Genomic DNA, 56,467 nt, shown 5'->3' with positions numbered 1-56,467 from the left:
GGCGCCCGCCGCCGCGACCCGGCTGGCGTACACCTCGGTCGAGGCGGTCGCCGACCTCGCCGACGCCGAGCTGTCCCTGGGCCGGGCCGAGGCCGCTTCCGCCCGGCTGACCGCCCTGCTCGCCGAGCAGCCGGTCCACGAGCGGGCGGCCGCGCTGCTCATGGACGCGCTCGCCGCCCAGGGCCGGCAGAACGAGGCCCTGGCCCGGTACGAGCAGACCAGGCAGGCCCTGGCCGACGCCCTCGGCACCGACCCGGGCTCCGCCCTGACCGAACGCCACCTGCGCCTGCTGCGCGCCGCCGACACCGTGGCGAAGGAGCAGCCGGGAACCCTGCCCGCGCCGCTGACCAGCTTCGTCGGACGCGACGACGACCTCGCCCGGATCGGCACGCTGCTCGCCTCCGGGCGCCTGGTCACCGTGCTCGGTCCCGGCGGCGCCGGCAAGACCCGCCTCGCCGTCGAGGCCGCCCGCCGGCACCGCCAGGAGTACCGCGACGGCGCCTGGATGATCGACCTCGCCTCGCTCACCGAGCCGGCCGAGGTCGCCGCGGCCGTGCTCGCCGGGACCGGGCTGCGCGGCGGCGCGATGTTCGACGCCCGGGCGCGGGCCGAGGGCGACGAGCTGGACGTGCTCGGCGAGCAGCTCGGCGGCCGGGAGATCCTGCTGCTGGTCGACAACTGCGAGCACCTGATCGACGCGGTGGCCCACCTGGTCGCGGCACTGCTGTCCCGATGCGCTCGGCTGCGCGTGCTCGCCACCAGCCGCGAACCCCTCGCGATCGACGGCGAGGCGCTCGTGCCGCTCGGCCCGCTCGCGCTGCCCGGCCCGGACGACGGCGTCGAGCAGACCCGGCGGGCGGCGTCGGTGCGCCTGTTCGCCGCGCGGGCCGCGGCCGTACGCCCGGGCTTCGACGTTGATGCCACGACGCTGCCCGAGGTCCGGCGGGTGGTCCGCGGCCTGGACGGGCTGCCGCTGGCCCTGGAACTGGCCGCGGCCCGGCTGCGGACGCTGTCACTGCCCGAGCTGGCCGCCGGGCTCGCCCGGCCCGCGGCGGAAGACCGAAGCCGAGGCCCGGTGGACGACCGGTTCCGGCTGCTCGCCAACGGCAGCCGCACCGCGCCGCCCCGGCACCGCACGCTGCGCGCGGTCATCGCCTGGAGCTGGGACCTGCTCGGCGAGCACGAGCGTACGGTCGCCGAACGCGTCTCGATCCTGCCCGGCGGCGTCACCGTGGCCTCGGCCGCCGCGGTCTGCGCCGGCACCGCGGTGCCGGCCGACGAGCTCCCCGAGCTGCTCGCGGGCCTGATCGACCGGTCGCTGCTGCGACTCGCGCCCGACCCGGGCCGCTACCGGATGCTGGAGACGCTGCGCGAGTACGGCACCGACCGCCTGGCCGGGACGGGCGAGCTCGGCACCGTCCGCGACCTGGCCGCCGGCTACGCCGCCGAGCTGATCGCCCGGTACGACCCGCAGCTGCGCGGGCCCGGCCAGCTGACGGCCATGCGGGTCATCAGCGCCGAGTACGACAACGCGCTGGCCGCCCTGCGCCGGCGGTGCGAGACCGGCGACGCCCCCGGCGCGGTCGCGCTGGCCCTGAGCCTGACCTGGTACTGGCAGATGTTCGGCCGGCACAACGACGCGGCCTACTGGCTGGGCGAGGCACTGGCGGTGCCCGGCGGTGAGCCGACGCCCGCCCGCGACTGCGCCCACGCGATCCACCTGGTCAACCGCGCCGGCACCGGGCCGGGACCGACCGCCGGGGACCGGGCGCAGCTGCGCGACCTGGCCGGCCGGCTGCTCGCGTACCCGGAGCTGCCGTGCCCATCCGGTGCGCTCGCCGCGCTGACGTTCGCGCTCCGGCAGGAGGAAGAGGCCGCGCTCGCCATCATTGAGCCCCGGGTCGGCGGCGACGACGTGTGGCTGTCCGGGCTGGCCCACATGTTCCGGGCCGAGGTCGCCGAGAACGCCGGCCGGCTCGACGAGGTGCGCGCCGACGTGCGGGCGGCCCTGGCCTGCTTCCGGCAGGCCGGCGACCGCTGGGGCCGGGCCGGCACCCTGCCGATGCGCGCCCAGCTGCGGCAGTACGACGACGACCTCGACGGCGCGCTGGCCGACCTGCGCGAGGCCCGGTCGCTGGCCGGCGAGTTCGGCTCGCTCAGCCTCGGCGACGAGGTGTTCATCGACCTGCGCTGGATCGACCTGTACCTGCGGCGTGGCGACACCGACCTGGCGATCGCGACCATCGGCTCGGCCCGGCAGCGGGCGCTGGGCGCGAACTCGCCGGAGACGCTGGTGCTGGTCGACGCGTGGGAGGCCGCTCTCCGGGTGCGGCTCGGCGATCTGGACCGGGCGCGGGAACTGCTCGACGGCGCCGAGCGGTCGCTGCCCGGCGAGTCCCCGTTCCCCGGCGATCACGCGCGGGCGCTGGCCGGCGGCGTACGGGTCTCGCTCTGCCTGGCGGTGCGTGACCTGGCCGCCGCGGAGCAGGCGCTGAGCACGGCGTGCGCGGCGGCGCTGGCGACCCGGGACCTACCGATCCTGGCGCTGGTGGCGGTGAGCGCGGCCGCGCTCGCCGAGGCGCACGGGCGGCAGCACACCGCGGCCGTCCTGCTCGGCGCCGCCTCCCGGCTGCGCGGCGCTCATGACCGCACCGACCGGCAGGTTCGCGAGCTCACCCGGCGCGGTCGGGCCGCGCTGGGCGAGGACGCCTTCGCCGCGGCGTACGGGAAGGGCTGGGAGCTGGACGGGAAGACGGCCGTGGCCGAGGTCATCGGTGCTCCCCGGTGTCGGTGATCTCGACCCGCGCGATGAGCAGCTTCAGCCGCCCGATCTCCTCAGAGAGCGCGGTGCTGCCGGCGGCGGTGAGGGTGATCCAGGTCCGGCCGCGCCGGCCGGCGTAGCCCTTCTCGACGCCGATCAGGCCGGCCGCCTCCAGCACGCTCAGGTGCTTGGAGAGGTTTCCGGCGGTCAGGTCGAGCTGGGTGCGCAGGTAGCCGAACTCCGCCCGGCGTGCCTCGTGCGCGATGGTGAGGATCCCCAGCCGGACCCGCTGGTGCACCACCTCGTCCAGCCCGGTGACCGGGTGGGCGGCCGGCGCGCGCGGGTCCGGGCTTCCGGTCTCGGCGGTCACCGCTGCCGCCGGCGGGCCGCCGCGAAGCCGATCGCGCCCAGCAGCAGCACCGCGGCGCAGATGAGCTGCGGTATCGCGAACCCCGCCCGGATCCCCCAGGAGGTCTCCCACCCGACATTGGTCGGCAGCGCCAGCGCCACCACCAGATATCCTCCGGTGAACAGCAGCAGCGCGACGTTGCGTTCCAGCCGGGCCAGCACCAGCAGCGCGACCGCGATGATGCCCCACGGTGCGATCAGGCGGTCGACCAGGAGCACCCAGGACGGGAACCGCACCGGGTGGCTCGGGAAGTACAGGGCTGCCGCCACCCACGCGGCGGTGAAGACGACGGTCAGCGCGGCGCCGGTGATCGCGTAGGGCAGCACGCGGGCGCCCACTCCGCGTGCCCGGGCAGCCCGCACGTAGCAGACGACGATCGCCGCGTAGGCCAGCAGGAGCGCCGGCGGCCAGTAGTAGAGCACGCCTCGTCGCGCGAACTCGCAGCTGCCGTCGGGGAGGCAGCGCGCACTCATGCCGAACCAGTCGAACGGGATCCCGATCAGGGTCACCAGGGCCAGCACCAGCAGCGCGACCCAGGTCAGTCGCTGGTCGAGGCGCACCCGGTGGGCCAGGCCGCGGATCTCCGACAGGAGCCGGCGGGGATCGCCGCCGGCGGGCACCGAATCGGTAGTCATGCCAATAGGTTTCCACAGCAAACCTATTTGCGCTAGTGCTGTCAGCGACCCGACCGGCCCAGGTGCGGCCGCGCATCGACCAGGTTGGATGCTGAAGGCTGGTCCGGTGAACAGGGTGGCGTTGGTGACGGGGTCGGGCGCGGGGATCGGGGCCGCGACGGCCCGGCGGCTGGCCGCGGACGGGATGACGGTCGCGGTGCATTCCCGCACCAGCCGTGCGGCGGGCACCGCGCTGGCCGGCGAGCTGGGCGGCACCTACTTCCAGGCCGATCTCGCCGACGACGCGGCCGCCGGCGCCCTGGTCCCCCGGGTGCTGGCCGAATACGGGCGGCTCGACGTGCTGGTGAACAACGCGGGGATCAGCTGGCCGGTGCCGCACGCGGACCTGGCGGCGCTGACCGCCGACGACTGGCGGCGGCTGCTCGACGTCAACCTGATCGCGCCGTGGCTGTTGTGCACCGCGGCCGCGCCGGCGCTGCGGGAGTCGGGCGGCTGCATCGTCAACGTCACCAGCCACGCGGGGGTCAGGCCCAAGGGCAGTTCGATCGCGTACGCCGCGAGCAAGGCCGCGCTCAACCACGTGACCAGGCTGCTGGCCGCCGCGCTCGGGCCGGAGATCCGCGTCAACGCGGTCGCGCCCGGGCTCGTCGACACGCCGCTCACCGCCGACTGGACCGACGCCCAGCAGCTCTGGCAGACCTCCAGCCCGATGCGGCGCGCCGCCCAGCCGTCGGACGTGGCCGACCTGATCTCCGCCCTGATCCGCAACTCGTACGTCACCGGGGAGGTCGTGCTGCTGGACGGCGGCCTGAACCTCCGCTGAGGACGGGGCGGGCGCCGGGGTCAGGGCACCTCCGGCCGGCGGATGTAGGTCCACTCCGCGCCGTCCGGCGACAGCCACAGGCTGTACTCATTGTTGTTGGTGGCGATGGCGTACCCGCCCGGTATCGCGTGGGCGCGGCTGCCCAGCGACGGTCCCACCCGGGTGAAGGTCCGGCCCTGGTCGGTGCTGCGGTACGTCCCGTGCCGCCCCTCCACGATGACCGTGCGATCGCCGACCGGCAGCAGCGACAGCATCGGGCCGTCGAGGTCGACCACCGCCCGTGCCTCCCAGGTCCGGCCACCGTCGGTGCTGGCGTGGATCCGTACGCTGTCCCCGCGCTGCTCCCGCACGTAGACCGTCCGGCCGTCGGCCGTGTACAGCATCGAGTGGTCCAGTGAGACGCTCCCGTCCGCCGATCTCCGCGAGAATTCCGGCAACTCCCGCGTCTCCCAGCTCCGCCCGCCGTCCGTGCTGACCTTGGCCACGGCCCGGCTCCGTCCCAGGACCGGGCCGGTCGGCCGCGGGCTCGGCATCGGTTCGTCCTCGGTGCTCAGCGCCCACATCCCGGCGCCCGGCGGGGTGTCGAGCAGGAAGAGGGATCGGGGCAGAACCTCGAGCCGGACCCGGACCGGGTCACCGGTGGCCGGATCAAAGGCGACGACGGCGTTGTCCTCCATGCGAACAGGCCAGCCCGCCGGCAGGGCCTCGGCGGTGCGCGCTGCCGGCCTGCGCCAGGTGACGCCGCCGTCGGTACTGCTCCAGTACGTCGGGTCGGGCAGGGTGCGCGGATCGTACGAACCCTCCGGAGGGGGGTCCGATTCCTGCGCCAGCACCAGGCTGCCGTGCACCAGAGCGACGAACGGCTGATGCTCGCTCTTCGGCAGCGGCAGTTTGCGCCAGGTGCGCCCGCGGTCGGCGCTGGCGGCCAGCATCTGCCGGCAGTTCTTGCCGGCACAGTCCTGGTACGGCAGGTAGAGGTGATCGAGGTCGCCGGCCCGCAACTCGGTGAACATGCCGGTCAACGGCTTGTCCCGCGCGGTGGGGTCGTAGCGGCCCGGTTCGATCTCGGTATAGCTCGGCTGCGGCGCCGGCCCCCGCACGCCCGGCTGCGCGACCGCGGTGCGCCACGGGCCCACGCTGGGGCTGGGCGCGGGCCGCACCGGCGCGGGCGAACGATCGGCGGTGACGGCGAACGTCGTACCGCCGCCGGCAGCCAGGCCCAGCGCGAGGAAGACGGCGCCGAAGGCGCGCTTGCGGCGCCGGCGGGCGGCGCGCGCGGCGACGTCGGCGAAGTCGGGCTTGAAGGCGTACGCGGCCGCGGCGGCGAGGCCGGTGAAGTCCATCGCCGGTTCGGTCGCGTCGGTTCCGGGGTGGGTCCGGTCGGAGTCAGGCACGGGTGTCCTCCTTCTCCGTCTCGCGGAGGTGCTCGGCGAGCGCACGGCGCCCGCGGACAAGGCGGGTCTTCACGCTCTCGACGCTGCAGCCCAGGATGGTCGCCACCGCGGCGACGGGCAGGTCGGCGATGTGGTGCAACACCACGGTTTCGCGGGTGGCACGCGGCAGCCGCTGCAGGGCGGCGACGAGCGCCACATGATCCGGCGACAGCGGTGGTGCGGTGTCGCTCCCGCGGAGCCGGCCCGAGCGGGCGATCCGGTCGAAGAGCATGCGCCGGCGGTGCCGGGAACGGGCGATGTTCATCGCCACCCGGTACAGCCAGGCCTCCGGATTGTCCATCCCCCGCAGCCCGGCGGGCCGGGTCAGCGCTCTCGCGAAAGCTTCCTGTACGGCGTCCTGCGCTTCGGCGTAGTCGCCCGTCATGCCGTACAGCCGGGCGACCAGCCGGCCCGCTGACGCCGCGTAGACGTCACGGAGATCAAGTTCGGGATTCACCAAGGCACTCCCAGCCGGGTTGATGTCACCGGTATGACTCCCGGCGGGGTCGCCAGGTGACATCCTGGCCGGGACCGGTGGCGCTCACCGGCCCCGCGTCCGCACTGACCGGCCGGGCCTAGCGGGTGCGGCCGGGTGCCGCCGCGCGGTCCAGGACCAGGTCCCGCGCGCCGGTCAGGCCGACGGCGAGAGCGCCGCGCAGCACCGCGTCGGAGCCCAGGGTGGACACCTCGATGCGCGGCGGGCGCAGCGCGACGAGGTGCCGCAGCCGGTCGAGGACCGGGCCGGTCAGCAGGTCGCCGGCGTGGCCGCCGACGCCGCCGCCGAGCACGACGAGCTCCGGGTCCAGCACCGCGGTGATCCCGGCCAGGGCCCGGCTCAGGTGATCGATCTCCCGGTCCACCGCCTGCCGGGCGGCCGGGTCGCCGGCGCGGGCGGCGTCGAAGACGTCCTTCGCGGTGCCGGCGCCGGTCATGCCCAGCCGCTGGGCGGTGGCCACCACGCCCGCCGCCGAGGCCACCGACTCGAACATGCCCCGGCGGTGTGATTCCGGCTGGTCCAGCAGCGGGTCGCCGTCGCCGATCGGCAGGTAGCCGATCTCGCCCGCCGCGCCGCGGAAGCCACGGTAGAGCCGTCCGTCGATCACGACGCCCATGCCGGTGCCGGTGCCGATCGAGAGATAGACGAAGTGCCGGACCCCCCGGCCCAGCCCGTAGGTGGCCTCGCCGAGGGCCGCCAGGTCGACGTCGTTCTCCACCACGTAGGTCGCTCCGGTGACGTCGGCCAGCCCCGCGACGCTGTCGCGCTGCTCCCAGCCGGGCAGGTTCGCCGCCAGGTTCAGCGAGCCGGTCTCCTTGTCGTGGATGCCCGGGGTGCCGAACACGGCCAGCGTGATGTCGCCGCGCGCGATGCCCGCCATGCCGGCGAGCTCCTCGGCGAGCCGGGTGACCTGGGTGACGAGCTCGCCGGTGTGCGAACCCCGGGAGGGCTCCTCCTTGCGGGCGACGATCTCGCCGACCAGGTCGGCCAGGGCCACCCGCACGTACGCGCGCCCGATGTCGACCGCGAGCACGTGGCCGGCCTCCGGGCGCACCTCGTACAGCAGCGCGGAGCGGCCGGCCGGCCCGGCGCGCATGCCGACCTGGCGCAGCAGCCCGGCGTCCACCAGGTTGTTCAGCGCCACCGCGACGGTGGGCTTGGACAGGCCGGTCACCCGGGCCAGTTCGGGGCGGGACACGGTGCCGAGCCGGAAGATCTCCGCGAACACGGCACGCTCGTTCATGACCCTGAGGACGCTCGTCGTACTGGCGGTCGCACTGCTCTGCACGCCATCAGGTAACCACACGCCTTCGTAAAGGTCACTTATCAATTTTGTAAGGGTCCTTGCCAGAAGCGGGTGGGCGGGCTCAGGATGCACTCCAAACCCCGCGAGAAAGGGTGCGCCCGTGAGAACCAGATGGCTCCTCGCAGTCGCCGCCACCGCCGCCGTCCTGCTGGGCGCGTGCGCCAACTCCGACGCCGACGACCAACCGGGGGAGAAGGAGGCGCCGACCATCGCGCTCTTCCTCCCCGAGTCCAAGACCACCCGCTACGAGGCGTTCGACCGGCCGCTGTTCGAGGCCAAGGTGAAGGCCCTCTGCGCGGAGTGCAAGCTGCTCTATTCCAACGCCGACCAGGACGCCGCCAAGCAACAGCAGCAGGTCGAGGCGGCCCTCACCCAGGGCGCCGACGTGCTCGTCCTCGACGCGGTCGACGCCGGCGCCGTCGCGCCGCTGGTCAACCAGGCCAAGCAGAAGGACATCCCGGTCATCGCGTACGACCGGCTCATCTCCGGTATCTCCTACGAGTACTACGTCTCCTTCAACAACGTCCGCGTCGGCGAGATGCAGGGCCAGGCGCTGCTCGACGCGCTCAACGCCGCCGGCACCACGGCCAAGGGCCAGATCGTGATGATCAACGGTTCGCCGACCGACCCCAGCTCCGCCGACTACAAGGCGGGCGCGCACAACGTCCTCGACGGCAAGGTGAAGATCGGCCGGGAGTTCGACACCCCGGACTGGAGCCCGGACAAGGCGCAGCAGGAGATGGAGCAGGCGATCACCGCGCTGGGCCGCGACAGCGTGGTCGGGGTGCTCTCCGCCAACGACGGGATGGCCGGCGGCGCCATCGCGGCGATGAAGCGCGCGGGTTACGCCACCCTCCCGCCGATCACCGGCCAGGACGCCGAACTCGCGGCGGTGCAGCGGATCCTGACCGGCGAGCAGCACATGACGATCTACCTGGACATCCGCCGGGAGGCGGAGCAGGCGGCCGAACTCGCCGTCGCGCTGGGCCGCGGCGAGCAGCCGGCCGCCCCGGCCAAGGTCGACAACGGTACGGCGCAGATCCCCGCGTACCTGCTGGACCCGGTGCCGGTGACCGCCGACAAGATCAAGGACACGATCGTCAAGGACGGCTTCTACCAGGCCGCGGACATCTGCACGACGGCGGTCGCGGCGGCCTGCGCCAAGGCGGGAATCCAGTAGTGCTCTCCGCCCGCCGCATCTCCAAGAGGTACCGCGCGGTCCAGGCTCTCGACGGGGTGAGCCTGGACCTCCCGTCCGGCGAGGTCGTCGCGCTCGTCGGCGACAACGGCGCCGGCAAGTCGACCCTGGTGAAGGTGATCTCCGGGGTCGTCACCCCGGACGACGGCGAGATCACCCAGGACGGCGAACCGATCCGCGTCACCACCCCGCACGAGGCGCAGCGGCGGGGAATCGCGACTGTCCACCAGGACCTCGCCCTCTGCGAGAACCTCGACGTCGTCGCCAACCTCTTCCTGGGCGACGAGCGGCGGCGCTGGTCGCTGCTGAGCCACATCCGGATGGAGCGGACGGCACGCGACCTGCTCGGGTCGCTGGACGTCCGGATCCGCGACATTCGCGTGCCGGTCGCCATGCTCTCCGGCGGTCAGCGCCAGTCGGTCGCCATCGCCCGCGCGCTGGTCGGCGAGCCCAAAGTGGTGATCCTCGACGAGCCGACGGCCGCGCTCGGCGTCGAGCAGACCGCCCAGGTGCTGGACCTGATCCGCCGCCTGCGCGACCGCGGGCTCGCCGTGCTGGTCATCTCCCACAACCTCGCCGACGTCCGCGCGGTGAGCGACCGGATCGTCGTCCTGCGGCTGGGCCGCAACTCCGGCGACTTCCGTACCGCCGAATCCACCCCGGCGGCCGTCGTGGCCGCCATCACCGGAAGCACGGCCGAGGAGGCCCAGCCATGACCACGCCGGTAGTACTCCTGCGCGGGTCGCTGCGCCGCGGCGGGGGCGCTGACCTCGGCGCCTGGCCGGTCGTCGCCGGGCTGGTCCTGATCGCGGTCGTGTTCGGCTCGCTGAACGACCGCTTCCTGTCCGCCGAGAACCTCACCAACCTGGCCATGCAGATGGCCGCGACCGGCACCATCGCGCTCGGCATCATCATGGTGGTCCTGCTGGGCGAGATCGATCTGTCGGCCGGCTCGGTGAGCGGCCTGGCCGCGGTGATCATGACCATCCTGTACGTCAACCGGGGCTGGGACCCGCTGCCGGCGATCGGCGTGGCACTCGCCGGAGCCGCACTGATCGGGTTGCTGCACGGGTGGATGTTCACCCGCCTCGGGATGCCGTCGTTCGTCGTCACCCTCGCCGGGCTGATCGGCTGGCAGGGCCTCATGCTGTACCTGCTGGGCAGCGGCGGCACGATCAACCTGCCGTTTGACGGGTTCCTGGCCAAGCTGAGCGACACCTGGCTGCCGGCCTGGGCGTCCTGGCTGATCGCGGCGCTCATCGTCGTGGCCTGGGCGGTGGGCGGGCTGGTCAACCATCGGCTGCGGCGCGCCGCCGGGCTGCCGGTGACCTCCCTCGCCGGCGCGGTGCTGCGCGTCGGCGGGCTGGCCCTGGCCCTGGCCGCCGTCGTGTCCGTGCTCTCGGCCGACCGCGGCGTCCCGCTGCTCCTGGTCATCTTCGGCGCCCTGGTCGTCGTCCTCGACCTGGTGCTGCGGCACACCGTGTTCGGCCGTCACATGTACGCGGTGGGCGGCAACGCGGAGGCGGCCCGCCGGGCGGGCATCAGCGTGAACCGGATCCGGCTGATCGCCTTCGCCGCCGCGTCCACCCTGGCGGCGTGCGGCGGCATCCTGGCCGCCAGCCGGCTCGCCGCCGTCAACCAGAGCTCGGGCAGCAGCGACACCCTCCTGATGGCCATCGCGGCCGCGGTCATCGGCGGCGCGTCGCTCTTCGGCGGCCGGGGCCGCCCCTACGCCGCGCTGCTCGGCATCCTGGTGATCCAGTCGATCACCAACGGGATGCTGCTGCTCAACGTCGACTCCTCGGTGCGGTACATGGTGACCGCCGCGGTCCTCGCGGTGGCCGTCGCCCTCGACTCCCTGGCCCGCCGGGGCCAGCCCCGGTGACGGCGGGCCAGGTGCTGGCGATCGACTTCGGCGGGACGAAGATCGCGCTCGCCGTCGCGGCCGTCGGCTCGCCCGACGGCCGCCCCGACAGCACCGTGCGGCTGCGGACACTCGCCGGCGCGGGCGCGCTCCAGGCGGTGCGCCGCACCTTCGAGGCGGCCCGGGACCTGCTGGCCGCGCCGGCGGCGATCGGCGTCTCCACCTTCGGCGTGCTCCGCGGCGGCCGGGTCCGGCTCGCACCCACCGTGCCCGGGTGGGACGGCCTGGCCCTGCCGGACCTGCTCCGCGCGGAGTTCGGCGACACCCCGGTCGCCATCGACAACGACGTCAACGCGGGCGCCGCCGCCGAGCTGCGCTGGGGTGCGCTGCGCGGCACCGACGTGGGCCTCTACGTCAACCTGGGCACCGGCCTGGCCGCGGCGCTCGTGGCCGGCGGCCGGGTCCTGCCGGGCGCGCACGGCGCGGCCGGCGAGATCGGCTACCTCCGCGACACCGCCGCCGACGGGTACGCCGCCGACGGGCAGGCGCCGCTCGAGGAGGCGGTGTCCGGCAGCGCCCTGGCCCGGCGCGGCTCGGCGCTGCTCGGCCGGCCGGTGACGGCGGCGCAACTGTTCGGGCTGAGAGCCGAACCGGGGGTCGCCGCCCTGCTCGACGAGGTGGTGGACACGCTGTCGCGGACCATCGCCAACCTGTGCGTGACCCTCGACCCGGACCGGGTCGTGCTCGGCGGCGGCATGATGGGCGCGGCGGCACACATCATGCCGCGCGTGGCGGCGGCGCTGCACCGCGCCGTGCCGTTTCCGCCGCGGCTGTCGGCGGCCCGGTTCGTCGACGACGCCCCGCTGGTCGGCGCCGTCGCCCTGGCGCTGGCGGCCGCCCGCTGACGGCGCCACGTCAGGCCCGGCGGTCCGGTCGCCGACTGACAGCGCCACCTCAGGCCCGGCGGTCCGGTCGCCGACTGACAGCGCCCACCCGCCGTGCCGTCCGCGGCCCGGCGGGACCCCTATCCTTGGCGCCATGGCACTGACGGACGAGGCGATCGAACGCATCAAGGGGATGATCGTCTCCGGCGAACTGCGGCCGGGCGACCGGTTGCCGAAGGAGGCCGACCTGGCCGGCCGGCTCGGGTTGTCCCGCAACTCGCTGCGCGAGGCGGTGAAGGCGCTTTCGCTGATCCGGGTGCTCGACGTGCGGCAGGGCGACGGCACGTACGTGACGAGCCTGCAGCCGGAGGTGCTGCTCGACACGGTGGGGTTCCTGCTCGACTTCCACCGCGACGACAGCGTTCTGCACCTGCTGCAGGTGCGGCGCATCCTCGAGCCCGCGGCCACCGCGATGGCCGCCCGCACGATGAGCGACAGCGAGTTGGAGTCGCTGGAAGCGCTGGTCGAGATGCCGGACGGCGAGCCCGACCTCAACGACCTCATCGCCACGGACCTGGAATTCCACCGGCGGATCGCGATCGGCTCGGGCAACCCGGTGCTCGCCTCGCTCATCGAGAGCCTCTCCGCGCCGACCCTGCGTGCGCGGGTCTGGCGTGGACTCACCCAGGAGGACGCGGCCGCCGACACGGTGCGGCAACACCAGGCGATCCACCGCGCGCTCGTCGCGCGGGAGCCGGAGCTCGCCCGCTCGTGGGCCACGGTGCACATCGCCGGGGTGGAGCTGTGGCTGCGCCGGGCGCTGGAGGTGGCCGACGGGCCCGGCGACGCCCCCGGGACGGCCGGTCCGCAGCGGGGGTGACAGCCGGCCCGGGGCCGCGGCTATGCCGGCATGCCCCACGGCGGGGCCGGCGGGCCGGCCGGCACCGGTGCGATGGTCAGGTCCGGCCGGTCACCGTGCCGGTGGATCAGCACCTCCTGCCCGCGCCCGAGCTCGACGTCGATGTCGCCGTCCGGCCGCCGGCGCCAGCGCGGCTCCCGGCCAGCTCGGTCGCGGACCGTGAGCGGACCGTCGATGCCGAGGCGCAACCGACAGGGCGCCCCCGCTTCGCTGCGGACCCGGACCCATTGGGTGACGCCGCCCCGGCGGGCGGCGCTGAGCAGGAACGCGCCCTGGGTGCGGAAGTCGTGCAGGGTGACGTCGGGCCACGACGCCGGCACGGCCGGGAAGATCCGGACCACGCCGCCCCAGCTCTGGCAGAGCATGTCGTGGACGCTCTGCGCGCCGGAGAGCGGGGTCTCGATGACCGGGCCCGACTCTTTGTACATCGTGTTGGGCTGGATGTAGCGGCGCAGCAGTTCGCCGAGATAGAACGCGGCGTCGTCGCCGCGCCGCATCTGCGCCGAGATCGAGGCCGCGCCGGTGAACGTGTAGCCCTGCAGCGCGCCCTCGAAGCTGACCCAATGCTTGAGCGAGCGGTCGATCAGGTCGCGCTGGTCCGGCTGCTCCCAGGTGCGCTCGTAGAGCGGATACACCATCAGCAGGTGGGAGTAGTGACGGTGCGATTTGGCGAACGGCACCCCGGCGCCGATCATGTAGCCGTTGGCGTCGACCGGGTAGTCCGCCAGCCGGGCGAGGATGTGGCGCCAGGCCGGCGCGAGCTGGTCGTCGATGCGCAGCACGCGCGCCGAGGCCAGCAGGGTCGCGCAGCCCCAGCGGATCAGGGACAGGTCATAGTTGCAGTCGGGGGCGTTGACGCCGTACTCCGGCGAGAAGGTCGGCGGCAGGTGCAGCCGGCCGTCGGCGTCCGGCGTGAGGAAGTGGCGGTAGTAGTTGATCGCCCGGCGCAGCAGCGGGAACACCACCGTGCGCAGGGTCCGCTCGTCCATCGTGTGCCGGTAGGACAGCCAGACGTTGTGCAGCGCCCAGGTCAGGTTGCCGACCTCGGGGGTCGGCGGGTCCTGGCCGGGGACGCCGACGGCGAAGCCCGAGGTGCCGGTGCCGGCGCCGTTGAGCAGCGTCATGTCGGTGGTGCGCGGGATGCCGGCCGAGTCGGCCCGGTACGGCTCGTCGACCTGGTCGACCAGGTTACGCCGGTAGCGGTCGATGGACCGGGTGACGGCGTCGAGCTCCAGGTGGTTGGAGCCGTGGATCAGCCAGTATTCGAGCTGGACGTTGAGGTTCCACCAGGTGGCCGGCCACGGGGTCGGCTCCAGCCACGGGCCGCTGGTGGCCATGACGGGTGCCGTGCGCCGCGCCGCCGAGGCCACCTTGTAGAGCTGGATCCAGTAGAAGCTCTGCAGCCGCGCGTCGGAGATCGACAGGAAGCTCTTGCGATAGTAGGCGTGCCACCAGTCGCGATGCTCCTGCCGCGACACCGGCCGCGTGACCAGGCGCAGCGCCGGCGGGGTGGCGGTACGCCGCGGATGCGACCACGCGACCGCGGCGGACAGCGTCCGGGTGGAACCGCGGGTGACCTCCCGCCAGGCCGTGACGTGTTCGCCGCCGGCCAGCAGCGGCTGGGTGATCACCTCGGCACCGCCGGCGCGCGTGACGACGGGCGCCGGGTTGGGCCCGTAGCCAGCCGGTGGTGGCTTGTTGAAGACCGGATCGGCGCGGGGGCTCACCGCCACGGCGGGATGGAACTCCCACGTGAAGCCGCGCTCACCCGCGGTCGGTGTGACGTCGACCTGGAGCACGGGGTGGACACTGTGGACGTAGGCACGCAGGCGGAGGCTGCCGGCCGCGGTGGTGATGGTGCCGAGCAGCTCCGCGTTCCACAGGTCCAGGCGCCAGTCGACGGCGGTGATCGCGCCGGCCGGCCGCAGCGTGAGATAGCCGATCGGCAGCCGGGCCAGGCCGAACAGCGAGCCGAACTGCGGGCGGTGGTCCTGGACTTCGCTGTGCTGCACGTTGAAGCGTACGGCGTTGGCACCGGGTTCGGCGTAGATGCCGGAGCCGAGGAACCCGTTGCCCAGGAACGGGCCCTCGTACCAGGTGGCCGGCAGGCGTTTCCAGATCAGGTCGGCGCCGGCGAGGAAGCCGGCCCAGTCGATCCGGTCGATCGGCCAGCGGCCGTGCCCCGCCGGGACGGCGGGCGACGGTGCCGAGGGCAGGGCGACCGCCGCGCCGCTGCCGACGGCGCCGAGGATCACCTGGCGGCGCGAGAGTTCGTCAGCCACAGCGCACCCGCGCATCCGCCCACGAGGCACGGTCGTTCTGCGTGCCGTCGCCGCCGTCGTCGACCCGCAGGGTCAGGGTGGTCACGCCGGTGAGGTCGGCGGTCAGGGCCCGCGCCGGGTCCGTGGTGATCATGGTGCCGGTCCCGGCGAGGACGCTGCCGTCGCCGGCCACGGTGAAGCCGGCCGTGCCGCCCACCCGCTGCCGGGCCACGTCGAGCCCGGCCTCGTCGTCGACGCCGACATCCGCGGCGAACCGCGTACATCGGCCGCCGAGCGCGAAGGAGACCTCACCGGAGGCGAACATGCCGAGCCCCTTTCCGTACGTGACGCGCCTGATCGCGATGCCGCGCCCGTCGCCGGCCGCGGCCTGGCCGTTGGTCAGATCGCGCTCGACCGGGCCCAGCCCGTTGGTCGCGGCGGCGAACGCGAGGTCGCTGAGGTAGGTCCAGCCGGTTGGCAGCGGACGCCAGGTGTGCACCACCGCGGCCCGCTGATCCTCGAAGTACCGGTGCCGCTGCGGCGACCGGAACCGCGCGACGACCGGCACGTCCAGGTATCCGAATGCCGGGGCGGCCGGCGCCGTGACGGTCCAGGTGCCGGTCACCGTCTGGCCCGGCCGGACCCGGCCGACCTGGACGGGCGCACCCCGCACGGTCCAGCCGGCCGGTGGCTTCGGCGCGAGCGTCACGTCGGTCTGCGCGTGCTCGTCGTCGACCGTGAACCGCCCGGTGACCGTGAACGACCCGCCGGGGGCCACGGTCGCGGTGGCCGGGGTGACGGTCACCGTGGTCGCCGGCACCACCTCGACCGGCCGGTCGCAGGTCGTCAGCCCGGGCCGCCAGCGGCAGGCGATCGCGGCGAACCCGCCGTCCTTCGCCACGCCGATCTCCAGCGTGTCCCCGGCGGCGGCGAGCCTCGTCTCCCGGATCAGGCCGGCCGGGCCGTCGTTGGTGATGTCGAGCAGCCAGCGGCCGGGCGGGAGGCTGAGCGGCACCCGCGCGGTGCGGGCGGCACCCGCGAACCCGCCGCCGATGAACCAGCGGTCGCCGGCGCGCCGGGCGAACACCGCGCTCTCGGCGGGTCTGCCGGCCAGCAGCCGGGTCTCGTCCCAGACCGTCGGCACCTGGTCCAGATAGCGCTCGGCCAGCGGGCGCGCCCGGTAGTCCTCGACGCGGCCGGCGAGATTGGCCTGCCCCGACTCGAACACCACCGAGAGGGCCAGCTCGTGCGCGTCGGAGGTGGGCCGGCTCGGCCGGTGCCAGGCCATCGGCGTGTAGTCCATCGAACCGACCACGTTGCGGGTGAACGGCAGGCTGGTCAGGTGGGTGGTGGTCAGGTTGCTCGACTTCTCGCCGCCGTGCACCGCCTCCATCGTCATCACGTGCGGCCAGGTCCGCTGGATGCCGTGCGGGATCGTGGACCCGTGGAAGTTGAGGGTCAGGTGGTGTGCGGCCGCCTCGGGCAGGATCTGGTCATACCACTTCAGGCGCTCCTGCGACTCCGAGTCCATGAAGTCGACCTTCAGCCCGGCGACGCCCCACCGTTCGAACAGCGGCAGCCGGGCGGCGCGCTCCTCGGCGGTGTCCAGCTCGCTGAAGTGGATCCAGGTCAGGATCCGCACGCCCCGCGCCCTGGCGTAGCGCACCAGCTCGGGGATCCAGCTGGTCGTCTCCCAGGTCGGGTCGTAGTTCCAGTTCGGATCGAAGTACCAACCGGCGTCGACGAGCGCGTACGGCCAGCCGTGCTCGGCGGCGTAGTCGACGTAGCCCTGCTGCATGGCCAGGCTCTGCCCGGCCTCGCGGCCGCCGGCGAGCCAGCTCCAGAAGACCTTTCCGGGCTTGATCCACGACGCGTCGCGGACCCGGGACGGCGGCGCCAGGTCGTCGGCCAGCGTCGACGCCGAGACCGTGCCCAGGTCGCCGACGATCATCGTGCGCCACGGCGTCTCCAGGGCGCCGTCGACCAGGATCTTCTCGTCATTCCAGAGCTTGACCGCGTACCTGCCGGAGCCGGTCTCGTGCACCAGCCGCGCGCCGGCGTAGCCGCCGTCCACATCGGACTCGGTGAGCAGCAGAAATCCGCCGGGCGATTCGAACAGTGCCGGGTGCTCGTATTCCCCCGAGGCCGCGGCCCCGGCGGTGGTCGGCAGGTACGGATTCTCATAGTCCTGGCGATACCGGGCCAGCCAGGCCGCGCCGCCGGCCGGCACCTCGAACGCCGACGTCTCGCGCAGCACGGCACCGGAGCCGGCCGGCAGTGCGTACCGGTAGGCGACACCGTCCGGGGCCGCCCGCACGACCAGGTCGAGCCGGGCGCCGCCGGTGCCCTCGAAGGCGAAGCGAGCCTCCGACATCACCGCCCGGCGCTCGGTCCGCTTGCCGGCCGTGGTGGTGTAGCGCTCGGTCACGGTCCGGTCGGTCCGCCGCAGAAACCGCAACCCGCTGGACAGGTCGGCCTGCTCGGTGACGATGCCGACCGCTCCCGGATCGAGCACCGGCCGGCCGCCGCGCGACACGGCCAGCGTGACGGCGCCGGCGGCACTGTCGTAGCCGAGGGTGGCGACCGGGCCGTCGCCGGGCGCTCGCACCACCCAGTGCGACGTCGCATGACGCTCCTGCGCCCCGGCGGGGGCGCCACCGAGCAACGCCACACCGATGGTCAGGGCGGCACCGGCCGCCAGGGCACGAAGGATTGACGACCTCATGGCAAAGCCTCCCGTCAATACATCCGATGTAAACGATGCCAAAGAAGGCGATCGATGTCGAGTCTCCCGTAGTGTGGTCTTCTGTGCTACGTAGACATCGGATCTATAGCTTCGCCGCGCGCCGGCCCCGGCCGGTCAGAGCGCCGCGTCCAGGCGTTGGGTGCCGATCACCGCGAGCAGGCGCAGGGCCTCTTCCGGCGGGCCTCGTACGTCGCGGAGGTGACCGTCGCCGCCGTGCGCGGCACGCGTCGCAGCAGGTCGAGAATGCTCTACCGGACCTCGTGGGACGGGCCGGGCGGCGCGGTCGACCGATCGGCGCCCTCCGCCGCGGCGTTCGTTCTCCGGTGCGGCCGCGTCCGGCCGGCGGGGAGTATTGGTGGTAGCCCCTTTGCTCTGCTTCCCCATCGGAAACACCCGTCGGCCATCAGGCCGGCGGAACCCGGACGTCTCCGTCCGGTGTTTCCCATGGAGTGTTGTTCTTGAGCGGTCCAGCGTCATCCGGCAACACTCGTCCAAGTGACCGGAGATCCCCCGCGACCGGGTGCCGGGCCACCTGTCGTGCCGCTGCCGGCCCTCTGCTGCGGATGCCGCCGCCCGTTGTCAATCTCGAGGCGTGCGGGTGCCGACCGGACCGTCTCTCACCAACGTTCAACATGCGCCCAGGTGGCACCACCCGCGCATACGCCTGTCGCCGGTTTCCGATTTGACCCCCTGGGGGTTCTTGGGTTCCAGGCTGGGGGTCAGTCTCAAAGGAAGCGGCGACAACGCTATCGGTGTCGCCGCGCTCATCCCGCTGGCGCGTGTTCGGCAGACCTAGGTGCGCACGGTTGCGGGACGGGCCACTTCTGCTCAAAGTCGGCCGTGGTCGCGCGGCGTAGGCACCGGTGCCGCCCGAGGTGGTTCTTGGCGCGTGCAAGTGTGCAGGGAGTCTTGCTCAGGAGTGGCCCGACGCCATTGCTCCGCACCTCGCGTCCGGGCTCCGGCTCAAAGCGAACGACCGCCTGCCGGGTGTGACTGGCCTCGCCGGCCGATCACACCCGGGGCCGAGGTTGGATCTTGTAGCGGCGTGGCCGGCTCCGCACCGAATCACCCCAGGTCGGCGACCCCGCCCCGGATCATGCGGGCGGTCACGCGCCACATGTCCACCACCGGTATCGGCGACTCCTCGCAACCGCCTCCCGCCCCAGCCCCACCCTTGTCCGGTTCCGTCGGCAGTCCAGCTGGTGGACCCGATCCCGCATGCCGCACCCTGCCAGCACATTTCGTCTCACCCCTGGGGCCAGAACCTCGCAAAACGCACCATACCGCCACCAGGCTCCGCAACCTTGATTCGTGCCGGTGCCGAGCAGACCGCTACGCCACAAGATCCAACGTCCGCGGTCGCGTTACGGACCCCGTTACGGATCCGAGACGACGTCCGGGGTTCCGCCGGCTTGATGGCCGACGGGTGTTTCCGATAGGGAAGCAGAGCAAAGGCACGTCAGACGACTCGAAGCCCTCGGCCACACCGTCACCCTCGAACCCGCCGCCTAACACCAACGAGGACCCAACCCATCCCGGCGAAGCCGGAATGCTGCCGCCTGCCCAGACCAGGTTGATTTTCGGACTAGGTAGGTGTTTGGGCGTGGGTCTGCCGCTGGGGAGGCAGAGCAAAGGCAGGTGTTGGGGGTGGGTCTGCCGCCGGCCTGGGGGAGCCGGCGGCGCGGGCTTCGATCTCTCGGCGAGGTTGTGGCCGGGGGTCACGAAGCGCCGTCGCGGTGTCAGCCGACGGGTGCCTGCTCGGCCTGCACGATCGACGCGCGGTGGGCGGCGACGGCTGCCCAGAACGACTCGTCCGGCGCCTCCGGGGCGAACAGCCACATCAGGTCCTTGTAGGTGCGGTCGCCCGCGATGTCCTGGGCCGGCGCGTATGGCACCTCGGAGGTGATGTGGAACCAGTGGTAGCCGTGCGGGGCCATCGCCTCGGTCAGGCGGTCCTCGCCGCGGCCGGCCAGGACCTCGCAGAGCACCCAGGGGCGGTGGTCGCGCAGGGTCTCGGCGCTGCCGAACAGTACGTCCGGTTCGGTGCTCTCGGTGTCGATCTTGAGGACCGCGGGCACGACGCCGGTGCGCCGTACGTACGCGTCCAGGGTCTCGACCGGGACCTCGATCTGCCGGGTCGACTCGCGGAAGCCGGCCGCCAGCGAGTTGGAGCTGTCGGACGAATTGGACAGGTACAGGGTCGCTTGCCCGGTCTCGCTGCCCAGGGCGATGGACTCGACGCGGAAGTTCAGGTCGTTGTCGGCGGATAGCCGCTCGGCGACCTCGGAGAGGGTCGGGAACGGCTCGAACGCCACGACCTCGCGGTCGGAACAGGCGGCTGCCAGGGCGGCGTAGAGGCCGACGTTCGCGCCGATGTCGAGCACGGCGCCCGGTCCGGCGGCGCCGATCGCCGCGAGGAAGCAGGGCACGGCCGACGACTCGTACGCGTGCAGGCCGTTCTGGGCCAGCTTCCTGGGCACCATCAGGTCGACCGGCGCCGTCATCGTGAGCGCCCGGCCCGGCTTCCCCGGAACCGGAATCGGCACACTTCGGTGAGTGGCCTTGACCGGCTGCTTCGCGGGCTGCTTCACCGGCTGCGGCGCGGCCTCCGGGGCACTCGTCCGGGCGCGCCGGTCCCGCCAGATCTTCGCCATGGTCACCGGCACGGTCACCACGCCCTTGCCGGGGTGCCGGGCGCCGTCGACGAGGGTCTGTCCCAGCCGGAACGTCAGTGACGACTTCAGGGATCTGATCTGCTTCTTGGCCCGGGTCAGGTCCTCGTCCCTCGCCGCCTTCGCCGCCTTCGCCTCGGCGGCGGTCTGCTTCGCCTCGGCGACTGTCTCTCTCGCCGCGGCCATCTGCGCCGTCAGCTGGGTGACCCGGTCGCCGAGCGCGTGCACCCGGTGGAGCAGCGTGCCGGTGACCAGCTCGCCGAGGACGGACTGGTTGGCCAGCCACAGCTGCATCGGCAGCTGGTCGGCACCGGGCACGTCCGGGGGCAGCGCCTCGTCGCCGGCCGGGGCGTCCGCCAGGTGGGCCCGCCGGGGCTGAATCTTCTCCACCCGCTCGGCGAGCAGGGCGACCTCCATGCCGTACCGGCCGGAGGAGTCGACCGGCACCGCGTCGGCCAGCTGGCAGTGCCCGTCGGCCAGCATCTGCAGCACCACCTGCTGGGGGAAATCCTCCGGCGACCAGCCGGCCAGGATCAGCACCTTGACCCCGGCGGGCAGCGCGTGCAGCGCCCGGCCCAGGTCGGCGGCCGGGGTGTGCGTTCCCTCCCGCGGGCCGAGCAGGCAGAGCAGCAGGTCGTCCGAGGTGAGTGCGGTGTCGGCGACGGCGGCCGGCGCCACCGCCGAGTAGGGCAGGTCGCCGGGCACCATGAGATGCCGGCGCAGATCCTCCGCGCCAGGGGAGACGTCGACAATGCGGCCCACACCAGAGATCAGGGGTAACAGGTTACGAACGAGCATGGGGGGCGCGGATCCTCTCAACGCAAGGCGGGAAAGTCGATCAACCCCCGCCGGACCGCAGAGGTGCCGCACTAATGTGGCACCCTCGCCCACGGTAGGCAAGGAGCAACTCACGTTGCCCCGGTGGAATTTCCGCCCGGTGCCACCGGCATTCCCGTCCGTGAGGGCGTTGTCGCAGCCCAGGCCGGGGCTCGGTCCACGTAGGACGAAGCCGTTCGCGGCGGCGGGCACGTCCTGCCGACCGGACGGAACCGGTCACTCGGGCGCGGCCGGCCACCGGCCTACTGGTGGACGATGATCGGGTCGCCGAGGACCGCGTAGGTGTCCTCCTGGGCGTCGGTCTTGCCGTCGCGCCCGGCGCAGGTCATCCGGAGGCTGACCACACCGGTCAGGTCCAGCGTCACCTTCGCCGGATGCCCGACCGACACCTCCACCGGCTTGGCACGCAGCTTGCGGCCGTCCTGGTCGTAGAACGAGAACTCCGCCACGATGCCGAATGTGTTGTCGGTGTTGTCGTCGATGCCGGCCGTGGCGCTGAAGCGGGAGCTGCCGGCCACGTTCCACTGCAGGACCGTGCTGGTCGCGGTGTCGCAGTAGAACGAGATGCCGCGCGAGTACCGGTCGGCGGACAGGCTCACCGCCTTGGCGCTGTAGCTACCGTCGATCACGTCTTCGCTGTCGAGGTACTTCGTCGATCCGGGAGCGGGAGTCCCGGGGCCGTCGCCGGACGGCTCCACGGTGGCACCCTCTTCCCCGGTGTCGCTGGGGTCCGGCTCCGGGGTCGCCTCCGGCGTCCCGCTCGGCGTCGGCGCGACCTCCGCGCCGGGCGGCACGGGATCGAGGGTCGCCGGAGCGGTGGCCGGCGCCACCGGCACTGCCGTGGCCCCGAGCACCGGCCCGGTGTCGCCGGCCAGGATCCGCACCCCGGTCAGTGCGCCGGTGCTGATGGCGATGACCGTGACGCCGACGAAGAGCGTCAGCCATTGACGCAGGTCGAGCGCGTGCAGCAGGCCCTTCGGGGGCACGTTGTGCCGTTCGGTGAGCTCGCGGCTGCGGCGATGCCGGACGGTTATCCGCGCCGACGCGATCACCAGCAGGAATGCCACCAGGACGCAGCCGATCAGCAGCGGCACCGCGGTGTCCGCCGTGCCGGCGTAGGCGAAGTACAGCACCAGCCCGGCGATCACCGCGGCCAGTAGGGAAAAGAAGACGAACCCGGCGGCTCTCTGACTCTTCTTCGCGGTGTTCACAGAGCCTGCTCCCTCGTGTGGAATACCCGACACCGAGATCTGACGGACAGGATCTGACGGACCGGCCCGGACTCACACCCGGAACGGGTCGGCTGGACGGCCGGACACCCGCCCCTTCCGTGCACTGCTGCCGAACGATCCGAGGCCTCCGCCGGCGCCGATCGTCGTCGGCGCGCTCCACTCAAGAGCCTGAATGTCGACACGGAGGAGTTTTCACGTGTTCGCGCCATCGCGCACGGCGACGGACTGCACCAAGCTTCGGTGCGTCGGGCGCTGTCCGGTTGGCAGCGTTTCCGATCACCCTCGCATCGTGTTTCCGAAATATCGGAAGGAGCCCTCCATGGGGGTTTCGGATAGCCGGACCGAGCCGCACCAGGTCGATCGCGCACGCACCGGGGGCCGGCCGTCGAACGGGCCGCAGGCCGGTCTCTACGTCTCCCGGTCGGCCGCCGCCGCGGTCCCGCGCGGTACGGCTTCCCGGCCGCCGGGTGACGCCCGGGCCAGGCTCCGCGAGCTCGCCCGCGAGGGCCGGCTCGCCGCCGTGGTCGCCGCCGCCGACCGCACGGAACGGCAGGCGTTCACCGCCGCCGCGTACGACGTCGTCTGGCCGATCGTGTTCTCCCGGCTCACCCGGGGCATCGAGCAGCGCCGGGGGCATCCGGGTTGTGCGGCCGGCATCGATCACCTCGCCGACGAGTGCCTGGACCGGTTTCACGACGACGTCGAAGCCGTGGTGGAGGACGTCCTCACGCACGCGCGCCAGCCGGTCCTCAATCTCGAGGCCTGGATCACCGGCCGGCTGAACGCCGCGACCGTGGACGGTCACCGCCGCCGGCGGGGGATGCGGGGTGCGCTGCAGCGCCCGCGACTGCCCGGCTGGCTGACCCGTGACCTGGGCGGCGACGGCTGGCTGACGGCGCTGGCCACCAGGATGCTGGTGTGGGTGGGCGTCAGCCACACCGCGGGCGCCGAGGTCTGGCCGCTCGAGTCCTGGGCCCAGGAACGCGCCGCGTACACCGGTGACTGGACCAGTCGACCCCGGCATCGTCGCCCGCGAGGTGGAGGCCGTCCTGGCCGCCATGCGCCGGCGCCCCCAGTGGTACGAGTCGTACGTGGAACGCCCGCTCGGCAGGAAGCAGGCGCCGGTCGCGGCGCGGCCGGTGGTGGACGGCACGGCGGAGTCCGCTGTGCCGCTGGCCCTCGGCGACCCGCACGCGCGGGTGGACAGCGAGCTGCGGCGGCTCGCCGCCACGGCGGTCGGCGCGATCGATCAGCGGCGGGGGCACGGCCGGGAGACCAAGGCCATCGTCGTCGAGGTGATCCGGGCGGTGTTCGGCGGCGCGTTGACCGGCACGCTCGACCGGGCGCCGCACGATGTGGCCGATCCGCTGGGCGGGGTGTCCGGCGCGCTGGCCGATCAGGCCACGGTGGACCGGATCGTGGCCACGGTGCGACAGATCGTCGACGAGCGCAAGGGCTGAGCGCAGGACGCGGCCCGGCGCCGGTGTAGCCGCCACTACGAACCGGCGCCGGGCCTGCCCCCCTGGGCCACTGGCTCCCGTCCTCGTCGTCCCGGAGCGGGTCGCCGTCGTGGCCATGCCGTCAGACGTCGAGTCTCCCGGTGGCGGAGACCGACGCCAGCGCGCGAACGGGTCCCTCCGCGGCCGGTTCGGCCAGCTCACGGCGCAGGACGTCGGACAGGTGGCTCGCCGCGCGCGTCGCCGCGAGCCGTCCTCGGCGCAGCAGGGTCAGATCCTCGACCGCGCAGGCCGGCGGGCTGTGGTCGAGGGCGGCCGCCAGCTTGGCGTGGCACCGGGCCCAGGCGGTCAGCGAACGCGCCAGGGCGTGCTCCACCTGCTGATCGGTCATCTCCTCGGTGCGGACGCTGGTCAGCAGCTGCTGCCGGAAGGGCCAATAGGACCAGACCTTGGTCTCGTCGATGAGTTGTTCGACCGCGTCGGTGCGCAGGTAGAGCAGGGCGATCGCCACAGAGTCGGGCCGGCTGTCGGCGATCAGGTCGTCGATCATCCGGTGCCGGGCGTGCGCGCCGGCGACCTCGTAGAAGGTGCTTCGGCGGCCGAGCGGCAGGGCCGCGGTCACGACGCATTTCCAGGTCAGCGCCCGCCCGGGCCGGGACGCCAGCAGCCCGGCCACGGACCGGAAGTAGACTTCTTTGGTCTGCCAGTGATTGCGGCGCGCGGACGTGTTGCCGGCGAGCCGCTCGTGCCACCCGCCGATGACGCTCGTGCTGAGGTCCTCAAAGTTCGTCGATGACATCGCCCACTGTCCCTCGGTCGGCTTCGCCCTCCGAGCGTCTCCGGTGGGCGCCTGCTCCGGCATCACGTGTTCACGTGGTTCTGGCCGCGTTGCCCGGTCACGACGTCCAGGACCAGGTCCCAGTCGGACGGTGCGCCGTCGGTGCGCCAGGCGATGTGCTGGTCGGGCCGCACCAGCACCAGGCGGCTCTCCCAGCGGGCTCGCACGGCCCTGTCGGCCACGGCCAGGTGGGCCGTCGGGATCCCGCGGGCGCGCGCCGACGCGACCAGCGGTGTCCCGCTGCCGTCGTCGCTGAGGTCCACCAGGGTGAACTGCGGGCCGAGCCGGTCGAAGAGCTGGCCGCCGTCCGGCAGCCGGACCGCCGGCGGACGGGTGCCGGGCAGGGTCGTATCGGGGGCGGATCCGTTGCGGCGTGCGCCGGTCTCCTGCCAGACCACAGGTGAACCGGGATGCCCGCCCCCGAGTCCGGTGCCGGAGGTCTCCATCTGGGACGCCTCCTGGCGCAGCACGTCGGCGAGGAACTCCCGGGAGGCGCCGGCCGCCGACAGCCGGCAGAACCGGCGCCGGGTCTCGAAGGCGCGTGCCAGGAGTTCCCGGTCGAGCAGCGCCTGCCTGCGGCGTTCCCCCTGGTAGCTGGCGAGCAGCGTGGGACCGCCCCAGCCGTTGATCGCCGCGGCGAGCTTCCAGCCCAGGTCCACGGCGTCACCGATGCAGGTGCCGACGGAGGCGCCCGGCGGGACGAACCGGTGCGCCGCCTCGCCGACCAGATAAGCCGTCCCCCGGCTGTAGTCGGTCGCGACACCCAGCGAGTCGTCCCACTGCGCCATGCCCAGGATCTCGGGCGGTTCCAGCGCGATCCCCAGCCTCTCGTGCACCAGCCGCGCCGCATCGGTGACCGTCGACTCGCCCGGTGGCAGGGGGAGGTGACCGATCCAGAGGTCGCCCTCGCGGCCGCGGTGCAGGGTGATGCCCTCGGCGATGATCGTCGACGGGCGGTCCGGCCGGTAGGCCAGCTCGGAGCTGCGGAAGTACACCGTGCAGTGGTGACTGCCCGGGCCGAAAGGGAGCAGCGGCACGCCGAGACAGCGCCGAACGGTGCTCTGCGCACCGTCACAGCCGGCCAGGTAGCTCGCCTCGATGACGTGGCGGACGCCGGTCTCGGCCGCCAGGACCGTGGCGATCGTGCCGTCCTGCTCGAGTCGCAGGTCGGTGAAGGTCCAGCCCTCCCGCAGCTCGATCAGGGGGTGCCGGCGTACGGCGTCGCGCAGCCCACCCGTCAGTTCCGTGCCGGCGACCAGGGCGTACGGCTCGACCGGGGCGCTGCCGTCGCTGCTGGTCGCGTACCGGCGGCGCAGTTGGTTCACCGACGTGACCGGCGTGACCAGGACCGGGAGCTGATCGAGGCCCTGGCTCCAGACGACATCGGCGCCGTGGTCCGGGCCGGGGTCGTGCTCGCGGATGCCCGTGCTCAGGCCCAGCCGCCGCAACAGTTCCATGCTGCGGCCCGGCACGAGATTGAGATCCGGTTGCCGCTGCGGCCGGGACGCCCGCTCCACCACGATGCTCGCCACGCCGTGGTGGGCCAGCTCGAGCGCCAGGACGGAGCCCGTCACCCCGGAACCCACCACGAGCACGGAGGTACGGAGCACAGGTGCCATCGTCGAACCCACTTCCGCCGTCGTAACCGTCGCGCTACGTACGGCCATGGTGGTGGAGGGGTGGTCGCCTGTGCATCACGTACTTCCGGTATTACCGCCACATTCTCGGGCCACCAGCGAGGCGAGCTCCACCCGCCGGTTGATCTCCAGCTTGCAGAAGATCTTGCGGAGGTGGCTGTCGACGGTGTGTCGCGACAGATACAGGTGCTCGGCCGCCTCGATGTTCGTCAGTCCCTTCGCGACCAGCAGCGCGACCTTCCGCTCGGCGGCGGACAACTGGGGCAGGCAGGGCGGCGGTTGCGGCGCCGGCGCCGGTGCGGCCGTGCCGCGCCAGCCGCCCAGCCTGGCCTCCAGCCGCCGCCGGGCGCCCGCCGCGCCGCACTCGGTCATGATCGTCAGCGCCTCGTCGTACCAGCCCCGCACGTCCACCGGCTCCGCCGAGGTCTGGCCGGCGACGGCGGCGTCGGCGAGCGCCGCGGCCAGCGCCAGCGGCCGGGAGGTCGACCGGAAATGATCCACGGCCACCAGCAGCGCGGCCGGATCGTGGCGAGCCAGCCCGTCGGCGTGCGCGGCCGCGCCGGCCGCCGACCTCGACGCCGGGTTGCGCCGGGCCAGCTGCTGGGCGGCGTCGACGACGAGCCCGGCCCGAACCGGGTCCCCGGCGGCCAGCGCGATGCCGGTCAGGCCCGCCGCCGCTGCCGGGTCGTGGCCGAGCAGCGCGGGCCGGGTGGGCAGGGCGTCGTAGAGCCCGGTCAGCATGGCCATGGCAGCCCCGGACCCGCCGGTCGCGTGCAGCAGCAGCGCCTCGGGCCAGTCCACGTCCTCCGGCGGCGCGGTGATCCCGGTGCCGATCAGCGCCCGCATGCGTGCCCGGTGCTCCTGGGCCTGAGCGGTCTCGCCGCGCAGCACGGCCAGCCTGATCAACGTGCCGAGCAGCGGAACGGCCAGCTGGTACGCCGTCCGTTCGGCGGTCTCCACCCCGGCGTCGGCCTCCGCGACGGCGTCGTCGAGCCGGCCGCGCGCCGTCAGGAGATTCGCGTAGTAGTAGTGGAACAGCGGCTGCGCCCACGCGGTGCCGAGCCGCTCCGACTCCTCGCGTCCGTGGCGGAATGTCCGCTCCGCCGCGTCGAACAGGTCCAACGTGACCTGCGCGCTACCCAGCCAGATTCGTGGGTGGCGGTGCAACGACTCGCCGCCGGAGCGATCGGCGAGCTCCGTGGCGGTCTCGGCGTACGCCAGGGCGTCGTCCAGCCGCCCCTCGGCGTGGGCGACCAGGCTGCGGGCGGTCAGGCCGAAGACCGAGGCGCCGTACTCCCGGCTGGCGCGGCCCAGCCGGTCGGACTCGGCGCCGGAGCGGTCCGCCTCGCCGAATTCGTCCACGTAGAACAGGGCGTGGGCGCGGATCGCGTAGAGCCGCGCCCCGATCGCCGGGGAGATCCCGGGTGCGGCCAGGCCACGGTCGGCGTACCGGACCGCGGTGCGGTTCTGCCCGGCGTGCTTGAACGCCTCGGCCAGCCCGAGCAGCAGGATCGCGGCGGTCTCGCCGCCCAGGTCGGCGCGTAGCGCCTCCTCGCCCAGCTCCCGCGCCTCGACCAGCCGGGCCGCCGAGGCGAGCAGGCCCACCGCCTCGGCGATCAGCGTGGCGCGGTCCGGGCTGTGCGCCCCGATCGAGTCGAGGGCGTGCATCATCAGTGTCGCCGCGGTCGCCGGGGCGGTGCCGGCGACCTGCTTCGCCGCCGTGCGGAGCAGCGCGACCGCCTCCGGAGCGCCCGCCCGGCCGCTCAGCAGCAGGTGCTCCGCAACCTCGAGGGCGGGCCGGCCCTCGTCCTGGGCGACGGCGGCGGCGCCGCGGTGCAGCTGCTCGCCGACCGCCTTGGGCAGGGTGCTGTGGACGGCCTGCCGGACCAGGTCGTGCGCGAAGGTGAGGCCGTCGCTCTCCTCGGCCAGGAAGTCACCGAGCGCCCGCTCGATCATCGGGAACAGCTCCGCCGGCGGCCGGCTCACCAGCCGGGCCGCCGCCTCGACGCTGAACGGGCGCGCGAACACCGAGCTGGCCCGCACCAGCCACTGCGCCTCCGGCGGCAGGCTGGTCAGGACGTCCTTGACGGTGTCGATGAAGCTCGACGGCAGCTCCGAGCCGATCACGGACGCCACCCGGTCGCTGATCAGGAGCTGTCGCGTCACCCGCAGGGCGGTCACCAGCTTGGCGATCCGCAGCGGGTTGCCGCCGCAGGCCGCGGCCAGGGCGAGCACGGTGTTGTCCACCTCGGCCCCGGCGACGCCGGCACAGAGCCGGGCCGTCGCCCCGTCGTCCAGCACGCTCAGCGGCAGGGTCTCGGCGCCGCTGCGCGACAGCCAGGTCAGGGTCTGGAACCCGGGGGTGTCGGGTGTCACCGGACGGCCGGCGAACAGCCAGCGCACCGGCGACGACGCCAGGGCGGGCACCAGCTCCCGCACTGCCAGCGCGCTGAGCTCGTCCATCCAGTGCGCGTCGTCGATGATGATCAGCAGCGGCTGGCGGGCGGCGAGGTTCTCGAGCCCGGCGCGCAGGCGTTCGAGGGTCCGGTAGTGGTCCTCGGGGACCGGTCGCTCGGACAGCCAGTCGAACTCCGTGGTCGCGGGCCGGCAGTTGCGCAGTCCGCTCGCCAGGGTGACCAGCGGGGCGGCCAGGTCCAGCTTGAAGGCCTCCCGCGAGGCCACCGCCAGGTGCAGGGAGCCGGCATATTCGGTCGCGGCGCGCAGCAGGTGGGACTTGCCGATGCCGGGTGGCCCGGTGACCAGGAGGCAGCCGCCGGCGCCCTCCGCCGTCTCGCGGAGCGCGCGGTGGATCACGGCCAATTCATGATCGCGACCGAAAGTGCTGGTCACAGCTTCCCGCCGGCGTCACGACCGGCGGCGCCGGCCGCCCCGCGAATACATTCCGTGTTCAGGGTGGGCTCCGTTGCTTCATTGACGGGGGTCAGAGGGTGATTGTGCGGGAAGCCGGCGTCCGGCGCTAATAACGCTTCGGTCTCTCTTGTGTTCCCGGCGAGCGCGAACGAGCGCCGTTTCGCGATCGCGGCCACCCGGCCGAATGTCGTTCATGGACGTTCCGGCGGTCATCTCGGCGAAAAGACGGGCGACAATTCTGGATCATGCGAGTACGCCAGAACGGAGATCAACATTTCCCGCAGGATGTCCGGCCCGTGCTCGGTGAGAAGCGATTCCAAATGGAACTGTGCGGCCCGGATCCGGGCCGCGACCAGCGCGTGCACGACTCCGGTCGCCGACTGGCGGAGCACCCGCACCGGCCCCGGCACGAGCGGGCTGTGCAGCACGTCCGTGTCGCTGACGGCCGCGAAGGAGTTGTAGAAGCCCACCGACTCGGGCCGGCCGCACCAGTCGATGGTCCGGCGGACACCCTGCTCGGGTTCACCCAATCGGGTGACGGTCAGACCCAGCTCCGCCGCGAGCACCTGGTGGCCCAGGCACACCGCCAGCATCGGGGTCCGGGTCTCGAGCAGGCCGCGCACGAGATCGTGCAACCGGGCGATCCTGGGATCGGCGCGGTCCCCCGGATCACCGGGGCCCGGCCCGACGAGCACGGCGTCGTACGCGCCGTCCGGTTCGGCGTCCCAGCGGCGGATCCGCACGACCACGCCGAGCTGCTCGGCCATCCGCGCGAGCATGGCCGTGAAATCGTCGTCGGCGTCCACCAGCAGCAGCCGCCGCCCGGCCAGCTCCGGCGGGACGGGCCCGACCGCTCCCCGGCCCCGCCAGAAGTGGGACAGCCCGTCGTTGCGGGCCCGCAGCGCCGAGCGCACCCGCGCGTCGCCGACCGCCATCCGGCCGGCCGACGGTGCCGGCGCCGTACCCGGGGCGCGGAGCGTCTCGATCAGCGCGGCCGCCTTCGCCCGCGTCTCCGCGGCCTCGGCCCGCGGGTCGCTGCCCCGCACCAGGGTGGCACCCACCGCGACGCTGACCCGGCCGCCGGCGTCGATGTCGGCGGTGCGGATGATCAGGGCCGAGTCCAGGGTCCGGCGGCCCCGGTGCCGGCCGACCAGGGCGAGCACGCCGCCGTAGTAGCCCCGCCCGGTGCGTTCCCGGTCCGCGATGACCTCGCAGGCGCTGGCCACCGGGCTGCCGGTGACGGTCGGCGCCGGCGTGGTGTGGCGCAGCAGCTCACGCACGTCCAGGCCGGTCCGGCCGTCGATGACGTATTCCGTGTGGGCCAGCCGGGACATCGGCCGTACCCACGGCCCGTGCACCCGGCCGCCGCCGTCGCACACCCGCGCCATCATCTTGAGTTCCTCGTCCACCACCATCAGCAGTTCCGCGGCCTCCTTGCGGTCGTCCAGGAAACGCAGCAGGCCCGCGGTGTCCGGCCCGGACGGCGGATACCGGTAGGTGCCGCTGATCGGGGTCATCGTCGCCACCCCGTCGTCGAGCCGCAGGTGACGCTCCGGTGTCGCGCCGGCCAGCGTTCGGCCGTTGAAGTGCACGACGAAGGTCCAGTAGGCGCCCCGCTCGGCGAGCAGCAGCCGGCGGAACAGGGCCAGGGCGCCGCTCCGCGACCACCCGTCGAACGCGGCCCGGAAGCTGCGCCGGACGACGAAGTTGGATCCGTCGCCCCGGCCGATGCTGCGGTCCAGGACGTGCCGGACGATCGTCGCGTACTCGTCGTCCGGCACGTCGAAGCCGCCGCCGTCCAGCGCCGGCATGGCGGTCGGCAGCCGCCGCAGCGCCTCCTCGACCGGCATCCGGGCCTGGGCCGCGACCCGCATGGCGATCAGCGGTTCGTGGTCGTCGACGCACCGCAGTCCGCGTTCGCTGATCTGCCGGAACGGCAGCACCGCCAGCAGCTCGTGGCCGTCGCCGCCGGTGGCGCCGTCGGCCGTGAGCGGCAGCTCGGCCAGGGTCCGCACCACCTCCGGTTCACCGACGAGGATCTCCACCCGGTCGGTGCCGGCGCCCGGGCGGTGCAGCAGCGCGAATGCGGACGACGGTGGCATCCCGAGGATGCCCGGATCGGCACCCGGCGAACCGATCGGCGCGGCAGTCATGGTCGCCTCCAGGGCTGGCAGGAATGCCCGCAGCATCGCCGCCCGGCGCGAGGGCGGACAACTACTCAAACGCTCAGGCGGAATGTCGCCGAAATCTCCCGGCCGGGCGGCTGAGCTGCGCGGTCAACCATGGTGGCCGCTTTCCGAAGGGTCTTTTCCCGCCCACCTACTCAGGTGAGTAGTGGGGCGGCCGGTCGGTTCCGGATAGCGTTTCGCCTCGTTCACGGTGACTACGGGAATACGAGGAATTCACCATGCAGATCAACGACACATTCGCCCGGAAACTGCGACTGCGACATCTGTACCGGCACGATGCCGCCGGGCTGCTCGTCGTGCCCCTCGACCACGCGATCGGCGCCGGGCCGCTCACCGCCGGCCGGGATCTCGACAGCCTGGTCGCGGAGATCGCCGACAACGGCGCCGACGCCGTGGTGCTGCACAAGGGAGCGCTCCGCCGGGTCCATCCCCGGCGGTTCCGGCAGATGTCGCTGATCCTGCAGCTCAACGCGGGCACGTCGCTGGCTTCCGATCCCGACGCGAAGTACCCGGTGGCCACCGTGGCGGAGGCGTTGCGACTCGGCGCCCACGCCGTGAGCGTCCACGTGAACGCCGCGTCGCTGACCGAGGACCGGCAGGTGGCCCACCTCGCCTCGGTGGCCGGGGCGTGTGACCGGTGGGGTGTCCCGCTGCTCGCCATGATGTACGTCCGCGGCCCGGACGTGGTCGACGGCACCGCGCCGGCCCTCGTCACGCATGCCGTCGCGATCGCCACCGAGCTGGGCGCCGACCTGGTCAAGACCGCACTGCCGGCGGCCGCGGCGGTGACGGCCGGGATCACGGCGAGTTGTCCCGTACCGGTCCTGGCGGCGGGCGGCGCGGTGTCCGGCGGGGCGGACGCCACCCTGGCCCGGCTGGCCGCCGCGGTCAGCGCCGGCGCCGGCGGGATCGCCGCGGGGCGCCTGGTGTTCACCGCCGACGACCCCGGTGCCGTGGTGCGGCGCCTCGCCGCGCTGGTCCACGGCCGGGTCCCGGTGCCGGCGCGATGAGCGCCGCGCGGACGACCAAACAGTGCTGGCTCGATATCCGGTCGGCCGGATCATGGAAGCGGGCCGTCTCCGAGGAGGCAGTCCACCAGCGGTTCGACGCGATCGTCGCGGCCGACCCCGCCGACCTCGAAGCCCTGCCGCCGACCGTGACCCGGGTGCTCGCCCCGGCCGGAGCCGACCTGCCGGCCGCGTTCGGCGACGCCGACCTGGTCATCGTCGACCCGCTGCGGCACGGCGATCCCGCCGTGCTGGCCGGGCGCCATCCGGGCATCCGCTTCGGCAGCCGCCACGAGGTCGTCGACCAGCCCAGCCTCGCGGCGGCCTGCGAGAGCGTGCGCCGCGACCCCTGCACCGTCCTGAGCTTCCGCGATCCGACCAACATTCCGATGGAGATCGTGCTGGCCGCCGCGGACGGCAAGGCCGGCCTGATCATCACCACTGTGGCCGGGATCGAGGACGCGGCGGTGCACCTGAGCGTGCTCGAGCGCGGACCCGACGGGATCATGCTGGCGCCGTCCGCGCCCGGCGAGGCCACCGCGCTGTCCGCCGTCGTGCGCTACCGGACGCCGGACGTGGAGCTGGTCACGCTGACGGTCACCGCCGTCACGCACGCCGGAACGGGGGAGCGGGCCTGCGTCGACACGTGCACCTACCTGCGCCAGGACGAGGGAATCCTGGTGGGGTCGCGGGCCAAGGGCATGGTGCTGTGTGTCAGCGAGACGCACCCGCTGCCCTACATGCCGACCCGGCCGTTCCGGGTCAACGCCGGCGCGCTCATGTCGTACACCCTCGCCGACCATGAGTACACGCGCTATCTGAGCGAACTGGAGGCGGGCGGCACCGTGCTGGCGGTCGGCGCCGACGGGCGCACGCGCCGGGTCACGGTGGGCCGGATCAAGATCGAGACGCGGCCGCTGCTGTCCATCGAGTCGCGGGCGCCCGACGGCACCCGGGTCAACCTGATCGTGCAGGACGACTGGCACGTACGGGTGCTCGGACCCGGCGCCACCGTGCTGAACTCGACCACGCTGCGGCCCGGCGACGAGATCCTCGGCTACCTGCCGGGGCGGGAGCGCCACGTCGGCTATCCCATCGACGAACTGTGCTACGAGCAATGACCGGCAGCGCTCCCGTCTTCGACTTCCACGCCAGGCTGGCTCCGCACGACGGGGCCGCGGAGGCGCTGCTGACCGCGATGGACGCGGCCGGGATCAGCCGGGCCGCGGTGTCCGCCGGCGGCCTGATCGGACTCGAGCGGCTGGCCGTGCAGATCGTCGACGGCGGGCGCGCGGAGGTGACGGCCGACAACGATCGGACGTACCGGCAGTGCTCGCGCTCGGCCGGCAGGCTGGTGCCGTTCTTCTTCGCCGACCCGGTCCGGGACACGGAGTCCTACCGCGCGGCCGCGGGCCGGTTCCGGGGCCTGGAGATCTCGCCGGCCGTGCACGGATTCCGCCTCGACGACCCCGCCGTGGCGGTGCTGGTGTCGATCGCCGCCGCGGCGCGGCATCCGGTCTACGTGGTCTGCCTCGGGCGCGCCGGCGCCCGCACCGCCGACCTGGTCGGCCTGGCCCGGTCGTTTCCCGGCGTCACCTTCGTGTGGGGGCACTGCGGCCACACCGGGCTCGACATCGCCGGCCTCGACGAGATCGCCGCCGTCGCGAACATCGTGGCCGAGACCTCGTGCGCCCTCACGGTCACGGCCGGGCTCGCGGTCCGGCGCCTGGGCCCGGCCCGGGTCCTGTTCGGTACGGAATACCCGCTGCAACACCCGACCGTGGAACTGACCAAGGCCGAGGCGCTCGGCCTCGGCCGGCTCGACCGGTACGCCGTCATGTGGGGCAACGCCTGCCGCATTCTCACCGAGGGGACGACATGGCCACGGAGCTGAGCAGGAGACCGCGGATCGGGGACTGGGCCGACTACGCGGAGCTTGAACGGCTGCAGGACGCGCGGCTGGGCCGCACCCTGGCGGCGGCGGCCCGTTCACCGTTCTATCGCCGCCGTGGCACCGGAGTGCCGGCCGGGCGCGCCGAACTGCGGCAGTACGACCTGACCACCAAGGCGGATCTGCGCGAGGCGTACCCCTTCGGCATGCTCGCGGTGGACCGCGCGGAACTGGCGACCTATCACGAGTCGAGCGGCAGCAGCGGCGCCCCGACCGCGTCGTACTACACCGAGGGGGACTGGCTCGACCTGGTCGACCGGTACGCGCGCAAACACGTCCGGATCGGGCCGGCCGACACCTTCCTGGTCCGCACCCCGTACGCGCTGATGATCACCGGGCATCTGGCGCACGCGGCGGCTCGTGCCTGCGGGGCCACGGTGGTGCCGGCCGACAACCGGTCGCTGGCCACCCCGTACGCGAAAGTGGTCCGGGTCCTGCACGACCTGGACGTCACGCTGACCTGGTCGCTGCCGACGGACGCCCTGCTCTGGGCCGCCTCCGCCGCTCTCGCCGGGCTGCGCCCCGGCCGCGACTTCCCCGCGTTGCGGGCGCTGTTCGTCGGTGGGGAACCGCTCAGCCCGGCCCGGCGCGCCCGGATCGCGCAGGTGTGGGACGCCCCGGTCGTGCAGGAATACGGCGCGACCGAGACCGGCAGCCTCGCCGGGGAGTGCCCGTTCGGCAACCTGCATCTGTGGTCCGACCGGGCGATCTTCGAGGTCCGTGACCCGCGGAGCGGGCAGCTCGGCCCGGCGGGGCGCGGGCAGCTCGTCGTCACCCCGCTGTACCGCGAGGCGATGCCGCTGCTGCGCTACAACATCGAGGACGAGGTCGAGGTGTCCTACGCGGACTGCGCCTGCGGCTGGGTGCTGCCGGTCGTCCGGGTCCTGGGCCGGAGCCGGTTCGGGGCGCGGGCCGGCCCGGTCGGCCTGACCCAGATCGGCCTGGAGGAGCTCGTCTTCGGGCTGCCGGCCGAGTACGGCGTCATGTTCTGGCGCGCCCGGACCCGTCGCGACCTGCTGCGGATCCAGATCGAGGTGGGCGGCCGGCACCGCGCGGCGGCCGTGCGGCAGCTCCGGGGCGCCGTCGGCGCGGCCTACGGCATCGAGGCCGAGATCGACCCGCTGCCGCCGGGCAGCCTGGTGCCGACCGAGTCGCTGATCGCCGCGCCCGACGTGATGAAGCCGCGCAGCCTGTTCGGCGACGGCGAGAACTGGGACAAGGCCCTGCAGTACTACTAGCACCGGAGGTAGCCATGGCGAGTCCGCGGATCGCTGTGATCGGAGCAGGCATCGGCGGCCTGACGACGGCCGTCGCACTGGCCCGCGAGGGGGTGCGGTGCACCGTGTTCGAACGCGAGGCGGCCCTTCCGGTCGCCGGTGGCGGCATCCAGCTCTCCCCGAACGCCACGGCGGTGCTGCACCGGCTGGGACTCGCCGCGGCGCTGACCGGCGCCGTCCGGCCGGTCGCCCGCGAGCTGCGCCGCTGGCGGGACAACGAGGTCATCGGGCGGCTGGAGCTCGGGCGGGCGGCCGAGATCCGGTACGGCGCGCCGTACTGCACCATGCGCCGGGCGGCGCTGTGCCGGGCGTTGTTCGACGCGGCCCGGCGCGCGCAGGGCGACGACGCGATCCGGTTCCGGCGGCGTTGCGCCGGGGTCGAGCACCGCGGCGACGGTGTCGTGGTCCGCTTCGACGACGGCTCCGAGCAGCGCGCCGACGCGGTGATCGGGGCCGACGGGATCAACTCGGTCGTCGGCGCCCGGCTGCGCGCGGGCCCCGTGCGCTACAGCGGACACTCGGTCTACCGGGCCGTCTGTCCCGCCGACCGCGTGCCCTGGCTGTCCGTACCGCAGCGGGTGGTGGTGTGGCTCGGCCCGGGCCGGCACTGCGTCACCTACCCGATCGACGGCGGGCGGACCCTCAACCTGGTGGCGACCGTACCGGAACCCATGCCGCCCCGGGCGATCCGCGAGGTGTCCGGCAGCGAGCTGCTCGCCGCGTACGCGGGCTGGCATCCGGCCGTCCGCGGCCTCTTCGCGGTGGCCGGCCGCTTCGATCATCACGGGCTGTTCGACCGGCCCGTGCTGCCGGCCTGGCAGCGCGGCCGCGTCGCCGTCCTCGGCGACGCGGCGCATCCGATGCTGCCGTTCGCCGCCCAGGGCGCGGCCCAGGCCATCGAGGACGCGGAGGCGCTCGCCCGATGCGTGCCCGAGCCGGACGGCTTCGCCCGCTACGAGGCCGCGCGGCGGGCCCGGGTCGAGCGCATCGCCGCCCTCGCCCGGGACGGCCTGCGCGATCACCACCTCGCCGACGGGGCCGAGCAGCGGCTCCGCGACGATCGCCTGGCCCGCGTCGGACCGGCCGATCTCGACTGGCTGTACCAGGACGGCCACCGCCCCGCGGCGCGGGTGGCGCGATGACGGCGCGCCGGCTCGCCCTGGTCACCGGGGCCGCGCAGGGTATCGGCGCGGCGGTCGTCCGGGCCCTGGCTCATGAGGGGCTCCGCGTCGCCGCCACCGACCTGAACGCCGGGGACCTGCGCGACCTGGTGACCGGCCTGACCGCCGCCGGCCACGACGTGCACGGCCTGGTGCTGGACGTGCGGGACACGACGGCTGTGCACCGTGCCGTCCGGGAGGTCGAGGATTCGCTCGGCCCGATCGACGTGCTGGTCAACGTCGCGGGGATCCTGCGGGTCGGTCCGGTGCTGGAGACGACCGACGCCGACTGGGCGGCGGTCTTCGACGTCAACGCCACCGGCGTCTTCCGGCTCAGCCGGGCGGTCGCCCGCTGCATGGTCGGCCGCAGGCGCGGTGCGATCGTCACCGTGGCCTCCAACGCCGCCGGCGTCCCCCGGATGGACCTGGGCGCGTACGCCGCCTCCAAGGCGGCGGCCGTGCACTTCACCCGGTGCCTGGGCCTGGAGCTGGCGGGGTCGGGCATCCGCTGCAACGTCGTGTCCCCGGGTTCGACGGACACGCCGATGCAGCGCGGCATGTGGACGCGCGACACCGACGCGGCCGCCGTCGTGGCCGGCCGCCCGGAGGCGTTCAAGGTCGGGATTCCGCTCGGCCGCATCGCCGACGCCGAGGACGTGGCCGCCGCCGTGGTCTTCCTGGCCTCGGACGCGGCCCGGCACATCACCATGCACGACCTCTATGTCGACGGCGGCGCCACGCTGGGCGCCTGACGCCGTCCCTGCCCGAGGGAGCAATGACAGTGACCATTCCGCGGATCGCTTCCTACCCGATGCCGGACGAGGCTCCGCCGGCCGCCGGACAGCCCCGCTGGCGACCGGACCCGCTCCGGTCGGCCCTGCTGATCCATGACATGCAGCGCTATTTTCTCGACTTCTTCCCGCCCGCCCGTTCGCCGACCGTCGAGCTGGTCGCCAACACGGTGCGGGCCCGGCAGGCCGCGCGCTCGGCCGGCGTGCCGGTGCTCTACAGCGCGCAGCCGGGGCGGATGTCCCGGTCCGAACGCGGCCTGCTGCACGACATCTGGGGTGCCGGCATGACCGGCGAACCCCGCGGCGGCGAGATCATCGACGAGCTCCGGCCCGCACCGGACGAGCTCGTCGTGACGAAGTACCGCTACAGCGCCTTCTTCGGCACCGGGCTGGCCGGGCGGTTGTCCGCGCTGGGCCGGGACCAGTTGATCATCTGCGGCGTCTTCGCCCACATCGGGTGCCTGTTCACCGCAGGTGACGCGTTCTCGCACGACATCGAGACGTTCCTGGTCGCCGACGCGGTCGCCGATTTCAGCCTGACGGATCACCTGATGGCGCTCGGCTATGCGGCGGGGCGCTGCGCCGTCCCGATCACGACGGACCGGCTGCGGGAAGCTCTGGCGCCCCGGCCGGCTCCTGCTGGCGCACCATCGCGGCGAGTTCGACCCGGGAGGAGATGGCGAGCTTCTGATAGATCAGCCGGAGGTGATAGTTGACGGTGTGCGGCGACCGGCCGAGGCGGCTGGCGATCTGCCGATTCGTCAGCGCCCGGCCCGCCAGGCCCGCTATCTCCCGCTCCCGCTCGGTGAGCAGGCTCCAGTCGCCGACGCGGCGCACCGCGGGGAGCGTGCGGGTGGGCTGTCGCTCCCGGGGCGCCGGCACCCGGCGCACCGGCCGCTCCTCCCGCAGGGCCGCCACGACCGAGCGTGGCATGGAGGCCTCCACCACCGGGCGGATCAGCTCGTGACTGACCATGAGCACGTCGTTGTCGCCGGTGAGCAGGCCCGACTCGAGAACCTCGTCGATCGCCGGCACCAGCGCCACCGGGCTGACCCCCAACAGGCGGGTCAGCCGGACCAGGCGGAACGGCGACCGCAGCGTGGTGGCAGCCTGCAGCAGATGCCGTGCCTGCGGCGACAGGGCCGCCAGCTGGCTGCCGAGCCGGGACCGGGTGCGTGCCGGCAGCCGTACGGTGGCCAGCACCGCCCGCCCGGCGACCACGCGGACCAGGCCCTCCTGGAGGAGCCCGGTGATCAGGTCGAGGACGGCACCCGGACGTCCCGCCGCGACCCCGGTGAGGCTGAGCAGTTCCGCGCTGGGCCGTCCCGCCAGCAGCAGGGTGACCAGGCGCTCCACCTCGCCGGGGGAGAGCGGTGCCAGCCGGATCCGGTGGACGTCGGGTGCGGTGAGATGCCCGGCGGCCACCGGGTCGACGCCTCCCCGCGCGGTCACCACGACGAGCACCGGGTGGGACGCGGCCAGCAGCTCGATCGCGGTCCACCCGCGGGGATCGAGCCGCTGCGGATGATCACAGAGGAACAACCGCGGGCCCGGCCCGCCGGCCGGCGCCCCCGCCAGGCATGCCCCGGCGGCGGCGATCCACTCCGGGCCGGGCAGCACCGTCATGCCGGTGCGCCGGGCAGCGGCGGCGAACTCGGCCAGCAGCCGGCTCCGGCCGCTCCCGTGCGGCCCCGCGACGACCAGGACGGCCGGCCGCCCCGGGGCCACCGTGTCGAGGAGCGTCGTGAACTGCCGGACCTCGCGGTCGCGTCCGATCAACGCCGGCGAGCCGCTCATCAGCCCGGCGCCTGGTGGTCGCGCGGCAGGGCCGCGAGGTCGCTGCGGCCGATCCCGTCCGGGGCCGCGGGCGGGTCGGGCAGCCGCCCGCGGCTCTCCAGCTGCGGTTCGGGCACGGTGGACCGGGGTGTCATCTGAGCCATGGGAACCTTCTTGATGAGGGCCGTTAATGTCAATCAGACGCAAAGCTAGGTTAGGCCCGGGAAGGTGTTCATGTCAATATGACATATAGATCCCTGCTCCGGATCGCCGCCGAGGACGGGCGCGCGGACCCGGCGCCGCCCGGGTCACCCGGGTGGCGCCGGAAGGGCCGCGGCTGTCAGGCGGCGATCGCGATCGTGGCCTCGTCCGGATCCGGGCCGGTCGCCACCGCGGCGAGCACGGGCCGGCCGGTGGACCAGATCTGCTCGAACTCCTGGCGGAAGTGGCGGTACCAGACCGGATCGCGGTGGGCCAGCAGCGCCAGCGTCGGCTCCGGGGCGGCGAACCGATGCGAGTAGATGTCCACCCGTACCTGTCCGTGTGCCTCGGCCGGGTCGATCATGAGCAGCCCGACCGCGGGGACGAAGCCGATCAGCCGCGTCTCGAGGCGGCCCGGCCCGGCGGAGAGGGCCAGCTCCCGCAGCAGGTCGAGGCTCGGGCGCAGCCGGTGCGCGAAGATCTCCGGGGCGTCCGGGATGGTGCTGCGCCGGGCGGCCTCGGCGACCGTCGCGTCGGACGGGTCGATCAGCGCGATCCGGACCACGCCGCCGCGGTGCAGGCAGGCCCGCAGGTCGGTCAGCTGATTGCGCAGCGTGCGGCTGAGGGTCACGCCGATGATGGCGATCTCGCCGGCCGTGCCGAGATCCGATTCCAGGCCGGCCTGCGAGGCGGCCAGCAGCCGGTCGGCCGAGGGTGTGCCGCCGAAGCCCTCGCGGGTCAGCGCGGTGAGCTCGGCCGCCGTGTCGTTGAGCCGCCGCATCTGGAGGCGGCCGGTGAGGGTGCCCGTGCTCAGCACGCCGAGGGTGGCCAGGGTCGCGCCGGCGATGATGCCGGTGCTCGCGAGATCGAGGACGCCCAGCAGCCCCACCGTGACGGCGACCAGCATCGTGAAGTAGAGGTCGAGATAGCGCCAGAGTCGCATGGGATCGCCCTTTCCGCCGACTTAGTGTCAATCTAACACAAAGTCAGCGCGCGGTCACTTGCCGCGCTGGAATCGGCTGAACAGCCGCTCGAAGTCCTGCAGCCCGCGCAGGACCAGCGCCGGGAAGAACGGCAGCATCCGCTTGGCGAACTGGGCCCGCCCGTAGAGGTCGTTGCGCCGGCCGATCTCGGTGGGCAGCCGCCGGCAGACGTCGTCGATCAGCTCGGCGGAGCGCTTCGGCTCGCCGACGAACTTGAGCACGATGCCGTACTCCAGCTGGCTGGCCAGCGTGTCCGGGTGGCCCGGGCCGAGCACGTCGTGCTGTGCCTGCCAGGTCTCCGCCAGCATCGCGGCCGCCTGCGCGTTCTCCCGGAGCTGGAGGTGGGCCAGGCTCAGGATGTACCGGGCCCGCAGGTGCAGCGGGTGACGCTCGCCCAGCTCGGCGCGGATCCGGTCCATCCGGGGGAGCAGCACCGCGCGGCACTCCCGCTGCTTGCCCAGCCGGACCAGGACCAGGCTCCGGAGTACGGCCACGGTCAGGTCGGCGACGCTGTCCGGCACGGCGGCCGCGCCGTACCTGCTGTCGAGGCGTTCCAGCGTCGCCTCCGCCTCGACCCACTTGCTCGTGTCCGGTCGCAGCTCGAACAGGTCCAGGGAGACCGCCGCCTCCGCCCAGACCAGATCGGCTTCCAGGCAGCGGACGTGCTCGGCCGCGTCCCGTTCGCGATACCAGGTCGCCACCTCGGCGGCCAGCTCTCTCGCCCGCCGCTCGCTGCTGGTCAGCAGCAGCAACCGGCTCAGCTCGATGCGGGCGGCGTTGACCTGGTCGGCGTCCTCGTCCAGCGGTGACGCCGCCAGCGGTTCCAGGACCGACCCGGCGTCGCGGAGCCGGCCGCGGGCGATCAGGGCCCGGGCGCGGGCGACGTCGAAGGCGATCCGCTGTCCGCGGCCGGGGTGCCAGTCGCTGTGGTCGAGTGCGGACCACAGCTCGTCCGCCTCGCCGAAGCTCCCGAGCCCGTCGAGGGCCGCCGCCAGTGCCCAGCGCGCCCGGACCGCGGTGTCGGCGTCCACCCGCGAGCTCAGGGCCAGCCGCGCGCGTTCGGCGGCCCGGGTGTACTCGCCGTTCGCCACCCCGGCGAGCGCGTACGCGGCCTGGTCCGCGCCGGAGTCCGGGTTCGCCGCGGCGATCTCGTAGCGGAGCGCCGCCGCCCGTACCGGATCGCCGACGTGCTCGTGGCGGGCGGCCACCAGGCGCCGCAGGGTGTCGGCCAGGTCGGCACCGACCTGGTCGCGGTGGCCGGCCAGGACCTCGGCGTGCCGCCCGAGCAGGACGGCGGAGCCCGCGGCCGGGCCCGCCGCCAGCATCAGGCCGGCCAGCGCCCGGGCCGTCGCGGTGGCGATCCGGTCGATCGGGACGGCCGGCGCGCCCAGGCCCGCCACGGCGTCGATCGCGAGCGGGTGGATGAGCCACGTCTCGTCGATCCGGTTCGCGGCCCCGTGCCGGGCCAGCTCCCGCAGCGGGTCGGTGGCGGCCGCGGGAAGGTCGGCGCCGAGGTCGGCCTCGACCGCGGCGAGCAGGGCCACCGGTACGGCGGCCGGTGCGAGCACCCCGGCGATGGAGACGATCACCCGGGCCCGCTCGCTCAGCGCGGCCATCGACGCCTGGATCGCGGCGAGAACGGTGTCGCCGGTGCCGCTCCGGGTGAGGGTGACGGCGTAGTCGCCGTAGCTCATCCGGCCGTGCTGGTCCTCGAGCACGGCCCCGGCGGCGCGCAGGGCGAGCGGATGACCGCCCAGCCGGGCGACCACGGTCGTGGCGGCGTCCCGGTCGGTGTCCGTCACTTCCCGGAAGCCGTCCAGCAGGCGCAGGGCGTCGGGGCCGGCGAGGCCGTCGAGCGGCACCCGGGCCACCTCGGGTCCGGTGCCGGTGCGCCGGGTCGTGAAGGCGTGCCGGGCGAACCGGGACGGCAGCAGGAACGCGGCGAGCCCGTCCAGCGTGGCGTCCGCCGGGAGGTCGTCGATGATCCACAGGCAGGGCGACCCCTGTCTGTCCAGATAGGCGCCGAACAACAGCCGGATCCGGGCGTCGCTCGCCTCCCGTACCGGAATCCCCACCGCCTCGGCCAGCGCCCGCAGCTGGTCGGCGAAGCGCCGCCGGGCGGCGCCGATCCCGCCGGGACCGCCGACGCCGATCCAGTGGACGCCGCCCGGATGGGCCTCGCCGAAGAACCACGCGTACGCCCGGACCAGCGACGTCTTGCCGATGCCGCCCAGGCCGGTGACCATGACGACCGGGTCGGCCGAGACCGGCTGGGTGAGCGGCCGGCGCACGCTCGTCAGCGCGTCGTGCAGCCGCCACAGATCCGGGAACCGCCCGACGAAGCCGGGCACGCCCGGCACCGTCGGCGGCAACCAGCGGGGCTGGTCGCGGCGGGCGACCGCCGACATCGGCCGCGGCAGCCGCGCCAGCTTGGCGCGCACGGCCTGCGGCAGCCGGTCGAGGTCGGCGGGACGCAGGTACATCGAGTCGCGGATCGCGGCGGGGACGATGTGGTCGTTGCCCGGCTCCGGGTTGATCACCAGGATCCGGCCGGTGGGGTCGCCCTCCGCCGCACCGGCCAGGTACGCCTGGATGAGCTCCCACTGGCAGGCGTGCCGCCCGGGGAACGCGGCGGAGTAGACCACCACCAGCAGGCGGCTGCCGAACAGCTCGTCGGCGAGGTGCCGGGAGATGCTCTCACCGGTGGGCACGCCCGTGTCGACGAAGACCTGGATCCCGGCGCCGTCCAGGACCTTCCGAACCCGCTCCGCCAGCTCGGGGTGCCCTTTTCGGGTGAAGCTCAGGAAGACGTCCACGGAGTTCTCCTACCCTTCGCAGCGAACGGGAAGCAGGTCGTCACGCGTTAGATTGGTGCATCCGCACGTGGGCCGACATGCCGGGGACGGGAGTGTGTCACGTGGACGACGGTCCGGTGATCGTCGTGCTGACCGCCCTCGAGCTCGAGCACCGGTCGATCCGGCAGTGGCTGGGACGATGCCGCCGCGTCGACCATCCATCCGGGACGATCTTCACCGTCGGCCGCCCGCCCGCGGGCCGCGGGCGCATCGCCCTGGCGGTGACCGGTGAGGGCAACAACGCCGCCGCGGTGCTGGCGGAACGGGCGATCGCCATGTTCCGCCCCCGGGCGCTGATGTTCGTCGGTGTGGCCGGCGCCCTGCGCGACGACATCGACCTCGGCGATGTCGTCGTGGCCACCAAGGTGTACGCCTACCACGGCGGCACGATGCGATCCGACGGATTCCGGGCCCGGCCGCGCAGCTGGGAGGCACCGCATCAGCTCGACCAGCTGGCCCGGCACGTCTCCCGGTCCGACGCCTGGACGGGGCTGCTGCCACCGGCGGCCGGGCGCCCGCGCGTGCACTTCCGGCCGATCGCCGCCGGCGAGGTGGTGCTCAACGCCCTCGATGATCCACTGTCGGCGCAGCTGCGCCAGACCTACGGCGACGCCGTGGCCATCGAGATGGAGAGCGCCGGCATCGCCCAGGCCGCGCATCTCAACGGCGCGTTACCCGTGCTCACCGTGCGGGGGATCAGCGACAAGGCCGACGGCCGCAAGCACGCGGCCGACGACCAGGGGTGGCAGCCGGCCGCGGCCGACCGGGCCGCCGCGTTCGCGCTCGCCGTCGTCGCCGAGCTGCTCCCGGCCTCCGCGGCGCCGGCGCCCCCGGCTTCCGCACCGGCAGCCCCGACCGACATCCCGCGGCAGCTGCCCGGGCGCGGCGGCGCGCTCGTCGGCCGTGCGGCGCAGCTGTCCCGGCTGGACGAGATCCTGCTGCGGCCCGCCGGCGATCGCCCCCGGATCGCGGTGGTGACCGGCATGGCCGGTGCCGGCAAAACCGCGCTGGCCGTGGACTGGGCACACGACGCGGCCGAGGCCTTTCCCGACGGCGTGCTCTACGCCGACGTCCGAGGCTTCGGGCCGGATCAGCCGCTGGAGCCCCGGGAGGTGCTGGCCGGCTTCCTCCGCGCGCTCGGTCAGTCCCGGGCCGCCGAGCAGGGCTCGCTGGACGAGCGGGCCGCTCGCTTCCGCACGGCGCTGGACGGCCGGCGGGCGCTGGTGCTGCTGGACAACGTGCAGTCGATCGAGCAGGTTCGCCCGCTGCTGCCCGGCGCCGGAAGCTGCGCCGTGCTGATCACCAGCCGCGAGGCGCTGCGCGGTCTCGCGGTGCGGCACGCGGCCGAGGGGTGGAACTCGACCGGTTGCCACCGGCCGAGTCGGTCGCCCTGCTGCGGGCCACCGTCGGCGACCGCGCGGATGCCGATCCCGCGGCGACCGACCGGTTGGCCGGGCACTGCGGTGGCCTGCCCCTGGCGCTGCGGATCGCCGCCGAGGTGGTCGCCGCCCGGCCGCACGAGGACCTGGCCGCGCTGGTCGGCGACCTCGAGCGGAGCGGCACGGCGCTGGACTTCCTCGACACCGGCGATGATCCGTACTCGGCGATCCGTAACGTGCTGTCCTGGTCCTACTCGGCGCTCGACGAGCGGCACGCGGTGGCCTTTCGCCGATTGGGCCTGCACCCCGGCGGCAGCGTGGCCCTGGACACCGTCGCCGCCCTGCTGGACACCACCCCGGCCCGGGCCCGGGTGACGCTGCGCCGGCTGGTCACCGCGCACCTGATCACCGAGGCCGCCGCCGACCGGTTCCAGACGCATGATCTGATCCGGGCGTACGCCCGCGAGCTGGGCGGTCACGTCGACGATCCGGCGGCCCGGCTGGACGCGCTGCTGCGCCTGGCCGATCACTACCTGCACACCGCCGACCGGGCCGGGCGGGTGATCATGCCGCACCGGTACCGCGTACCCCTGGCGGGCCGGGCCGCGACGGAGGCCCACTTCGCCGATCGGGCGTCGGCCCTGCGCTGGTTCGACGAGGAGCGGCACAACCTCGTCGAGATGTGCCGGCTCGAGCCCACCGCGCTCGACTCCCGGCGCTGGCAACTGGCCTATGTGCTGCGCGACTACTTCTACCTGACCAAATACCTGGACGGCTGGCTGGAGAGCCACACGCTGGCCGTCGCCGCCTGCGTGCGGCTCGGCGACCGGCGCGCCGAGGGGATGACCCGCAACAATCTGGGCCGGGCCCTGCTGGAGGCCGGCCGGGCCGACGCGGCCGAGCAGGAATACCGGCGGGCCGGTGAGCTGCTGGCCGGGGCCGGCGACGAGCAGGGCGCGACCGACTCGCGGGTCAACCTCGCGTCGATCCTGCGGCGCCGCGGCGACTCGGCGGAGGCCCTGCGGCACCAGCACGCCGCGCTGGCGTTCTACCGGGGCGCCGGAGTGCCGCGCAAGGTGGGCATCACGCTGCGCAGCATCGCCCGGGCCGAATTCGCCCTCGGCCGGCTCGGCGACGCGGCCGGGCATGCCCGGGAGGCCCTCGACCGGTTCACGGAGCTGGGCCTGGAGCTGGACGCGTCGCAGACCCTGACCACGCTCGCGCAGATCTACCGCCGCGACGGCCGGGCCGCCGAGGCGGAGGAGTGCGGCCTGCGGGCCGCCGACCTCAGCGCGCGGGCGGGCAGCGACCACGAGCGGGGCCGGGCACTGCACGTCCTCGGCGCCGTGGCGGCCGACGCCGGGCGGACCGCGCTCGCCCGGCAGCGGTGGACCGAGGCCGAAGCGATCTTCCGCCGGCTCGGCGCGGACCAGGCGGCCGCCGTCCAGGCCGACCTGCGGAGCCAGGACGACGGCACACCGGGCCCGCCGAGATAGCCCCGGGCGGGGGTTTATGTCACACCAACAACAACGCTATGCTCGGCGGATGATCGCCCGGGACCATGCTCAGCTGCGCATCGCGGTGGACCTCGCCATCCTGACCGTGCGCGACGACAGCCTCCATGCGCTCGTCATCACCCGGGCGAACGAGCCGTTCGAGGGCAGGCACGCGCTGCCGGGCGGGTTCCTGCGCACCGGTGAGGACATCGACGACGCCGCGGTGCGCGAGCTCGGCGAGGAGACCGGGCTCGACGGCGCCGGCCTGCATCTCGAGCAGTTCGCGGTGTACGGCCGGCCCGACCGGGATCCGCGCGGCCGGGTGGTGAGCGTCGCGTTCCTGGCGATCATGCCGAACCTGCCGGTGCCCACCGCCGGGTCGGACGCGCGCAGCGCGTCCTGGATGAATGTCGCCCACCTCGGCGGCGACCTGGCCTTCGACCACGACCAGATCCTGGCGGACGCGGTGGAACGCGCCCGCCGGCGCCTGGAGCTGACCACGCTGGCGACGGCGTTCTGCCCGCCCGAGTTCACCATCGGCGACCTCCGCAACGTCTACGAGGTGGTGTGGGGCGCGCCGCTGGACCCGCGCAACTTCAACCGCAAGGTGCTCAACACGGACGGCTTCGTCGAGGCCACCGGGGGCCGGCGGATGCCGGCGACCGGCCGTCCGGCGGCCCTCTACCGGGCCGGCCGGGCCAGCGCGCTCAACCCGCCGATCCTGCGCGGCGGCGCTCGCTGAGCCGTTCGCGGCGTACCTGCGGGCCGCACCACCTGGACCTGACACGTTCAGGAGCGAAGCGGTGCCGCCGGCCCTACCGTGAGTAGCGTGGAACTCTGGCTCGTACGGGACCTACCGGCGTGGCTGGTGGGAATTCTGCTGATCGGCGGGCTCCCGGCCGTCACCCTGGGCATGGACCAGCTGATCCACCGCACCCTGCCGCACCAGCGGCTCGGGCCGCACAACGAGGTCACCGGCGTCATCGTCTCGGTGGTGGGCGTGGCGTACGCGATCGTCATCGGGTTGTGCGTGGTCTCGCTCTGGGAGGGCTACACCGCGGCGAAGGACACCTCACGGGACGAGGCGGCGAACCTGACCGCCCTGGTGCCGGCCGGCGCGGTCTTCGGTGCTCAGATCCAGCGGAAGATCTCGGAGGACGTCGTCCGGTACGAGACGGATATCGTCACCGACTGGTACGCGCGCCGGGAGCAGGGACCCGAGCGGCGGCGCACCGCCGACCTGAGCGAGCTCACCGCCACCATCGACACCCTGCGGCCCACGACGGAGTCCCAGCGCGCCTTCGTCCACGAGGCCATCGAGCGGATCGGCCGCGCGGAGGTGTACCACCACGACTCCGACTCCGAGGCGGACGACCAGCGGATGTCCGACGTGATGTGGTTCGGCGTCCTGTTCTCCACCGCCGCGATCGTGGCGATGGGCCTCTTCTTCGGGCTCGACGACAGCGCCGTGCGCCGCATCCTGCTCGTGCTGTCCAGCGCGGTCATCGCGACGAACCTGTTCCTCATCATCGAGATGAACTACCCCTACTACGGGTCCTTCGCCGTGACGCCCGACGCCTACGAACAGGTCATCACCGACCTGCGGACGGATCGGTAGCAGGCACCGGGGGCGGGGGAGACCGTTACGGCTCCGATAGCGATCCTTCCTGCGCCCTTAAGATCCGGGCCCCGAGACTCGGGCAATGACCAAGATCGATGACGAACCCGGAACCGCCCGATCATGAGGCGACCGTGGAGCAAGTCCAGACTGCGCGTGACCGCGCTCGGGGGGCGTGACCTTCACCCTGCTCGGCGCGGGAGCCGTCGCCGCCGGGTTCTATCCGGGCAGCGGGGCCGCGGCCGAGCCGACCGGGCCGGACACCGCCGCGCTCAGTGCGGCGACGGCCGACCAGTTCGTCACCGGCGAGTCCACCGGCTTCGACCGGGCGCCCGGCGAGTCGTTCACCCGTAAATCAGTCGTTACTACAGAAAGTGGGCTGAACTATGTCAACTACACTCGTACCTATCAGGATCTGCGTGTCTTTGTTGGTGGCGACGTGGTCGTCGTCACCGACCGCACCGGGGCAGTAAGGAGCAGCACCGCCGGTTCCGCACCGATCAAGGTCTCCACGAAGCCGGCGGTGGCCTCGGCCAAGGCGGCGTCCGTGGTGCGGCAGAAGCACCCCGGAAAGGTCGTCGGCACGCCGTCCCTCGGCGTGGTCGCCGACGACCGGGCCAAGCTGGTCTGGGAAGTCATCGTCGAAGGCGAGTCCGAGGGGCTCCCGAGCCGGCGGCACGCCTACGTGGACGCGCATACCGGACGTTACGTGGGCTCGTGGGACCAGGTCTCCGGCGGGACCGGCGAAGGCCACTACAACGGCCGTGTGCGGATCGGCACCACCCGGAGCGGCAGCCAATTCGAGCTGCGCGACACCTCGCGCGGTGGGATGCGCACCCTCGACGACGGCACCGGCCGGGGCTTCACCGACGCCGACGACGCGTGGGGCAACGGCAGCGGAACGGACCGGACCACCGCCGCGGTGGACACCCAGTACGCCGGGGCCGCGATGTGGGACATGCTCAAGGCGAAGTTCGGCCGCGACGGCATCGACGACCGGGGCGGCACGGCCACCATGTTCGTCGGCCTCGATGACGTCAACGCGTACTACAGCTGCGCCGCGACCAGCAGCGCCGGCGCCGACGAGACCAAGTACGGCCACACGAGCGACAACTCCCAGCAGATCAACTCCATCGACGTGGTGGCGCACGAGCTGGGGCACGGGGTCTTCTGCCACACCCCGGGCGGAAACAGCGGCACCTCGAACGAGACCGGCGGCCTCAACGAGGGCACCGGCGACATCTTCGGCGCCCTGGCGGAGCATTTCGCGGCCAACCCGAGCAACCCGGCCGACTACCTGGTCGGCGAGGAGGTCGACCTGGCCGGCAGCGGTCCGATCCGCAACATGGTCGACCCGTCCCAGGTCGGCGACCCGAACTGCTGGTCGTCGGCCATCCCGAACACCGAGGTGCACTCGGCCGCCGGCCCGCTCAACCACTGGTTCTACCTGACCGCGGAGGGCTCCCGGCCGGCGTCCGGCCCGGCCAGCCCGACCTGCGACAACAGCACGGTCAAGGGCGTCGGCATCTGGGCGGCGGGCGACATCTTCTATCACGCCCTGCTGCGCAAGACGTCCGGCTGGACGTACAGCAAGGTGCGCAAGGCGACCCTGGAGGCCGCCGTCGAGCTGCACCCGGGCAGCTGCACCGAGTTCGACGCCGTGCGGGCGGCGTGGAACGCGGTGAGCGTGCCGTCGAGGCAGGACCCGACGTGCACCGCCACCTCAACTCCGGCCCCGGCCCCGTCCAGGTCGTCGGCCCCGTCGCCGGCCCCCTCGGCGACGTCGGCACCCACCACCCAGCCGGGCATCCCGGACATCGACCGGGCGAAGGTCAAGGCCCACCTGACCGAGTTCGACCGGATCGCGAAGGCGAACGGCGGCACCCGGGCCAACGGCACGGCCGGTTTCCAGGCCTCGCTCGACTACGTCAAGGGAAAGCTGGACGCCGCCGGATACACCACCCGCGTCCAGCAGTTCACCCGGCAGGGCATCACCGGCAGGAACCTGATCGCCGATCTCCCCGGCCGCGGCGACCAGAACCACGTGGTCATGCTCGGCGCCCACCTGGACAGCGTCGCGGAAGGGCCGGGCATCAACGACAACGGCAGTGGCTCCGCGGGGATCCTGCAGATCGCGCTGGACTATGCGGCCAGCGGCGCGAACGGCGCCAAGGCGATCCGGTTCGGCTGGTGGGACGCCGAGGAGGAGGGCCTGGTCGGCTCGAAGAGCTACGTCGCGGCGCTGAGCGCGGCGCAGAAGGCGAAGCTCGACGCGTATCTCAACTTCGACATGACCGGATCGCCCAACGCCGGGTACTTCGTCTACAACGACGACAGCAGGGGCGGCTTCGTCGCGGATGCCCTGCGGGCCGGCTTCGCGGCCGAGAACGTGCAGCCCGAGGGCGTCGACATCGACGGCCGCTCCGACCACGCCTCGTTCCTGGCGGCGGGCATCCCGACCGGCGGTACGGCCACGCTGAGCCTGGCGCCGACGATGAGCGCGGCCCAGGCGGCCAAGTGGGGCGGGAAGGCCGGGCAGCCGTTCGACTCCTGTTACCACAAGGCGTGCGACACCCTGGCCAACGTCAACGAGGCTGCCCTGGACACGCACACCGACGCGGCCGCGGTCGCGGCATGGAAGCTGACCGGGGTGACGGCGACGACGACCCAGCCGACGACCCAGCCCACCACCCCGCCGACGACCCCGCCGACGCCCCAGCCGACGACCCCGCCGCCCGGCGGCACCCGGCTGGAGAACCCGGCGGACTTCGACATCGCGGACAGCACGATCGTCGAGTCCCCGATCACCGTGCGGCTCACCGGCTCCGCGCCGAAGACGCTGAAGGTCGACGTCGACATCACCCACAGTTTCCGCGGCGACCTCCAGATCGACCTGGTCGCTCCGGACGGTTCCGTCTACCGGATCAAGTCGTCGAGCCGGCTGGACTCGGCCGACGGCGTCAAGGGCAGCTTCGCGGTGGACGCCGCCGCGGAGCGGGCCGCGGGCACCTGGAAGCTCCGGGTCCGCGACCGGTACACCGGCGACACCGGTGTGCTGAACTCGTGGGCCCTGACCTTCTGAGCCTGTCGAGCCCACGGTGAGAGCGGTACCGCCCCGACCGCCCCCGGGGCGGTACCGCTCTCGCTTTACCGGGAGGACCCGGGCCGTTATGGTCTTGCACCCGATCCACCAACCGACGGGCGCCACCCCATGAGACGTAGTTATGTGCTGGTCGCCCTGGCGGTGACGACGCTGGTGGCGCTCGCCTTCGTCATCCCGCTGGGCCTGCTGGTCGGCAGCGCGGCCGAGGACAACGCGCTGCGCGAGGCGGAACGGCAGGCGCTGGGCCTGTCCGCGGTCGTCGTGGTGGCCACCGACCGGGAGCTCGTCCTCAACTCGATCATGAGCACCCGGGCGGGGCAGGACGGGCGGCTGGCCGCGCATCTGCCGGCCCTGGGGACGGTGGGCTTCTCGAACGTCCCGGCCACCGACATCGACCGGGTCCGGCAGCGACAGACCGCCACCCGGGTCGAGGTTTCCGGTGGTCTCGCCTACCTGCGGGCGGTGGCGCTGCCGCAGGGCCAGGTCGCCGTCATCGAGGTGTCCGTGCCGACGGCCGCCCTGCGGGCCGGTGTGGGCAAGGCCTGGCTGGTGCTCATCGGGGAGGCGATGGTGCTGATCGCGCTCTGCACCCTGCTCGCGGACCGGCTCGCCGCCCGGGTGGTGCGCTCCTCCCGCGACCTGGCCCGCACCGCGGCCAGCCTCAGCTCGGGCCGGCTGCACGCCCGCGCCCAGCCGAGCGGGCCGCCGGAGATCGAGGAGGTGGGCGCGGCGCTCAACGGCCTCGCCGACCAGTTCCTCGAGTTCCTGGCGGCCGAGCGGGCGCTCGCCGCGAACCTGTCGCACCGGCTCAGGGTGCCGCTGACCGCCGTACGGCTGAACGCCGAGGCGCTGCCACCGGGCGAGGACCGGGACCGCCAGCTGCACGTGGTCGGTCGCCTGGAGCAGGAGATCAACGCGGTGATCGTCGAGGCCGGCCGGCCGCTGGCGTCCCGGCCCAAGCTCCGCTGCGACCTGGGTGAGGTCGTCGCCGACCGGGCGGCGTTCTGGGGCGCCCTCGCCGAGGACCAGGAGCGGCCATGGCAGGTCGGCGAGATGCCGGCCGGGCCGGTCATGGTCCCGGCGGCGACGTCGCTCGTGACGGAGGCCCTCGACGTCCTGCTCGGCAACGTCTTCCACCACACCGCGGAGTCGGCCGCCTGCCGGGTCACGGTCCAGCGGAGCCCGCGGGGTGCGGCGGTCACGATCGAGGACGCCGGCCCGGGGTTCGCCGATCCGGCGGCGGCCCTGCGGCGGGGCGCCAGCGACGCCGACTCCACCGGCCTGGGCCTCGACATCGCCCGCCGGCTGGCCGAGGAGACCGGCGGGGGTCTCGACATCGATCGCGGTGAGCTGGGCGGCGCCAGGGTGGTGCTGACCCTCGGGCTCGCGGAGGAGCCGCAGCCGGCGGCCCGGCCGATCCCGCGGTGGCGGATCTGGAACCGGCTGGGTGGCACCCATGTCCGGCTCTGACCCGTCAGGCGCCGGCTTCCCCGGGCGGCGAGAGCCGGACACCGACCCCGCGTACGGTGTGCAGGTAGCGGGGCGCCGCGGCGCGTTCCCCGAGCTTGCGGCGCAACCAGGTGATGTGCACGTCCACCGTCTCGGCCGAGTGGCTCTCCGACGGCCACACGTCCTGCAGCAGCTGCCGCCGGGTGACCACCGTGCCGGCCTGCCTCGCCAGGTAGGCCAGCAGGTCGAACTCGCGCCGCGACAGGCTCAGCGGCACGCCGTCGAGGGTCGCCGTGCGCGCCCGCCGGTCGACGACCAGGCCGCCGACGACCAGCTCGGCGGTGACCGTCCCCGCGCCCCGGCGCAGCAACGCCGCGATGCGGGCCTCGATCTGCTCTGCCGAGTACGGCTTCACCACGTAGTCGTCCGCGCCGGCCCGGAGCAGCCGGATCATCTCGCTCTCCTGATCCCGGGCGGTGGCGACCAGGATCGGCACCAGCGACGTGGCCCGGATCCGGCGCAGCACCGCGGTGCCGTCGAGATCGGGCAGCCCGAGATCGAGCACGACGACGTCCGGCTGCCACGTTCCCACCTCATGGAGGCCGTCGAGCGCGGCACCACACAGCCGCACCTCATGACCGCTCGCCGTCAGTAACCGGCCGACCGCTTCCCGTACATCCCGATCGTCCTCGATCACCAGCACCTGCGGCATGGTCACGAAGATACAACCCCGAGGGAGACTTTGATCATGCTCCGTAGCTGCAAATATGTCGCTGCTTGGATGGCGGCCGCCGCGCTCGCCGTCACTGTCTCCTGGTTCGGGGTGCGGGTCGGCCTGGCGCCGGCCCTCACCGCCGAGGCCCCGGTGGCCATCGACGTCAACCGGCGGTACACCGAGGTCCACCTCGGCGTCGCCGAGGTGACGCCGCCGCCGTCGTCGTCGCCCGGCTCGAAGCAGCCGAAACCCTCGAGGTCGGTGTCCGCCCGGGCAAAGCCGACCGCCACCAAACGGGCCAAGCCGAAGGTGTCGGCGTCACCGTCGGCGCGTCCCAGCGCATCGGCGCCGGCGGTGCCGGAGGAGCAGGAAGAGTACGAGATCTCGGCGGACGGCGGCACGGCGATCGTGGCGTTCTCCGCCACCCGGGTCGACGCCCTGGACGCCGATCCGATCGCCGGTTATGTGGCCAGCTATACCCGGCGCAGCGACACGCTCATCGTGATCCGGCTCGATGGCCCGTCGCATTCGTCGGTGATCACCGCATATTGGCTCGACGGTCCGCACGCGCGGATCGCGGAGGAGTTCGAGGGATAGCCCTTCCGTCGACCGGCGGCCGGCAAAACGGGTCGATATCCGGGATCGGCGGTGATACGTTTCGTCGCGCTGAAAGGGGAGATCGTGCCGAAGCTGAACCAGATCATCGCCGTGGAGAAGGGCGTCAAGAGTAAGGCGTTCGCCGACCTGAGCGACGCCCATCACGCCGTGCAGAAGACCGGGCCGCTCGCCGGCATCTCCCGCGTTTACCAGCCGAAGGACGAGGAGGGCGAGCAGTTGCCCGCCGAGTCGACGCGGGTGCAGATCAAGGCCGAGGACATCCTGCGGGACGTCGCCGGCGTGCTGACCCGGCTGTTCGATGTCACCGCGACGAAGGACTGGACGAATTGCGTGGCCCGCGCCGACGTCGTGGTGGACGGGCGGACGATCGCGGCCCAGGTGCCGGTGACCTATCTGCTGTTCCTCGAGAAGCAGTTGGTCGACATGCACACGTTCGTGAAGAAGTTGCCGGTGCTCGACGCGGCCGAGTCCTGGCTGCGCGACGACTCCACGGACAGCTGGCGCACCGAGCCGGTGCGCACCAACCGCACCAAGAAGGTGCCGCGCAACCACGTCAAGGCCGAGGCCACCGAGAAGCACCCGGCGCAGGTCGAGGTGTACTACGAGGACATCACCGTCGGATACTGGACGACCGTGAAGTTCTCCGGCGCGCTGCCGGCCAAGCGGGTCAACGAGATCCTCGACCGGGTGCTGGCGCTGCAGACCGCGGTCAAGTTCGCGCGCGAGGAGGCCAACGGCGCCGAGGTGGCCGACCAGCGGGTCGGCGCGGCCGTCTTCGGCTACCTGTTCGGGTAGCCGTCACCGATTCCCCCGTGGGAGCGCGGGGGTGCGCCGAGGTGACTCGGCGCGAAGCTGACAGCTGAGGCTGAAGCTGAATCCACCGGTCACAGTGCGGGTTCGAGTCCCGCCCCGCGCACCCTCCGGGCGCGGGTAGCCCAACTGGCAGAGGCAGCCGGTATGAGACTCAGATTCTCGCTCCAATGTCAGCATTCACCACCGATCACCTTCTCGACCGGGCCCGGACGAGGACAGCGGATGCCGGTTCAAGTCCGGTCCGCCGCGCTTCGAGCGGCGGTAGTTTAAAGGCAAAACCCGATGTCGTGATGACTGATCCGGGCTCTTAAACGTGCTGGTGTGTGCAATTCGGTGGTATCCAGAGGCCCGGGGATTGGCCATATCCCCGGGCCTCGTCACCTTTTAGTCACCCTCCGGAGTTGTTTCCCGCACAGGGTCCGCTGGGTGTCCACACAGGTTTCACCTAAGTTCGATCAATACCTTCCGGATCCAGCGGACCCCGAGTCCGGCGATTGGGACGGAGGGGACCATCACCATGCTCTACGCATCGACCACACCGAAAGAATCCGACGAAAGTAAGGTGTTCGTCGATTCCACAGGTCGACGCGGAAAGATCCTCGCGATCTCCGGGGGAATCGCCACGCTGGCCGCGGCCCTCTATCTCGGCGTGGTGGTGACCAGCGTCGTGCAGGCCCCGGAGGCGGAACTCACCACCAAGGCGACAGTCTCGCCGACCGCCGCCGCCACCGCTTCGGCGGCACCGTCGGCCTCGGCGTCGGCGGCACCGTCGGCGTCAGCGTCGCCTTCGGCTTCGGCAGCCGGTTCCGGGCCTCTGGCGGTGCCACCGGGGGTGGCGGACCGGCCGTTCCCGCCGGGCCAGGGAGGGCCGCCGGGCCAGGCGGGCCCGCCGGCCCTACCCGCGGGCCCCCGGTGACCGCGGCGGCTCACATCGGGCACCCGAACTCATCGCCGGTAGCCGGCGAAGATTCTGGTGAAGGCATGGTCCCGCTGGTCGATCCCGCTGCAGGTGCTGCTGAGTCTGCCGGCGGCACAGTCGCCGTTGTCCCGGTTGACCGACCAGAACCGGAGAAAGCCGAGGCCCGTCCGCTCGGCGTAGGCGAGCACGGTGCGGGCGTCGGCCGCGGTCGTGACCGGACCGGTGTCGTTGACGCCGATCATCGGGGTGAGCCCGAGCATGGCGTAGATCTGCCGGTCGCTGCGGTCGGTCCAGATGGCCGCGAGGTCGGCGTGGACCGTCTCGGCGGCGGCGGTCATCGCCTCGCCCCAGTCGCCGTCGGCGTCGAAGTTCATGGTCATCGCGTTGATGGTGACCTCCAGGCCGGCCTGCTCCGCGGCGCGCAGCAGGCCGGCGCTCGCCTCGGGAAGCCCGATCTCGACACCGTCGACCGGAACGGTCAGGGTGATCGCGGCACCCCGGTCCGCCTGGAGGGCGGACAGCGCGGCGATGACCGTGCCGGTGCTGATCGCCTTCTCGATGTCGACGTCCAGGTGGTTGCTCCCGGCGGCGTCCAGCGCCGTCGCGTAGGCGCCGGCGAGCTGGCCCGCCGAGCAGACCTTTTCGAGATAGCTGCCGTCGGCGCCGCCGGTGGACACGGTGACCGTGCCGCCGAAACCCTCGATCTTGCCGATCTCGGCCTGGATCGCGCGATCATCCAGCGCCCTGGTGCCGCCCCAGGACGGTGTGCAGGTGCCGGAGTCGTCGGCCAGCACGAACGCGAGCGTGAAGTCGGTCAGCCCGGTGCTGTCGTGGATCTCCTCGACGTCCGCGGTCCCGCTGACGATGTCGATGTACGGCGCGACGGCC

44 protein-coding genes and 1 pseudogene are annotated in these 56,467 nt (G+C 73.2%); 24 read left to right on the top strand and 21 right to left on the bottom strand.

Annotated features, from left to right (window positions below):
- The coding region (locus DMB66_RS49630) for a BTAD domain-containing putative transcriptional regulator (RefSeq protein WP_125811086.1) at positions 1-2,794 on the top strand (2,794 nt) is incomplete at its 5' end.
- On the opposite strand, the gene DMB66_RS49625 is transcribed toward DMB66_RS49630, so the two are convergent.
- Entirely contained in the window at positions 2,769-3,131 is a 363-nt protein-coding gene (locus tag DMB66_RS49625) for a transcriptional regulator (RefSeq protein WP_125811085.1), read from the bottom strand. The two genes, DMB66_RS49630 and DMB66_RS49625, sit on opposite strands and share 26 nt — an antisense overlap.
- Positions 3,128-3,805 carry a hypothetical protein gene (locus DMB66_RS49620; RefSeq protein WP_125811084.1) on the bottom strand — a complete coding sequence of 226 codons (678 nt, stop codon included), beginning with the start codon at positions 3,803-3,805 and terminating at the stop codon, positions 3,128-3,130. The genes DMB66_RS49625 and DMB66_RS49620 overlap by 4 nt, the downstream gene beginning before the upstream one ends.
- 124 nt (positions 3,806-3,929) lie before the next feature.
- On the opposite strand from DMB66_RS49620, the gene DMB66_RS49615 reads away from it, so the two are divergent.
- A complete protein-coding gene (locus DMB66_RS49615) occupies positions 3,930-4,628 on the top strand; it encodes an SDR family NAD(P)-dependent oxidoreductase (protein ID WP_233625395.1) in 699 nt (232 codons plus the stop codon).
- 20 nt (positions 4,629-4,648) lie between these two features.
- Here DMB66_RS49615 and DMB66_RS49610 read toward each other — a convergent pair whose 3' ends face one another.
- The 3 genes from DMB66_RS49610 to DMB66_RS49600 form a co-directional block, all read right to left on the bottom strand.
- Positions 4,649-6,022 (bottom strand): sialidase family protein, encoded by a 1,374-nt coding sequence (locus DMB66_RS49610; RefSeq protein WP_125811082.1) that lies wholly within the window; start codon positions 6,020-6,022, stop codon positions 4,649-4,651.
- Positions 6,015-6,518 carry an RNA polymerase sigma factor gene (locus DMB66_RS49605; protein WP_233625394.1) on the bottom strand — a complete coding sequence of 168 codons (504 nt, stop codon included), beginning with the start codon at positions 6,516-6,518 and terminating at the stop codon, positions 6,015-6,017. The genes DMB66_RS49610 and DMB66_RS49605 overlap by 8 nt, the downstream gene beginning before the upstream one ends.
- Before the next feature lie 118 nt (positions 6,519-6,636).
- On the bottom strand, positions 6,637-7,800 hold the full coding sequence (locus DMB66_RS49600; RefSeq protein ID WP_158647614.1) for an ROK family protein: 1,164 nt from the start codon (positions 7,798-7,800) through the stop codon (positions 6,637-6,639).
- 163 nt (positions 7,801-7,963) lie between these two features.
- On the opposite strand from DMB66_RS49600, the gene DMB66_RS64795 reads away from it, so the two are divergent.
- From DMB66_RS64795 to DMB66_RS49575, 5 genes are all read left to right on the top strand, one after another.
- A complete protein-coding gene (locus tag DMB66_RS64795) occupies positions 7,964-9,043 on the top strand; it encodes a sugar ABC transporter substrate-binding protein (RefSeq protein WP_125811079.1) in 1,080 nt (359 codons plus the stop codon).
- Positions 9,043-9,777 carry an ATP-binding cassette domain-containing protein gene (locus tag DMB66_RS64790; RefSeq protein WP_125811078.1) on the top strand — a complete coding sequence of 245 codons (735 nt, stop codon included), beginning with the start codon at positions 9,043-9,045 and terminating at the stop codon, positions 9,775-9,777. Before DMB66_RS64795 ends, DMB66_RS64790 begins: the two co-directional genes overlap by 1 nt.
- Positions 9,774-10,946, top strand: a complete 1,173-nt coding sequence (locus DMB66_RS49585; RefSeq protein ID WP_125811077.1) for a sugar ABC transporter permease — start codon at positions 9,774-9,776, stop codon at positions 10,944-10,946. Before DMB66_RS64790 ends, DMB66_RS49585 begins: the two co-directional genes overlap by 4 nt.
- Entirely contained in the window at positions 10,943-11,830 is an 888-nt protein-coding gene (locus DMB66_RS49580; RefSeq protein WP_125811076.1) for an ROK family protein, read from the top strand. The genes DMB66_RS49585 and DMB66_RS49580 overlap by 4 nt, the downstream gene beginning before the upstream one ends.
- Before the next feature lie 133 nt (positions 11,831-11,963).
- Entirely contained in the window at positions 11,964-12,689 is a 726-nt protein-coding gene (locus DMB66_RS49575; RefSeq protein ID WP_125811075.1) for a FadR/GntR family transcriptional regulator, read from the top strand.
- Positions 12,690-12,709: 20 nt separating this feature from the next.
- Here DMB66_RS49575 and DMB66_RS49570 read toward each other — a convergent pair whose 3' ends face one another.
- The 5 genes from DMB66_RS49570 to DMB66_RS63165 all read right to left on the bottom strand — a co-directional run bounded on the left by DMB66_RS49570 (position 12,710) and on the right by DMB66_RS63165 (position 23,133).
- Positions 12,710-15,010: a hypothetical protein gene (locus DMB66_RS49570; protein WP_233625393.1), complete on the bottom strand. Its 2,301-nt coding sequence runs from the start codon at positions 15,008-15,010 to the stop codon at positions 12,710-12,712.
- Positions 15,003-17,714 carry a glycoside hydrolase family 97 catalytic domain-containing protein gene (locus tag DMB66_RS49565; RefSeq protein WP_125811073.1) on the bottom strand — a complete coding sequence of 904 codons (2,712 nt, stop codon included), beginning with the start codon at positions 17,712-17,714 and terminating at the stop codon, positions 15,003-15,005. Before DMB66_RS49565 ends, DMB66_RS49570 begins: the two co-directional genes overlap by 8 nt.
- A 1,760-nt stretch (positions 17,715-19,474) precedes the next feature.
- Complete coding sequence (locus DMB66_RS49560) at positions 19,475-21,205, bottom strand: FkbM family methyltransferase (RefSeq protein WP_125811072.1); 1,731 nt, start codon at positions 21,203-21,205, stop codon at positions 19,475-19,477.
- Positions 21,206-21,486: 281 nt separating this feature from the next.
- On the bottom strand, positions 21,487-22,455 hold the full coding sequence (locus tag DMB66_RS49555; RefSeq protein WP_158647613.1) for an NPCBM/NEW2 domain-containing protein: 969 nt from the start codon (positions 22,453-22,455) through the stop codon (positions 21,487-21,489).
- Between the two features lie 429 nt (positions 22,456-22,884).
- Positions 22,885-23,133, bottom strand: coding sequence for a hypothetical protein (locus tag DMB66_RS63165; RefSeq protein ID WP_199753092.1), 249 nt, complete (start codon positions 23,131-23,133; stop codon positions 22,885-22,887).
- 341 nt (positions 23,134-23,474) lie between these two features.
- On the opposite strand from DMB66_RS63165, the gene DMB66_RS63160 reads away from it, so the two are divergent.
- The gene (locus DMB66_RS63160; protein WP_199753091.1) at positions 23,475-23,936 is read left to right on the top strand and encodes a hypothetical protein; all 462 of its coding nucleotides are present in this window, start codon (positions 23,475-23,477) and stop codon (positions 23,934-23,936) included.
- 121 nt (positions 23,937-24,057) lie between these two features.
- On the opposite strand, the gene DMB66_RS49545 is transcribed toward DMB66_RS63160, so the two are convergent.
- The 5 genes from DMB66_RS49545 to DMB66_RS49525 form a co-directional block, all read right to left on the bottom strand.
- A complete protein-coding gene (locus DMB66_RS49545; RefSeq protein WP_199753090.1) occupies positions 24,058-24,732 on the bottom strand; it encodes a hypothetical protein in 675 nt (224 codons plus the stop codon).
- 62 nt (positions 24,733-24,794) lie between these two features.
- A complete protein-coding gene (locus DMB66_RS49540) occupies positions 24,795-26,381 on the bottom strand; it encodes an FAD-dependent monooxygenase (protein WP_233625392.1) in 1,587 nt (528 codons plus the stop codon).
- An 84-nt stretch (positions 26,382-26,465) separates the two neighbouring features.
- Positions 26,466-29,258, bottom strand: coding sequence for a helix-turn-helix transcriptional regulator (locus tag DMB66_RS49535; RefSeq protein ID WP_125811070.1), 2,793 nt, complete (start codon positions 29,256-29,258; stop codon positions 26,466-26,468).
- Positions 29,255-29,455, bottom strand: coding sequence for a hypothetical protein (locus tag DMB66_RS49530; protein ID WP_125811069.1), 201 nt, complete (start codon positions 29,453-29,455; stop codon positions 29,255-29,257). The genes DMB66_RS49535 and DMB66_RS49530 overlap by 4 nt, the downstream gene beginning before the upstream one ends.
- 33 nt (positions 29,456-29,488) lie before the next feature.
- Positions 29,489-31,432, bottom strand: coding sequence for an anthranilate synthase family protein (locus DMB66_RS49525; protein ID WP_125811068.1), 1,944 nt, complete (start codon positions 31,430-31,432; stop codon positions 29,489-29,491).
- A gap of 254 nt (positions 31,433-31,686) precedes the next feature.
- Here DMB66_RS49525 and DMB66_RS49520 point away from each other — a divergent pair, with 254 nt between their 5' ends.
- From DMB66_RS49520 to DMB66_RS64785, 7 genes and pseudogenes are all read left to right on the top strand, one after another.
- Positions 31,687-32,478: a 2-amino-3,7-dideoxy-D-threo-hept-6-ulosonate synthase gene (locus DMB66_RS49520; protein WP_125811067.1), complete on the top strand. Its 792-nt coding sequence runs from the start codon at positions 31,687-31,689 to the stop codon at positions 32,476-32,478.
- Complete coding sequence (locus tag DMB66_RS49515) at positions 32,475-33,596, top strand: 3-dehydroquinate synthase II family protein (RefSeq protein ID WP_125811066.1); 1,122 nt, start codon at positions 32,475-32,477, stop codon at positions 33,594-33,596. Before DMB66_RS49520 ends, DMB66_RS49515 begins: the two co-directional genes overlap by 4 nt.
- Positions 33,593-34,369 (top strand): amidohydrolase family protein, encoded by a 777-nt coding sequence (locus DMB66_RS49510; protein ID WP_125811065.1) that lies wholly within the window; start codon positions 33,593-33,595, stop codon positions 34,367-34,369. Before DMB66_RS49515 ends, DMB66_RS49510 begins: the two co-directional genes overlap by 4 nt.
- Positions 34,354-35,664, top strand: a complete 1,311-nt coding sequence (locus DMB66_RS49505) for a phenylacetate--CoA ligase family protein (RefSeq protein ID WP_125811064.1) — start codon at positions 34,354-34,356, stop codon at positions 35,662-35,664. The genes DMB66_RS49510 and DMB66_RS49505 overlap by 16 nt, the downstream gene beginning before the upstream one ends.
- A gap of 14 nt (positions 35,665-35,678) precedes the next feature.
- Complete coding sequence (locus tag DMB66_RS49500) at positions 35,679-36,845, top strand: FAD-dependent monooxygenase (RefSeq protein ID WP_125811063.1); 1,167 nt, start codon at positions 35,679-35,681, stop codon at positions 36,843-36,845.
- On the top strand, positions 36,842-37,615 hold the full coding sequence (locus tag DMB66_RS49495; protein ID WP_125811062.1) for a 2,3-dihydro-2,3-dihydroxybenzoate dehydrogenase: 774 nt from the start codon (positions 36,842-36,844) through the stop codon (positions 37,613-37,615). The genes DMB66_RS49500 and DMB66_RS49495 overlap by 4 nt, the downstream gene beginning before the upstream one ends.
- A gap of 23 nt (positions 37,616-37,638) precedes the next feature.
- Positions 37,639-38,196, top strand: a pseudogene (locus DMB66_RS64785) (isochorismatase family protein); the annotation flags it as partial.
- Between the two features lie 49 nt (positions 38,197-38,245).
- Here DMB66_RS64785 and DMB66_RS49485 read toward each other — a convergent pair.
- The 4 genes from DMB66_RS49485 to DMB66_RS49475 all read right to left on the bottom strand — a co-directional run bounded on the left by DMB66_RS49485 (position 38,246) and on the right by DMB66_RS49475 (position 43,430).
- Positions 38,246-39,451, bottom strand: a complete 1,206-nt coding sequence (locus tag DMB66_RS49485) for a LuxR family transcriptional regulator (protein WP_125811061.1) — start codon at positions 39,449-39,451, stop codon at positions 38,246-38,248.
- Positions 39,451-39,594: a hypothetical protein gene (locus DMB66_RS61845; protein WP_158647612.1), complete on the bottom strand. Its 144-nt coding sequence runs from the start codon at positions 39,592-39,594 to the stop codon at positions 39,451-39,453. Before DMB66_RS61845 ends, DMB66_RS49485 begins: the two co-directional genes overlap by 1 nt.
- A 176-nt stretch (positions 39,595-39,770) precedes the next feature.
- The gene (locus DMB66_RS49480) at positions 39,771-40,574 is read right to left on the bottom strand and encodes a hypothetical protein (RefSeq protein ID WP_125811060.1); all 804 of its coding nucleotides are present in this window, start codon (positions 40,572-40,574) and stop codon (positions 39,771-39,773) included.
- Positions 40,575-40,628: 54 nt separating this feature from the next.
- On the bottom strand, positions 40,629-43,430 hold the full coding sequence (locus tag DMB66_RS49475) for a toll/interleukin-1 receptor domain-containing protein (RefSeq protein ID WP_125811059.1): 2,802 nt from the start codon (positions 43,428-43,430) through the stop codon (positions 40,629-40,631).
- Positions 43,431-43,531: 101 nt separating this feature from the next.
- Between DMB66_RS49475 and DMB66_RS49470 the strand changes: the two genes are divergently transcribed.
- From DMB66_RS49470 to DMB66_RS49445, 6 genes are all read left to right on the top strand, one after another.
- Positions 43,532-45,223, top strand: a complete 1,692-nt coding sequence (locus DMB66_RS49470; RefSeq protein ID WP_158647611.1) for an AAA family ATPase — start codon at positions 43,532-43,534, stop codon at positions 45,221-45,223.
- Positions 45,166-46,344 (top strand): tetratricopeptide repeat protein, encoded by a 1,179-nt coding sequence (locus tag DMB66_RS49465; RefSeq protein ID WP_158647610.1) that lies wholly within the window; start codon positions 45,166-45,168, stop codon positions 46,342-46,344. The genes DMB66_RS49470 and DMB66_RS49465 overlap by 58 nt, the downstream gene beginning before the upstream one ends.
- Before the next feature lie 49 nt (positions 46,345-46,393).
- A complete protein-coding gene (locus tag DMB66_RS49460) occupies positions 46,394-47,086 on the top strand; it encodes an NUDIX domain-containing protein (RefSeq protein WP_125811056.1) in 693 nt (230 codons plus the stop codon).
- An 87-nt stretch (positions 47,087-47,173) separates the two neighbouring features.
- Positions 47,174-47,962 (top strand): DUF4239 domain-containing protein, encoded by a 789-nt coding sequence (locus tag DMB66_RS49455; protein ID WP_125811055.1) that lies wholly within the window; start codon positions 47,174-47,176, stop codon positions 47,960-47,962.
- Positions 47,963-48,137: 175 nt separating this feature from the next.
- Positions 48,138-51,044 (top strand): M28 family peptidase, encoded by a 2,907-nt coding sequence (locus tag DMB66_RS49450; protein ID WP_233625390.1) that lies wholly within the window; start codon positions 48,138-48,140, stop codon positions 51,042-51,044.
- Positions 51,045-51,173: 129 nt separating this feature from the next.
- Positions 51,174-52,535, top strand: a complete 1,362-nt coding sequence (locus tag DMB66_RS49445) for a HAMP domain-containing sensor histidine kinase (RefSeq protein WP_125811054.1) — start codon at positions 51,174-51,176, stop codon at positions 52,533-52,535.
- Positions 52,536-52,539: 4 nt separating this feature from the next.
- Here the strand turns inward: DMB66_RS49445 and DMB66_RS49440 are convergent, their stop codons facing one another.
- Entirely contained in the window at positions 52,540-53,217 is a 678-nt protein-coding gene (locus DMB66_RS49440; protein ID WP_125811087.1) for a response regulator transcription factor, read from the bottom strand.
- Positions 53,218-53,262: 45 nt separating this feature from the next.
- On the opposite strand from DMB66_RS49440, the gene DMB66_RS49435 reads away from it, so the two are divergent.
- The 3 genes from DMB66_RS49435 to DMB66_RS49425 all read left to right on the top strand — a co-directional run bounded on the left by DMB66_RS49435 (position 53,263) and on the right by DMB66_RS49425 (position 55,576).
- On the top strand, positions 53,263-53,826 hold the full coding sequence (locus DMB66_RS49435; RefSeq protein ID WP_125811053.1) for a hypothetical protein: 564 nt from the start codon (positions 53,263-53,265) through the stop codon (positions 53,824-53,826).
- Between the two features lie 84 nt (positions 53,827-53,910).
- Positions 53,911-54,642: a hypothetical protein gene (locus tag DMB66_RS49430; RefSeq protein ID WP_125811052.1), complete on the top strand. Its 732-nt coding sequence runs from the start codon at positions 53,911-53,913 to the stop codon at positions 54,640-54,642.
- A gap of 535 nt (positions 54,643-55,177) precedes the next feature.
- Positions 55,178-55,576, top strand: a complete 399-nt coding sequence (locus tag DMB66_RS49425) for a hypothetical protein (protein ID WP_125811051.1) — start codon at positions 55,178-55,180, stop codon at positions 55,574-55,576.
- Between the two features lie 29 nt (positions 55,577-55,605).
- On the opposite strand, the gene DMB66_RS61840 is transcribed toward DMB66_RS49425, so the two are convergent.
- On the bottom strand, positions 55,606-56,467 hold an 862-nt coding region (locus DMB66_RS61840; protein ID WP_158647609.1), incomplete at its 5' end, for a glycosyl hydrolase.

The sequence above is a fragment of the Actinoplanes sp. ATCC 53533 genome (genome assembly GCF_003947245.1).
This window is presented reverse-complemented; position numbering and strand designations above follow the sequence as displayed.

Bases quoted from the DNA above. Each gene is read 5' to 3' on its own strand.
- DMB66_RS49515 (WP_125811066.1), top strand. From the start codon at position 32,475: ATGAGCGCCGCGCGGACGACCAAACAGTGCTGGCTCGATATCCGGTCG.
- DMB66_RS49565 (WP_125811073.1), bottom strand. From the start codon at position 17,714: ATGAGGTCGTCAATCCTTCGTGCCCTGGCGGCCGGTGCCGCCCTGACC.
- DMB66_RS49585 (WP_125811077.1), top strand. From the start codon at position 9,774: ATGACCACGCCGGTAGTACTCCTGCGCGGGTCGCTGCGCCGCGGCGGG.
- DMB66_RS63165 (WP_199753092.1), bottom strand. From the start codon at position 23,133: ATGCCGGCCGCACAACCCGGATGCCCCCGGCGCTGCTCGATGCCCCGG.
- DMB66_RS49525 (WP_125811068.1), bottom strand. From the start codon at position 31,432: ATGACTGCCGCGCCGATCGGTTCGCCGGGTGCCGATCCGGGCATCCTC.
- DMB66_RS61845 (WP_158647612.1), bottom strand. From the start codon at position 39,594: ATGGCTCAGATGACACCCCGGTCCACCGTGCCCGAACCGCAGCTGGAG.
- DMB66_RS49520 (WP_125811067.1), top strand. From the start codon at position 31,687: ATGCAGATCAACGACACATTCGCCCGGAAACTGCGACTGCGACATCTG.
- DMB66_RS49495 (WP_125811062.1), top strand. From the start codon at position 36,842: ATGACGGCGCGCCGGCTCGCCCTGGTCACCGGGGCCGCGCAGGGTATC.
- DMB66_RS49445 (WP_125811054.1), top strand. From the start codon at position 51,174: ATGAGACGTAGTTATGTGCTGGTCGCCCTGGCGGTGACGACGCTGGTG.
- DMB66_RS49620 (WP_125811084.1), bottom strand. From the start codon at position 3,805: ATGACTACCGATTCGGTGCCCGCCGGCGGCGATCCCCGCCGGCTCCTG.
- DMB66_RS49500 (WP_125811063.1), top strand. From the start codon at position 35,679: ATGGCGAGTCCGCGGATCGCTGTGATCGGAGCAGGCATCGGCGGCCTG.
- DMB66_RS49545 (WP_199753090.1), bottom strand. From the start codon at position 24,732: ATGTCATCGACGAACTTTGAGGACCTCAGCACGAGCGTCATCGGCGGG.
- DMB66_RS49510 (WP_125811065.1), top strand. From the start codon at position 33,593: ATGACCGGCAGCGCTCCCGTCTTCGACTTCCACGCCAGGCTGGCTCCG.
- DMB66_RS49480 (WP_125811060.1), bottom strand. From the start codon at position 40,574: ATGCGACTCTGGCGCTATCTCGACCTCTACTTCACGATGCTGGTCGCC.
- DMB66_RS49460 (WP_125811056.1), top strand. From the start codon at position 46,394: ATGATCGCCCGGGACCATGCTCAGCTGCGCATCGCGGTGGACCTCGCC.
- DMB66_RS49425 (WP_125811051.1), top strand. From the start codon at position 55,178: ATGCTCTACGCATCGACCACACCGAAAGAATCCGACGAAAGTAAGGTG.
- DMB66_RS49505 (WP_125811064.1), top strand. From the start codon at position 34,354: ATGGCCACGGAGCTGAGCAGGAGACCGCGGATCGGGGACTGGGCCGAC.
- DMB66_RS49575 (WP_125811075.1), top strand. From the start codon at position 11,964: ATGGCACTGACGGACGAGGCGATCGAACGCATCAAGGGGATGATCGTC.
- DMB66_RS49485 (WP_125811061.1), bottom strand. From the start codon at position 39,451: ATGAGCGGCTCGCCGGCGTTGATCGGACGCGACCGCGAGGTCCGGCAG.
- DMB66_RS49435 (WP_125811053.1), top strand. From the start codon at position 53,263: ATGCTCCGTAGCTGCAAATATGTCGCTGCTTGGATGGCGGCCGCCGCG.
- DMB66_RS49600 (WP_158647614.1), bottom strand. From the start codon at position 7,800: ATGAACGAGCGTGCCGTGTTCGCGGAGATCTTCCGGCTCGGCACCGTG.
- DMB66_RS49560 (WP_125811072.1), bottom strand. From the start codon at position 21,205: ATGCTCGTTCGTAACCTGTTACCCCTGATCTCTGGTGTGGGCCGCATT.